This window comes from Nostoc sp. UCD121 (genome assembly GCF_014222285.1).
GTDB lineage: Bacteria > Cyanobacteriota > Cyanobacteriia > Cyanobacteriales > Nostocaceae > Nostoc.
Map to the genome: position 1 here is coordinate 1 of NZ_JACKZS010000004.1, position 57,671 is coordinate 57,671.

The window sequence follows — 57,671 nt, forward strand, 5'->3', positions numbered from 1 at the left end:
GACAAGGGGACAAGAGGTGAGAACTTGAAACAAGTCTTTCCCCTTGTCCCCAATTCTCCTTGTCCCCAAGTCCTCTTGCCCATGCCCCATGCCCAATTCCCAATTCCCAATTCCCTAAAGTTACATACCCAGCAGTTCATCTAGCTGCAAGTTTGGCAAGTCTGGAGGAATTACAGTTCGTACTGTTGTGACTTTATGGCTCTCTTGTTGGGTTGTCAAATCAAGTGCGATTGCTTCTATGCGAATTTCTATACAGCCAAAAGGAATCTTTAATTGTGTCATCACTTCCAAGCCTCCCAATGCATTAGGTAGTAAATTTGTCAATAAATGGGGCCCATCTAGTAACCAGCGAGTTTGATAATCTTCAACCCATAACTTCACAACCACTTGGGGAGGTACTTCAGGCAGTACTACGCGCACTATGATCAACTTGTCGGCGATTAGTTCGCCTTCTGGTACATGCAGTTGCGGAATTGGCAACGGCTCAATGGCTCCCGTAGTTATGGATAGAGAAGGGGATAAAGCTAACAATGGTTCCTTATCTTCTTCTAACAAGTAATTATTCGTTGCATCGGCTTCTAGTTCACTATCTGTATCATCTACAACGATTTCTTGCGCCAACCAAGCTGACGCTATATTTACTTTTATCGGAGGAGGGGGAGGCGGTAGTTGTCTTACCAGAGCCATTGAAAGTGTTGGTTCAGATACTTTTTCTACCACCGGATCTTCCACTGTCTCTAGAGCAGCTTCATTTGCTGTGTCTGTATCTTCGCCTAAGTTCTCAGGATCAAAAACCGACTCTTGGCTTTCTTCCCACATCCCTGTGGCATCATCCAGGCTTAATGGCAAGTCGATATCAACATCGGGAGTTCCAGCACTCAGAAAAAGCTGGGTCTGCTGGGCTGGAAAATTGCGATCGTAGTTTTGAGATTCTAGTTCATTGATGGATTCAGGCAAAGAGTATCCTTGGCTCTGCATCCACTTCCTAAGTAAGGGAGATGAGTACAGGTTGCCTGTTGTAATGAATTGTGGATTTGGCTGGGTTTCTACCTCAGCAACAGATTCTTCCTGAAATTTTTCATTTGACTGGGTTTCTACTTCAGCAACAGATTTTTCTTGAAAATGTGCATCATCTAGTACTAATTCCGGTATATTTTCATCCTCAGTTACAATTACGTCTAACGGAGGGAAGTCTTCAGGCGCTTCAACTTCCAATGTATCTGGAGGGACATTATTTTTTACTTCTTCTTCCGCATCACCTGACAAAGCTTGTACCCGTCTCAAGTATGGAAAAGTCGTATCGAGTATTGACATTCGACGTTGCTTGATAACTAACTGCTCCAAGTTGATAGCAGCTATAGTAGTATCCTTTTCTGGAAGTTCCTCTGGTGTAGGGGATTCTGCAATAACATCTGTGTGAGGGTTGGCATCGATTTGAAGAGGTGGCAATTTCGGCAATTGAGGCGAATTTCCTGAATTTTTAGATGTCCGCAGAGTGGTTTCTCGCAGAACTTGTAGGTTAATTTGCGGCGGTAGGGCTGTATTTGGAGATGGATTGAGTATCTGGGACTGATCTGTTTTTGAAATCTTGACCAGATTAAATAGTTTTAAATCGATCCTCATGGCAGTTTCTGGCTCTGTGGAAGCATCAGGCGAGTCCGATGGGGCTATAGGGTCATTTAAGGATGTTAAGGATGTACTAGGTTTTGCTGTGGCTGTGATTGCCAGTAATTCTGTTACATCTGCTGTAATGGTGAAGGACTGGCTGGCTAACCTGATGATTTCATCAACATCGGTAAATCGACCATACAAACTGATATCTGCCAAAATTAACTTCGATTCAAAGTCAGCAGGAATATCAATTGAAGTATTGATGGTGAAGGGCAACTCCTGGTCTGGTAAATGCCGTATCTGAGTCAAGATTTCCGACTCTAGGGGCGATCGCAGTTCAATCCCTAGTTCAAGCGCTTGCAGGCTTTTTGGAGATAATGTTTCAGTCTGCTCTAAATTTGTCTTGTCTTTAAGTTCTATGTGCCCATTGATTGTAAGAGCTTGTCCCCAACGAGCAATATAACTATCTTGATCCAAAGTTAACAATAAGGGTAGTTCTGCTGCTGGCGAATCTGTAACCTCTTCATCATTCAGAAGCAGTTCAGAATCGGGTAAAGCTAAATCTATTAAATTTTGTAAAATTTGCTCTGCCGTCTCACCTTTGAGCCATACAGGACTCACAGGATCATCGATAACTATATCTTTTTCCGTTTCATCGGGAACAACTGTGGTAGGCAGTTCTGCCGAAACTGCGATCGCTTCATCTAAAGTAATTGCAGGTTCTTCTGGGTCAGTATCCAACTTCTCTTCATCTGGAACAACTGTGGTAGCAGAGTTGCTATCTGTAGCAATTTCCAATTCTGCCGAAACTGCGATCGCTTCATCTAAAGTAATTGCAGGTTCTTCTGGCGCAGTATCCAAGTTCCCTTCATCGGGAACAACTGTGGTAGCCAATTCTGCCGAAACCGCGATCGCTTCATCTAAAGTAATTACAGGTTCTTCTAGCGCAGTAGCCAAATTCTCTTCATTGGGAACAACTGTGGTATCCAATTCTGCCGAAACCGCGATCGCTTCATCTAAAATAATTGCACGTTCTTCTGGCGCAGTATCCAAGTTTTCAGAAACAGTATCAGCCTGATCGAGTGATTTTGATTCTAGATTTTTCCTTTGCTCTGCCTCTTCTGCCTCGGACAATACTTTAATTTGGACACTGTATTGCCAAGATTTACCGAGTAAATCCGACATCAAATCGCCGTTACAGCGCAACTCCCAAACTCCCGCATCAAAGTAAGTAAAGGGAATTACCGCCATTAAGCCTTCTGAATTAGTGCGACGCGATCGCTTGAAAATTCGCCGCGTTGGTTGAACTTCCTGACTTGAAGAGTGAGTTACCCGCACTTCCACGTCTGTATTCGAAAGGCTAGAACGAGCCAAAATTCTATACTGCCCTTCCAAAATTTCCAAATTTGGCGATTCTAGGATATGCCACGAGCGAGCGCCTTGTTTCTGTATCAGAAATTGCCAGTGTTCCATTGTGAGTGATGCCCAGACCGACGAGCCTCTGAGTAATATTGTGTATTAACTTGCTTGCAAGTTTACCCCAGTATTTTGTAAATGTACCCCTTATAATAGCTATCTAGTTAACTCCGTTTTACCGGAAAATTCAATGGATCGCCGTGTTGCTTGCGCGTAAAGCTTTTGTTGTTTCCTGAATATTAAGTTTGGCGCTCTCCACGGCTAAATTAACAGGAATACAATGGACACCGTTGGCTGTCTACGATCAAAATTAATAGGAATATTTTTGTATCATTTTTTACTAAAAATGTCAAATTTGCGATAGACACAACATACAATAAAAATTAAGATTCACTTGACAATTGTTCTTGAATTGTGGTTATCCACATTTTTGCTACAAAAAGGAAAGTAGGATGTGGCTCTTAAGTGTGATTTGCGATCGCCTCCGGCAGATGCAAAGCGTCATCACAAATCCCCAGTTAATCGCGTAGCACGCACCCAACTTACCTGAAGCGGTTCAAAAAAGTATCCTCACCTGAGTGAAATGTAGGTGACAATAAGGATTTACAGGAGGGATTCGATGCTAGTCATTTTAATGGACGAGCAAATCCTTGCCCCTGAGCAAGTTTGCCAGTCTTGTTTACTCGCTGACAGGAGCGGTCAACCCCGTTGGCGTGCAGGTGAACTACGCTGTGGTCAAGCCATTCGCAAACTTACTCAACAGCAGCCAGACCAGTATGAGTGCATGATGGGCTTTCGCGTTGCCCATATAGAATAGTTTAATTTACCAGCAAGACCAAGTAACTGCGTTATCCTAAGCTCAAGTAACTATATAAATTTAACCACAGGAGAACGCATAATGTCTTGGCGTGGGTCTACAACGGTTTCAGATAGAATTTTTGCTTGTTTGCCTTATTTGCTTCCTCTGATTGAGGTTTTTGTATTTGGTAGATATTTGCTATCAGATTTTCCACCACTACAACTACTGTTTCTGCCGCTTCTGCCATTGTTGAGAATTTACTACGGCGTGCGTTATGCAGGAATGATTATTTTCTTTGCTTTATTTTTGTTGGTAGTCAGAAACGAAAAAATTAGTCACTTTATTCGTTTCAACACCATGCAAGCAATCCTTTTGGACATTATTATCTTTTTGTTTAACATCCTCACTGATGTTGTGGGACTAGTTCCCGTTGGTGGTTTCGCAATCCAAACTCTATCCACAACCATTTTTATTGGCATAGTGGGAGCAGTTGCATATTCAGTAATCCAGTCTGTAAGCGGGCGTTATGCAGAAATACCAGCGATTTCCGATGCAGTGTACATGCAAGTGCGCTAATCGTTAACGAGCCACTACGGTGTTTTCCAGGCGACCAATACCTTCAATTTCGACGCGGACGCGATCGCCTGGGTGTAATTGACTTACACCCTCTGGTGTACCTGTAAGTATCAAATCACCAGGTAGTAGCGTCATCACCTGGCTAATGTAGGAAACTAAAACATCAGGGGAAAATACCATCTGATCGATACAGGCAGATTGAACTGGGTTAATATCGTCATTCACAAAAGTCTGCAATTTCGCTCCTGGATTTAACTCCCGCACAATCCAAGGGCCCAAAGGACAGAAAGTATCAAAACCTTTGGCTCGCGTCCATTGAGCATCTAGTTTTTGTAAATCCCGCGCTGTTACATCATTGGCGATGGTGTAGCCCCAAATTTTTGTTTGGGCTACCTCTGGTGTACATTCAAAAGCGTAATCACCAATCACTAATGCTAACTCTCCTTCGTAGTCAACTCTTTGTGACTGGGGAGGATACTTAATTTCCCTCTCAGATGGAATGATAGTCGTGGGTGGCTTGAGAAAAATTAGTGGTTCAGAAGGTACTGGAGTTCCCATTTCGGCTGCATGTTCTGCATAATTCTTACCCACCGCCACAATTTTTGAGGGAGCGCAAGGAGCCAGAATTTGATAATCTTCTGGTGTCAAAGTTAAATCTGTTGGTTGTCCTTGCAACCAGGGCGGAGCATCTAGCACCTGCACATTGAGGGATAGTTGTAGTATCCCATAGTAAATCTGTCCTTCTTGATTTTGAATTCGCACGTAGCGCTGTGCCATAACCTTGATGAATATCCTTTTATCTGCGATTAGAAACTTCGAGCGGGTAGCAATTCTCAGTTAGCTTTTTAGCAAACCGATTTACCATTGAGCCTGAAAGCTGCTATAGAAGATGTCCTTAGAGAAAGATACGTTACGTTTTACGTTAGTCTCCTCACTCCCCTTGCGGGTTAGTGAGAGGCTCTGGAGGTAGCCTTACGACCTAGTTTTCATTAGGGACATCCAAAATATACAAACTTCGGCGATTTGGCTAATGATTCAAATTGAAAACTGGTAAGATTATAGTTCCTTGTTGCTTCCGATGTTGATTAATACTAGTATTTAAAATTTAAATCAAGTATAAATCAATATCAGCAACCTTTTTGTCCATAAGGAAACTGGAAAATATGACTACAAATTACGAAACAATGTACATCCTCCGTCCCGACCTAGGAGACGAACAGGCAGAGCAAGCAATTACTAAATATCAGAATTTGCTTCGCGATCAAGGCGCTGAGGATATCCAAATTCAGAATCGTGGTAAGCGTCGTCTAGCTTATGAAATCAAAAAACACCGCGATGGGATCTATATCCAGTTAAACTACACTGCGCCTGCAACTGCGATCGCTCCTTTTGAACGCGCTATGCGCTTAAGTGAAGAAGTGATTCGCTATTTGACAATTAAGCAGGATATCGCAGAGGAAAAACCCCCTAAAGAGGAAAAGGAAAAGCCCACTAAAGTAGCTGCACCTGTCTAAAGATTAGGGAGCAGGGAGCAAGGGAGGCAGGGGGAGACAAGGGGGACAAGGAAAATAACATTCCCAATTCCCAATTTCCAATTCCCATTCAGTAAAATTTTGTCTTCTTCTTTTTCCGTAACTTATTTGGGAATGCTAAATTAACAAATACTTGCCAAAGGTAGTACTCCCGCAGTTATACCTAAGAGTGGACAAGATTCTGAATGGGAGCTATAAGCTACTGTGAGCCAATCTGATACACCCAATATTCAAATTCTATCTACGGAAGTTTCGCAGCTACGCCAAGAGTTGCAACTCCGCGATCAATTAGTGCAACAACTATCTCAAGAACTCTTCCGGCTGGTAAAGGGTAATACTAGTTTTATGCCCCAGCAGCCGGATCTTGAGCGCGATCTGAGCCAGTTACAGGCATTGCAAGAACAACTCCAAGCTGTTGAGCAGCAGGTGGCGTTCTACCAAGAGCAAATTACAACTCGTGACTCCGAAATTTATCAATTGCGACAGTCAGTCCAAGAACTTACAGATCGCACTCGGATGTTAGAGCAAGTAGTACAAGAGTTGCCTCAAATTTACCGCCGAAAGTTTGAGGAGCGGATGACACCAGTGAGAGAAAAAGTAGCAATGCTACAACGGGAAAATCGCAAACTGCAAGCAGAACTGCAAAGTGTGAGTTACCGTTTAGCACTCAAAACTCGCAATGCTAGTCACAGTGGAATTGATTTGCCAAATTTTCCCCGCCCAGCGTCCGAACAAACTAATATTTCAACTCCCCAGAATGCCTAAACTTCCCATTATGGTGGAATCGAAGAGGTAAGAAATTTTCATAGCAAAGCATCTTGGAGACATCCAAGTAATACATTTAAGGTAAAAATCACTATAGAGTTAGAAATAACGCAAAGGCTAATATTCTAACCTTTCTTACCTCTTGCTTCCTTATGTTAGTTGCGTTGGATGTCGAGCAATTAGCTTTGAGTAATTTAATGGTGCTAGGGAAGAATGCAAATAATTGCATTTTCTCTGAATGATTTTGGTAATTTTCCGCTCTTATATGTTGTTGAGACTACTTAGATCAAAGCTATGAGTTTTTTTAACATTTCATTATCTAGATAATATAAAAAATCAGCCTGCTAGCACCAGACTGTTATCTTTGACGATGTGAGAATATTTGGGAAAATGTGAAAAAATGCAAATTTTGATTGACTCTACCATCCATCTAAAGGTAGATTTATTATCTAAGCCTGCTAGCACCAGACTAAATATTTTCGCAAGTAAAAATGTCTTCGTAAGTGGGAAAAATTTCAAACACTGTATCTAGCTGGGTAAGTTCCAAAATTAGCCGTACAGGAGTTTGCACGTTGCATAGAACTAAACGGCAACCGCTCTGACGTGCAGCTTTCAACCCTTTAACTAAAGGGACTAACCCAGAACTGTCCATGAAATTAACTTCTGCTAAGTCAATAATCCAGAGTTGATGAGCTTGAGGCACTACTCTAGCCATCTGTTCACTCAGAGCCTTTCCGCCTTCTAAATCTATGCTTCCTTGGGGTTTAAACAAAATAATTTGAAGTTCTTGTGTGAGAATCATAAATTCAACAGGGTAATTGAACACTTGACTAAAAATCGAAAAATGACATAAATACTTCCTCTCTTTCAACGGCAAAATGACTGTTTTCCCTAAATATTTAAGGATTGCAGCCGTGCAATTAAGAGTAATTATTTAAGTATTCATGCCGTATAATTTTGTGATAACTTTCATAAATATAGGCATAATGGCTTGATAATTTCGGTATCAACCGTATCTTTTACGAAATTTTTATAATTTAACTAGAGATATATAAAGTTTTTGTAATTTATTTTCATTATTTTTTTAAAGGAATTAACTTGTGGTACAAGATGCTAAGATTTATACAGTTAATACCCAAAAATCAATAGTTTCCATAGAGTATGAGCTATGGATTACTCAGAATTAAACTAATGACCGAATAAGTAAATGTAGCGGTTTGATTGACACCCCGCCCAAAAACAAGCAAAGATATAGTAAAAGTAAAAATTTATAAAGACGGCGGTGCGGAATGTCTTTAGAGCTGATTTCACTAGAAAATATCCAGGAATTGGCCCATAGTTACGGGTATTGGGCAATTTTTTTGGGAATTTTGCTAGAAAATTTAGGCATTCCCCTTCCTGGTGAAACCGTGACCCTTGTGGGCGGGTTTTTAGCTGGCAGCGATGAACTAAATTACTGGCTGGTTCTCGGTGACGCAATTATGGGTGCGGTAATTGGCGGCACTTGTGGCTATTGGATTGGTAGAGTTAGCGGTTGGCCTTTTCTGGTAAAAGTTGGTAGCATATTTCGGATTTCTGAAGTACGGTTGCTGACTATTAAAGATCAATTTAGCCAAAATTCTGCTAAAGCTGTCTTCTTCGGACGTTTTTTGGCATTATTGCGAGTTTTTGCGGCACCACTAGCTGGTATAGCCGAAATGTCTTTTGGAAAATTCTTTTTATACAATTTTTTAGGAGCAGTTGCTTGGGCTAGTTTGATGGTGACATTAGCTTTTTTTGCTGGCAAAATTGTCTCTTTAGAACAATTGGTTGCTTGGGTAGGTCAATTTGCGATCGCAGCTTTACTAATCATTACTGCCTTAATTGTTGTACCCCTGTGGCTAGAGTCTCGCCAAGTTAAAGAAGCGAGTAGTGAAGAGTAAAAGTGAGGAGTTAGGAGTAAAGTAAAAAGTTATTTTTTGAATTTTTACTTTTGTGTTTTGCATTTTAACTCCTAACTCTGCCGATTTTAGATTTCTCCTTCAATCCAAAATCTAAAATTGAATTGACTCCTAACTTTTTATTTGCCGCGACCAAATGCGAGTTGGTAGTCCCCAAACATAGATAAAACCTTCAGCAGCTTTATGGTCAAACTGGTCATCGGCTCCGTAGGTTGCCAAATCAGGGGTATAGAGGGAATTATCGCTCGAACGCCCAACTATCGTGGAGTTACCCTTGAATAGCTTCACTCGTACAGTTCCAGAGACTCGCTCTTGTGTCTTTTGAATAAAGGCATCTAGTGCAACTTTGAGTGGACTATACCACAAACCGTTATAAACGATTTGGCTATAAGTTTCTTCAATGCCACGCTTGTAATGGGTGACATCTGCCGTTAAAGTCAAGCTTTCTAAATCTCTATGTGCCTGGATTAGCACTAACATCGCAGGTGATTCGTAGATTTCCCGCGATTTGATGCCAACCAGACGGTTTTCAATCATATCTATCCGGCCAACGCCGTGATTTCCTACAAGCTGATTGAGTTCTTCAATTAGTTCAACTGGCTGTTTAGCTATGCCGTTGATGGTTGTGGGAATACCACCCTGGAAACCAATTTCGATGTATTCTGGCTCGTTGGGAGTGTCAGTGATCGCTTTGGTCATCTCATAAATTTCTTCTGGTGGCTCAAATGACGGATCTTCGAGTAAACCAGCTTCAATGCTACGGCCGAGCAAATTCTTGTCAATGCTGTAGGGAGAAGATTTTTTGACTGGTGAGGGGATACTAAACTTCTCACCATAAGCGATGGTTTCCTCACGGCTCATGCCCCATTCTCTGGCTGGTGCGAGGATTTTCAGATTGGGGTTGAGGGCAGTCACAGAGACATCAAAGCGAACCTGATCGTTACCTTTGCCGGTGCAACCGTGAGCGATCGCGTCAGCACCATATTTTTCAGCCGTTTCTACTAATATCTTAGCGATCAGTGGGCGGGCAAGAGCAGTTCCTAGAGGATAACGATTTTCATAAAGTGCGTTGGCTTGAATCGCTCCAAAAGCGTAATCTTTAACGAAGCTGTCTTTGACATCCGCCACGAGTGATTCACTTGCACCGGATTTGAGAGCTTTTTCTCGAATTGGCTCTAATTCATCTCCCTGACCTAAATCTGCTGCTAGGGTAATCACCTCTTCCACACCCCACTCCTGTTTGAGGTAAGGGATGCAAACGGAAGTATCCACTCCACCAGAATATGCCAGGACAACCTTTTTGGCGCGACCCATTAATTTCTCCACTTAGGACAACAAAGAATGAGTCATTATTATATCTGAACTAACCCAGGTATATTTTATTCATGCAACCGAATAACAAAATTCTCGACTTGTTAGAGAAGTTGGGAATCTTAGCCTTGCGATTTTCAGAAATTAAATCAGATTGCGATCGCTTCTACATAAAACTTTTTTATATAGCTTTGTATCAGTTTTAACCAGACTAAATAAATATTAAACCTTCAGTGATCGTTACTTGCGATCGCAGTTTTCATAGTCTGGAAGATATGACTCTGATCAAGCACACCCCGAATACCAGGGTCACTGTAAGTACCAGAGCTATCTGTAATCTAGAAGCCTAGCGATCGCGTCAGAGTTGATTCGTAAGCACCTTGGTAGTAAACAGGTACAACCCGTTCTAATTTGCATATTCACTTACTATCAATACGGTTCTGTGAATCATTTGTATCTGATTTCATAACAATTTGAGAGTAACAAATATGTTTCTAATAACAACAACTAAAGTCAGAGATTTGAAACCTTTTCATGCTGAGTGGACGAGTGAAATTTCCACTTCATAGGAAATTTATATATACGTGACAAGCTTAAAGATTTTATGAGAATAATCTTTTGTTTGATATTTCTTAACCTGTACGCAGTGGTTGAAAGCTTATTTAAGTGAAATTACAGGACTATTCATTTTTTAACTTTGGAGTATTTTCTAATGAAATTAGCTAAAAATCTTGGTATCGCTACCGTTGCAGCTACCATGTCCATTGCTGCTATGAGTGCTAAACCGGTACAAGCTGCCTTGGTTAATTACGGTTTCACCGTAAATGCTACATCTGGTGACAATCCCGGTCAGTATTTCGGCTCTTTTCAATACGATGACTCGACCTTAACCAATACAGGTATAGAGACATTGGGAGTTGAGAATGGATTAGCAGTTGCATTCAACTACTTAGGTACTAACTATACAGAGGTAGATGATACTGATTTTGACAGTTTTCCTATAGCCAGCTTTAATAATGGCGAAGTTTTGGGACTAAGCTATTTTGTTGCAGACCAGTTTTTGATTGGAAGTGATCCAAATATTCCAGATGTAGGAGGAAACAAATTTTATCTGATTGACCAATCAGTAAATACAACAGAAGTGGGTACTGTAAACTACACTAAAGTACCTGAACCTTTAGCTGTTGGTGGTACGGCTATTGCTGGTGTTATGGGATTGTGGATGCAACGTAAGAAGAGAGCTACAAAAGTTGTGGGTTAATAGCTATAAGTAAATGGCACTAAGTTAAGATATAGCCCTTGCCCTGACTGGGAACCGATCCTGGGAGGCTCCCACTCCAGTGGCTTGACAGAGGCTCTGCCTCTGAGAATACATTCCCAGTCTTAAGACTGGGAACGAGGCGACACAAGCCTTTGGGCTTTTCTTAGTGTCATCCGTTGACATACCTCCCTTAACTTTTAGGTCAGGGATTCCTTGACGCTTCACCGAAACTAGCTACTAGGTAGTCTTACAGGCTCTCCACGTCCGTTTAGAGTTTCCCAATGCCCTATGGCGACAGACATATATTACCAAAAAGCTGTGCTATGGGCACGGGGTTTTGAACCCAAATTTCTGATAAAAGATGAATTTAAACCCTTCCCTTTTTCTCTTTATCCTTGAAATGACAAATATTGTAAGCAAATCACCTTAATCCTTGCCCGTGTTTAGGGTCAATAATTAAGGTGATTTAAAACTATTTAAGATACTTTGCTAAATGAATCTGTTCCTATCGTCTTTAAAGACCACCAATAACGCCACCGTCATTACGGGTAATTACTACAACTGATGAACGTGGGCGACCGGATGGGCCATAACCTTGACTATTAGGCCAATTGCTCACTAGTGTGGGATTCGAGGTAGTCCCACCATCACCTGGGTGCTGGATGTTTACAAACATCGCTTTGCCATCGGGTGTAGTGATCACACCAGTTACCTCACAATCAGTAGGGCTGGTCAAGAAGCGCCTAACTTGTTTGGTGTTGGGGTCAGCGCATGACATAGTGTTGCTACCGATGTTTGTCAAGTCACCGCGACCATCACCTGCATGGTCAGTCTGAACCCAGAGGCGGCCGAAGTCGTCGAACCACAGACCATCTGGTGAACTTAAGTCGTCACCTTTAATGTTGCCCTTGAGATTTGGTTCCGGTCTGGTTTTATCGCCAGCTTCAAAGAAAATATCCCATTTGAAGGTAGCTGCTGTAACGTTGCGTCCATCTTCGCGCCAGCGAATAATATGACCGTAACGGTTGTCAGGACGTGGGTTGGCAGCATTGACGGGAGGACGCGCACCGCCTGCTGCTGTTGTACCATCTGGCTGATTGGAGGAAACTGGGTTTGTGCCCCGACGATTATTATTAGTCAACGTGCAGTAGACTTCAATCTCTTTATATCCACCAATCCGAGGACGCACAGCTACCCACTCTGGGCGATCCATCATGGTTGCGCCGACGCGATCCGCAGCTTGTCTTGTCTTGACAAGCACTTCAGCTTGGCTTCTGAAACCATTTTCTGGTGTCAAACCACGCTGACCATAGACCAAAGGAAGCCACTCACCAGTACCATTGTCATTGAATTTGGCAACGTACAGAACACCATTATCGAGCAAATTGCGGTTGGCTGCACGATTTCCGGGATTTAAAGGTTGGGCACAAACGAACTTGTAGATATATTCGTTGCGCTCGTCATCACCCTGATAGAAAGCAACACGGTTATTGTCGTCAACAACAACCTGAGCGCTCTCATGCTTGAACCGACCAAGGGCAGTACGCTTGACTGGTTTGCTTTGCGGATCGTAGGGATCAATTTCAACCACCCAGCCGAATAAATGGGTTTCGAGTGGGTTGGTACTGGCATCAAAGCGTGGATCAACTTCCGGCCAGCGATAGCTAGATGCTGTTGAAATGCCGTACCGATTTTGTCCTGCTAGAATATCGGACTTTTCGATGCCCGGAATTGCAACTACATCTCGTGTAGGATTAGCAAAGTAGCCGTTCCAGTTTTCTTCACAAGTTAAGTAAGTGCCCCAGGGAGTGTAGCCATTGGCGCAGTTGTTAAGTGTACCGTAAGCAGTGTAGCCGTCGTTTAGTGTGCCAGTATCAACAGAGCCAGTTAGTTGAATTGAAAACTTCTTCGACTTCAACAATGCATCGCCAGCCGCAGGCCCCGAAACTCTCATCTCCGTGTTACCAGTAATGCGGCGACCATAAGACGAATTGCGATTGAAGCTCCAGTTGTTGCCATTTTTGGAAATTTCTACAACAGACACACCATGAGCAGCCTGAGACTTCCGCACCTTGGCAATTGTGACTACATCCAGACCATCTGAATGCAAAATTGATTCCTGGGTATACTCATGGTTCACGCACAGCAGACCAGTATTGATGGGCTGATTTAAAAAGCCTCTAAGTGATCTTGTTTGTGAACTTACTGTCCGACCAACAACATTCCCTGGCTGTAAAGGGAAGTAGTGCATCCCATCATTGTGCATACCAAACTGCTTTTCTTGAGCAGCAGCATCTTGGGAGGCATCTGCTAACCAAGTTGGGCCACCAGGTGCGATCGGATCTCCCCAAGCAATTAGTACTTTAGCTGTGTAACCTTCAGGAACACTGACAAGATCCTTTTCCAGAAATCCTGTAACTGGATTGAGTAGATTCGGTGGGATGCTTTTAAAGCCTATACCAGCAAATCCAGTTCCCTTGGGAATCGTTGCTGCATCAACACTTTGAAGAAATCCACCTATAGAAACATCGCCCAGAACAGTTAGCACTGACGTACCTACAGCCGTCATGATGAACCGCCGCCGACTCAGACTAACGCGGTCAATCACATCACGAATTGACTCGTTACCTGATGGGTTGAGAGTCAAATTGTTTTTAGGGTGAGAGCGTCCTTTCATTCTTTGTTCTCCATTTAAGGTTTATAAGGTTGCTATTCAGTTCATCTCTCAATAACATGAGTAATTTGGTAAAGAAAAACTCTATATATCTGCATCAATTACTTAGATATTTATTGAGAATTAACACATTTTTAACAGCCAATAAATAGTAGTGAATAACAAATTCAGGCTGGCTGATGCTGCTTAGGCAGAGAAAATGATCAAGTTTTTATTAATTTAAGTACCAAGTATTAACATCAGGTTATATATTGATTAATTAGAATTTATCAACTGTTATTTTTTACGAAAAAATACGTTTTAAAACAGTAATATGGCTTCAAGTATAAAAACCTGTAACTGAAAAAAATAATCTTGAGCAGACACACAAAAATGCATCCTTTCAGATTTAAAATGTGGTAAGGTCATATACTTATTTTCAAATGCCCAGCAGATTGACCATTTCCGTAACCAGAATTGCATAAGGAACAGTGTCAGCGCCCCATCTGTCCTATCCTGGAGATGGATAAATAATGTTGTGGGTGAGACTGTGTTTTTCAGCGTTGTGATACCGACTTATAATCGCCAACCGATTTTAGAAAAGTGCCTCCGCGCCTTGGAGGTGCAAGAGTTAAGCCAGCCAAGTTCGGTTACTAATTACGAGATTATCTTGGTGGATGATGGTTCTACTGATGGCACATTGGAGTGGTTGGCAGAACACAAAGAAGAGTTTCGCCATGTGCGATGGTTTCAACAAGATCATGCTGGCCCGGCTGCGGCTCGGAATTTGGGAGTAAAAGAAGCACTGGGAGACACAATTATCTTTATTGATAGTGATTTAGTAGTGCTGAAGAATTTCCTGCAAGCTCATGCTAATGCACTGGTACAGGGACAAGAGAAATTGGGGAGCGATCGCTTTTTCACTTACGGTGCAGTTATTAATACTTGTAATTTCAATAACCCAACGGCTGAACCCTACAAAGTCACAGATTTTTCAGCAGCTTTTTTTGCTACGGGAAATGTAGCAATCCCTAAACATTGGTTAGAGAAAGCCGGACTTTTTGACACTAGTTTTCAACTCTATGGCTGGGAAGATTTAGAATTGGGTGTGCGGCTGAAAAAACTAGGTTTGACACTAATTAAATGTCCAGAAGCTGTAGGATATCACTGGCATCCAGCATTTAAATTAGAGCAAATTCCCAGATTAATTGACCAAGAAATTCAACGCGGACGTATGGGAGTTTTGTTTTATCAAAAGCATCCCACATGGGAAGTGCGAATGATGATTCAAATGACTTGGCTGCATCGCTTACTTTGGGGAATTCTTTCACTCAATGGCGCACTCAATGAACGGACAATGGCCCCGTTATTGCAATGGCTAATTAATTTAGGCAAACCGCAGTTAGCTTTAGAAATTGCTCGAATTTTTCTGAACTGGTACAACGTGAAGGGTGTTTATGAAGCCTATGCCGAAAGGCAGCAAGCATTGTGATTAAATACTTATGAGATTGGTATTTCATCCGGTCACATTACGTCAAAATCGCTCCACCCATTAACCGTTCATATCGATACTTCAACTCTTCTTTCATCAAATACCAGCGCTCTAGAGTAACATCCATCTCTATTATTTTTTCTGCTGCTTGCCGCGCTAAAAGTAAAACTTCTTCATCTTCAACCAAACTTGCTAAGGTAAAATCTGGCACTCCCGATTGACGAGTTCCCAGTACTTGCCCTGGGCCCCGAAAACGCATATCCATCTCAGAAATGAAAAAGCCATCCTGAGATTGTTCTAACACCTTCAACCGTTGTTGAGCATCAGGACTTCTGGAACTGCTCATCAACAGACAGTAAGATTGAGCCGCACCACGACCTACACGCCCTCGCAATTGGTGCAGTTGCGATAAGCCAAATCGTTCCGCATTTTCAATGAGCATTACTGTAGCGTTAGGTACGTCTACACCAACCTCGACAACGGTAGTAGAAACCAAAACCTGTGTTTGGTTATCACGGAATTTGGTAATGGATTCGTCCTTTTCGGTTGAACTCATACGACCGTGCAGTAATCCCACTTGAAAATCGGGAAAAATACTTTCTTGTAACTTTTGATGCTCATCAACAGCCGATCGCAAATCCAGTTTTTCTGATTCCTCGACCAAGGGCAAAACCACATAAACTTGTCTACCTTGGGCAATTTCTCGGCGGATGAGGTCGTAAGCATGGTTGCGTTGCTGACCCGATAATACTGTTGTCTGAATCTTTTGCCGTCCTGGTGGTAGCTCATCAATTTGGCTCACATCCAAATCCCCGTGTATCGTCAGTGCCAAGGTTCGGGGAATCGGCGTAGCTGTCATAGTTAACACATGGGGTTGTTCGCCTTTTTGTTGCAAACGCGCCCGTTGCTCTACTCCAAAGCGATGCTGTTCATCTATCACCACTAAACCCAGTTGCTGGAAGTTTACAGAGTCTTGAATTAAGGCATGAGTTCCCACTAAGAGAGGTAATTCACCAGTTCCTAACTGAGAATGTATTTGTCTTCGTTTAGCAGTTTTGGTGGAACCTGTCAGTAATTCTACTGGTAAATGTAGGAGGTTAAACCAACTAACTAACTTACGATAATGTTGTTCTGCCAAAACTTCTGTGGGAGCCATTAACGCCGCTTGGTAGCCAGATTGAATTGCTGCGAGGATAGCTAGCACAGCGACGACCGTTTTACCTGAACCGACATCACCTTGCACTAAACGATTCATTGGCATGGGTTTTTGTAAGTCGTTGAGAATGTCGTTGAGAACTCGTTGCTGTGCGCCAGTGAGTTTAAAAGGCAGTATTTCGTGGAATTTTTCTACAAGTTGCCCTCGTGGGACAAGGATGGCGCTAGTTTGAATCGCTCTTGCTTGCTGCTGACGTTGCAGTAACCCAAGTTGTAGGTAGAAAAATTCATCAAAAACTAGGCGACGACGGGCAACTTGTAGGGCAGCGCTATCGCTGGGAAAATGGATATTAGCGATCGCATCTTTCAATTCCATCAAACCATATTTCTGCCGCAAACCACTTGGTAAAGGGTCTTTCAGGTTAGCCGCAGCAGGTAAAGCAGCAATTACCGCCTGTCGGACTGTATTCGCCACCACGCCTTCAGTCAATCCATAAATTGGTACTACTCGCCCAATATTCAGCGACTCAATCGAATCTCCTGGATTTGCCAAAACCTCTAGTTCTGGATTATCTAATGTCAAGCCGTATTTACTTTCTTTCACCAACCCGCAGGCCGCTAGAATACTACCTACTGCATAACGGCGTTTTAAACTTTCTTGCCAAGCACGACTACTAAAGCGCGTACCTGCGTAAAAACGACCAATTTTGATTTGACCGCTATTATCTTTTACGACCAGTTCTAAAATTGATAATTTCTGATTTTTAGGGCTAGTAAAGCAGTTGCAACGCTTCACTGTAGCCACTATTGTCACCGTCTCACCCGCCTGTAACTCGCGGATATTCACCTGACGCGCATAGTCAATGTGGTCACGAGGATAATAGAAAAGCAAGTCGCGGACGGTGTGTAAACCAAGCCGTGCCAAATTATCAGCTTTTTTGAAACCTATTTCTGGTAAATCACTGAGTTTTTGGTCAATTTTCGGTGCAAGTCTCCGACTCACCTCACTAACAATTGGAGATTTCGGGTCGCGCCTTTGGTGCGCTGGAAGCGCAACTTGAATTTTTAATTGATTAATTCTCCCCTGCTTCCCGTCTTCCCCCTGTTCATCTTGCTGGAGTTGTGAGAGATACCTACGAGTTTCTGCTACTAAGTGTTGTCTTTCTTCCAGTGCTAGATGTGGATAACTAGCAAATTGCACTGCTAGTCCTTGCCAACGGCGGCGTTCAGTTTGGGGTAAACCTGTTGGGAATTTGCCCAAAGTCAGGCTTAAAAATTCACTGAAGCGATATTCTCTGCCCACCAAGTCTGTAAAGCCCCGTTCGGCTTCTATTGCCAAGGCTTTGTGCAATCGTATCCAATCTGGTTTTTCATTAGTCATTGGTCATTGGTCATTGGTCATTAGTCATTAGTCATTAGTCATTAGTCATTGGTCATTGGTCATTGGTCATTTGACTCTGGACAAAGGACAAAGGACAAAGGACAAATGACTAATCCTCAAACCAACTAGCACGCCATGCAGCTTCAGCTTCAGCGATCGCTCTTTCTCGATGTTTCTTTTGATACTCTCGTCCTAGCTTGTTTAGCTGAACTAAAATACTGCGGATTTGCCTGCGTTCAGAGGAGAGTGCCACATCAGCAAATTCAATTTCTCCTAGCCGCAGGTTAATAGCCATAATTTGCGTCAGCCCAGAATCTTCTGACTGCTGCTCATTTTCAATTTCAATTACTAAGTTTAATAAGTTGGGTGGTCCTGGCATGACCTCAGCCGATGCTTCTGATGCAGCCGCAGCCGCTGCTGCTAAAATCGGTTCTGGTAATTTTTTAGGTAATACTCCAGATTTTTGTATTAAAACATTAGCATCATGCGATAGTTTTTTCAGTATATCTTGCGTTACTTCTTCTAAGTTCTGTTGCCATTTTACTAGTTCTATAGGATTAGAGGTGTCGGCGGTGAGAAACTGAGAATTCGAGGTTTCCAGAAGTTCAGAAGATGTTACTTCCTTATTCTCCTCATCTTCATCTTCATCTCCTTTATCAAAACCAAGTTCCTCACTCTTAATAGAAGTGAGCAATTGTTCGGCTGCCACTTGCCCCAACTTGCGGATGGCTTGTTGCAATTGCTGGCGCTGATTCAATGACAGATGCAGAAAGTTTTCGGGATACCCCTGTGTACAAAGGTGATAACTCGCTAGAATCAACTGTTTTCGTACAGCTAGCCCCAAGGTGTTTAGATAACTAGCATAAGCGGTTTGTAGCTCTACTGCGATCGCCCGAATCGCTTCTTTTAATGCTGCAATATCCCGTTCAATTCGCTCGATTGCTCTTGCCATATCTTTTCGTTCTTGTCCATGTGAACTATTACATAGTACAAATGTACGAATTTATTTTATAATAACTTCCTAAAGAAGTTTAGATTTTAAATTAAGTGCGATATTTCGCGTCTCTACTAAAAAAACACAGGTCAGGCTATTTGCTTGACCTGTTTGGTAAAGAGTCATTTGTCTTTTGTCATTTGTGAATGACCCCTCGGGTTCACCAGTTGCTCATGGGGGAAACCCCCTTAGCGCTAGCCTCTCCCTTTGGGAGAAGACCGCACTGGCTCACCAATGACCAATGACCAATAATATTACTTACCGCCCATTTGTGCAGCGACTTCATCAGCAAAGCTCATTTCTTGCTTCTCAATGCCTTCGCCCAATATATAGCGGACAAAGCGAGTCACTTGAATCTCTTCACCTAATTTCGCCTTCGATTGCTTAAAAAGGTCTTCGACGGAAATACTCTGATCCCGGATGTAAGGCTGATCGATCAAAGTCAATTCTTTCAGGCGTTTTTCAATCCGTCCTTGAACAATCTTTTCTTTGATATTCTCTGGCTTGTTCGCCAAATCATCCTTGCCCATTTCAATATCTTTTTCTTTTTGGGCAACTTCGGCGGGGATTTGGTCTACGCTTACATACTCGACATTTGGACAAGCCGCAACTTGCATTGCAGTGTTCCGTGCCAAGCTTTGAAATTCTGAGTTAGTAGCCACTGACTCAGTTTGGGAACCCAGTTCTACTAATACACCAACTCGACCGCCAGTGTGAATGTAGCTGTCTACTACGCCTTGTGTGCCTTCTGCTATTGCAAAATTAACAAAACGGCGCACTTGGATGTTTTCACCAAGGGTGGCAATAGTTTGCTTGATGGATTCTTCTACAGTCGCACTTTCATTCTCAATATAAGGTTGAGCCAGCAAAGACTCAACACTATCAGCTGTCGCTGCTTGCTTTGCTAGATTCTTAACTAAAGCTTTAAAAGCTTCGTTACGAGCAACAAAGTCGGTTTGGCAGTTGACTTCAATGAGTACACCCACTCGGCCACCAGGCTGAATGTAAGTGTCTACTAGACCTTCTGCCGCAATGCGATCACTTTTTGCCCCCGCTTTAGAGATGCCCTTTTTCCGTAGCCAGTCTGCGGCTTCTTCTACGTTGCCTTCAGTCTCTATCAGCGCCTTTTTGCAGTCCATCATGCCGGCACCAGTTTTTTGGCGTAGCTCTTGGACGAGTTTTGCAGATATTTCCGCCATTTTGCCTCAATTCCTAACTTGACCTCGAGTTGTAATCACTCACCTAATTTAGTGCTGAGTGCTGAGTTTTGAGTGTTCAGTCATCAATTTTATTCTTCATTGACAAATCACAACTTAACAACTTCAAAAATCAAGACTCAGCACTATTAAATTTGCTGAGTCTTTCTATCTTACTCAGCACGGGCTAAACCTTAGCTTTCCGCTAACAGCACTATTCTTCTGTTTCCTCTTCGGGAATTACGGCATCAGTATATTCGGTTTCTTCGTAGTCATCGTCATACTCACTACCGTCGTAATCTTCGTAATCATCTTCAGCATCTAGCTGACCGTGACGACCTTCATAAATGGCATCTGCCAATTTTCCGACTATCAGTTTAATTGATCTGATAGCATCGTCGTTTGCTGGGATGGGGATATCTACTACATCTGGATCGCAGTTTGTATCCAACATGGAGACAATGGGAATATTCAGCTTTTGGCATTCTTGAACTGCGTTATATTCCCGTCGTTGGTCTACGATTACCACGATATCGGGCACTTTCCGCATTGTTTTAATGCCGCCTAAATATTTCTGAAGCTTCGTCATTTCCCGACGTAGCATTGAGGCTTCTTTTTTAGGTAATAAATCTAGTGCGCCTGTTTCTTCACGGCGTTCTAAATCTTTCAAACGGTCAACCCGTGTTTTGATGGTTGCCCAGTTGGTCAACATTCCGCCCAACCAGCGTTGGTTAATATAGTGGGAACCACAACGACTAGCTTCTTGGGCGATAATTCCAGCTGCTTGGCGCTTGGTGCCGACAAAAAGAAATTTCTTTCCTTGTTCAGCGTGCGATCGCATGTAGTTGTAGGCATTATCCATCAACTGGGCAGTTTGCACCAAGTCGATAATATGCACGCCATTGCGGGAAGTATAAATGTAAGGAGACATTTTTGGGTTCCAACGCCGGGTCTGATGCCCAAAGTGAACCCCTGACTCCATCATTTGAGCCAATGAAACTACTGGCATATATTTTTCAACTCCGATTCGGGTTAAACCTCCATCCAAGTGTATTTCCCAATCGGGAAACACCCGAATTCTTAGATGTGCGAGATTAGTTAACCATACTAGGTTAGCACATTCGCTAGAGTGTTTGCTAAGGGCGATAAAATAGCGCTGCCGACTCAAAAATAGGAAGCGCTATGCTTGTATTGAACTCAGAAATTACGAATTCGTTAAACTAGCCCAAAAAACCTATCTACTAGCGTTCTTCCTCATCCTTGGGCTTGGGTTTTTGTCGTCTTTGTTCTACCTGCTCGTCGATAGTTTCTCTCATTTTGCGATCGGCAGCGTCCATCGCAGAATACTTAAAACGGTTGATTATGCCACTGAAGAAGTTGCTAAAGAATCTTTCAATTTCCTGCATAATTTAATACCTCGGTATTTAAAGGTAAATTCTTGACTTTACATTGGTCTCGGACTTTCTATTGGAAGTTGTAAATAAAACGCTAACCTCTGAAAATGACTGTATAAAACAGTTTTCTCAATCAAATCAGTACTGTTGAGATTTCTGAGATTGAAACGTGGTATACCCCATATATTGTATTCTGTCTAAGGTAATAAATATAGCAAAGACATAGGTAACAAATTGTTTACTTGGGATTGGCTGAGATATAAGCAAAACCTGGTAGATGATCTCGAACGGCTTAATTTTCTGTTGTAAATTAATGGGTGAAAAATTCAGATATAGCAAATTACCAAACCCAGACAGGATAAAGTTTTTCAAGCCGTCTTGCATTAAATTACACGTATCTTAGTTTCGTAACCAGTTAAAAAGAGATCGCTAAATCTTCACCTCTTTATCATTAGATTTCCTGATGTCTAGTGATTCATGTCTCAAAGATGATGAAGTTTGAGGGTACTACATGAAGCTATTATTACTTAGTAAAAATAGATGCAATGTCTACGATGGATATAGCTACAGCACTTCTGGACTTACAGCCTGTATGTTACTGAATAGTATCGGGGTCTACATTGAGCGATGGCTGCGCCAACGCCAAGGGCGAACGCAACCTCGCCTTTAACTGTTCTATCTGCAATTCTGCATGTTCTGCTCGTTGACGTTCTTGTTCTACTAGTTCTTCTGCCTGTTGTCTTGCTAAAACTTCTTGTCGTAAAGTTTCTGCCAGTTCATTTGGAATCAGTAATTTTTCCCCTGTATCCTCAGGGTAAAATCCAATTAGCCTTCCCTCAACCACCAAGCGCAGTTCTAATGGTTCACTGCGCCCATCTTGTATAGGTTCGTAAATTTCTCCCCGCAGGCGATAGCCACGTAGCTGTTGTTCCACCCACTCACCTTTAGGGTCAAATAGCCAGTATTCCTTGACACCTAACTGCTCATAGAGGGTCTTTTTAAAGATTTCGTCTTGTCCCTTAGTACCAAAGGATGTCATTTCAAAAATAACTGTGGGTACTTGACCCTCTTCCCAGATTTTATAGTTGTCCCGACCACCGGGTGCAACATCAAAAATCACCATCACATTTGGGGCTACCCGCAACTTGAGAAAGCCTTGTGCATATTAAAGAAATTGATTTCCCAATACTGTTACCTGACGATTTGCCAAATACTGTTGCAGGACTTCTAAGGTAGTTAGCAAGGCATAAAGATGGTCGTAACTTTCTGCAACTGGTTGACCATCAGCACTAGGGTAGAATATTTCTGATTCGACACTAACAGGTAAAGTAGCCGTCATGCTTGTAAAATCAGCGCTACGAGATTATTGTAGAACAACTTTACTTCTCCCTAACTTGGGATGTGCAAGCTTTTCAAAATATAACTAGATAACTCACAAAATCCTTCGCCTTCGGCAGCATTGGTAATATAAGCAGGGTGATATTTCAACTGATTCATATATTCCAAAACGTTTGCCACACCTACAGAAACAGGAAATAACGCCGATCAAATAAACTTTCGTCATTGGGGCTATCGCCCACAGTAACAATTTGTTCTGGTGAATACTGGGGCAAATATTCACGTAATACCTGCAACAATCCCACAGCTTTATCTTGCCCTTGGGGTTTAATGTGACACTGCACGTTGCTATAGGTAAATCCCCAACCCATTTGTTGACAGAGACTGTCTAAGGTTTGTAGTTCATCTTGACTCAAACCAGCTACATCAAAAGTCCAGTCAGTGACGCGAAAGCGATTATCAGCAGATTCTTGGATTTGAGGAAATTTAGTTTGTAAATTTTCAAAAGTCGTAGCCAAGTGCTGGCGATGTTTGGCTAAATCGGAAACAGGTGTTAATACTGCTGGTTTGTGATTCCCAGATGGAAAGTACAAACCACCATTTTCTGCGATCGCACCTGCCACTGGCATCAGGCTACTTAATCCACTCACCCACCCAGCAGAACGCCCTGTAACAATCAGCACCTTAATGTCAACTGCCGCTAAATCTTCTAAAGCTTGAAGCAGTAGGGTAGTAAATTTGCCTCGTCTAGTTAGCGTGCCATCCATATCTGTGGCTATCAGACGAATATTGCTAAAGCTTGTAGATGAAACGTCAGACAGAACAGGGACGCTCTGGTGTCTGGACATACGCGGTTTTGTAAAAACTGTTAAAAATATTAATGATACAGCAAGATGGCATTGAAGATTTGGGCATCCTAAACATCAGGAGTCAAGTTTTTCAGTTTTCCAACCATGCCCACTTCGATGTTTCTTGCCCAAACCCCAGGAAAGCCTAAAAAAGCATCCCAGGAAGTGCCAGCAAGTAATCCTCAAATACCAACGTTATTGTTGGTAACTTCTGGAGGACTGGCTTTAGTGGTGATTGCTTTGATTGTATATAGTAAACTCCAGATGGATAAGCTGGAGAAAAAAATTAAGTTTGAACAATTCCGCGCGCGAGAATTAGAGAAAAAGTTTAAGCTGGCGCTGGAAACGATTCGCAAAATGGAAACTAATCCCGATTTGGTCAACTCACGGGACTTTAACCTAGATTATCTGCGAATGCGGATGTCAGAGGAGGTGTTTCATTTTGCAATCCTTAATCAAGTGAAGATTCAGATCAAAGAAAAAGTTACTCAAGCCCTGCGGCCAAATCAAGCGCAACAAGGATCTGTCGGAATTGCTAATAGCGCTGGACGGCAGGTAGATGAAATTTTTGATGTAGAGTATGAAACTGGTAGCCCAGGAAATTCTGCTAAACGAGTGCTGTTCCGCATTCAAGTCCGGTTAATGAAGTTACCAACGCAAGCAACTTCTGCAACTATTAGTCAAATTATTGACTGTATAGAAACTTACCTAAGCCCCATAGAAGATGAAGATAGTTGGCAACCAACAATTCAAGGTCGGATTGCTACTATGCATTGGGATCAAAAGGCTAAACCCACGCCTCTGCTGGTTCTGGAGCAATCAAATGAAGGCGTGAATGTGACTTTCCGTACTAGTCGCCAACCAAATTCCCCAACTCCGCCAAACCAACCTGGAATGAAAAAATCAGGCTCGGCTAGACAATAAATTATGGCTGTCATTGGTCATTCACAAAGGACAAATGGCTAAATGGGTGCATTTGAGGAATTACGGGTTAAAAGACCATCTTCCATTTCTACGATGCGATCGGCTATGTCTAAAATGCGGTTGTCGTGTGTCACTAATAAAATGGTGGTTCCCTGATTTTTGGCCAGACTCTGCATTATTTCCACAACATCGCGTCCTGATTGTTTGTCTAATGCTGCTGTTGGTTCGTCTGCTAGCACCAGTGGGGGACGATTCACTAAGGCGCGAGCGATCGCAATTCTTTGTTTTTGTCCACCAGAAAGATTATCTGGGTAGTAATCAACTCGTTCTTCTAGACCAACAGACCCCAGCATGGCTTTTGATTTAGCCATTGCTTCTGTTTGAGAAATATTATCATTCAACTCTACCGCCATCTGCACATTTTGCTTTGCAGTCAAGAACCCTAGTAAATTGTGAGCTTGAAAAATATAACCAATGTTGCGTCGCATTTGTACCAGTTTGTTTTGACTGACACCAACGAGTTCTTCACCTAGAAATTTTAAACTTCCCTCTTGTACAGACCGCAAGCCACCAATTAAGCTCAGTAATGTGGTTTTACCGGAACCTGATGGCCCAGTCATAATTACAATTTCACCAGGATAAATTTCTAGGTTGATGTCAAATAATATCTGTTTTCTCAATGCGCCTTTGCCATAGTAATGATTGAGATTCTTAATGGCAATTACAGGTTCTTTTTCTATCATGTTTCTGTTAGTTGTAAGTTGGGTTTTCAAAAATTAAGTTTTCTTAATTCTCAAATATAAAGTCTACTTAATTAAAAATTAATTAAAAGATATCTGCTGGATCTGCGGAACGTAATTTTCGGACTGCGATCGCACCAGAAATAATGCACATCAGCATAGTTAAAATTAAGACCATTACGGCACGGTCAAAACTCATAAAAACTGGTAAAAGTGTTGCATCTCTAGCACTCTGATACATAAATAAAGCAAAAACTATTCCAGGGAAGTATCCTAAAATAGCTAATAGCAAAGCCTCTTGAAGAATTACGGTTAATAAATAGTTTTGTGTATAGCCTATTGCTTTGAGAGTAGCGTATTCAGCTAAGTGATCTGCAACTTCTGTATAAAGGATCTGATAAACAATCACAGTTCCTACAATGAAACCCATGACAGTCCCTAATGTGAAAATAAATCCAATAGCTGTACTATTTGCCCAATAATTCCGCTCAAAATCAATAAATTCCTGCTTAGTTAAAACATTTACCTCTTTAGGTAAATATTGTCGGAGTTCTTGAGCAACAACTTGAGCATCTGCTCCCGGTTTTAATCGAATCAGCCCAATATCAATTAATCCTTTTTGACGATTACTGAATATTCGTAGAAAGTTAATATCACTCGTAATTAAATTACCATCTGCACCGAATGATGCACCTAATGTAAATAGTCCCTCTACTTTAATTCGCCGCCTTCGTACCTCTGATGTTACAGTCTTTCCTTGGCTATAATTAGCAGCAATAGGTCCATATTCTATCCGAGAAGAACGGTCAAATAAAACTACATCAGGGAGTTTAAGTTTCTCTAAATTCTCTTGAACACCAGGTAAATTAACTATATTAGTTTCTGGGTTCATTCCAAAAATTAGAATACTACGAGGACGACCTGTTACAGGATTTTTCCAGATTGTAAAGTCCAAATATATAGGATGTACTGATTGTACTGCGGGTAACTCTAAAGCTTTATATAAACGTCTTTGAGAAAAGCTCCTCATCGCCAAAACAGCACTAGATTGACTATTAATTAAGACAATATCGCCTTGCAAGCTGTTATGAAATCGAACGTTACTATAATATAAGGCATCCCGGAAGCCGAGTTGCATAAACATTAAAATATCAGCAAAAGAAATTCCTGCTAAAGCCACAGCTAGGCGAGTTTTTTCCCTTGTCAGTTGTAGCCACGACAGAGGTATTTTTTGATTCATTTTATAGGTATCCAAGCACAGCTATTATTTACAGCAGAATTCAAAATTTAGTAGTAAGAAACCAGATGTAGCAAGTTTTAATACCTAGCTTTGAAGTTTAGGTTATCTACCTCACTTAATTCCAAACTACTGTAATTTATCAAGTCTTTTTTATAAAATGTTTAAACTTGATAAAACAGCCTATCTAAGAGCATCTTCAATTCAAAGTATCAAATCAGAAATTGAGATTACTGCTCATCCATAACTTAACTAGTTATTAATTTCAACAACAACTTTAGCGTAAGTTAAACCAGAAACTTTTTGGCTGTCTTCTGGAGGCAAAGCAATTTTAACTTCTACAACTCTGGCATCCACATCTGCTGCTGGATCTGTATTTAGCACGTCCTTTTTACCAATTTTTCTGCCAATTTCAGTGACAGTTCCCTTCAATTCGCCGCTAAATGCTCCATTGTCGCTGCTGATAGTGGCGTTTTGACCAATTTGCACTTTACCAATGCTATCTTCGGCTACTTCAGCAATTACATACATTTGGCTAGTTTGACCAATTTCAGCAATACCATTTGCACCGATGGCTTCGCCTGACTTGGTGTAAACTTTTAAAATCTCTCCAGCAATTGGTGCTTGAACGTAGCTTAACCTTAGTTGTGCTTCGGCTTTTCTGACATTTGCGATCGCATTACTAACTTGAGCTTGCGCTACTTGCACATCGGTAGGACTAACATCTAAAATTCTGCTTAGTTTGGCTTTTTCTTCCTCAATTTGTCTTTGCAAAGTTGCTAAAGTTTTGTCACGATTAACTTTCGCTTCGATTAGCTGCTGTTGCAAAGTTGCTAAATTTTGTATTTGGTTAGCTCTAGCCTCGGCAAGTTGCTGTCGTATGGTTGCTAACGTCTGCTTTAGGGTAGCTTGGCTTTCGGCCACCTGTTGATTAGAAGTTACTGCACTCAAGCGTCTGCGATCGCGCTCTTGCTGAGAAATCGCACCTTCTCGGTATAAAAAATCATAGCGTCCGGCATCGACTTGGGCATTGCGCTGTTCGGCTCGGATACGTGTAAGCGTTGCTCTGAGAGCTTCTCTTTGCCCACTGAGTTCAGCTTCTAAACGATTTACAGTTGCTTGCTGAACAAGTTTATCCCCACTTAACTGAGCTGCAATCCGGGCGATCGTTGCTTGTTGAGCATCCCTTTCCCCAACAAACTGCGCTTGTAGGCGAGCAACAACTGCTCTTTGAGCTTGAATATCTCTTGGAGATCCAGCCCTAACTTGCGCTAAATTCGCACGGGCTTCTTGCACTTTGGCTTTCGCCTCTTCTAGTCCGGCTATTTGGGTATCGCGGTTGTCCAAAATTGCCAAAATTTGGCCTTGCTTTACTTGTTCACCCTCTCTCACCAGAAGTTGCTGAATTCGTGACGATGGCGATAATCCTGATGATGGGGCGGACAATTTAACAACTTCGCCTCGCGGTTCCAAACGCCCTACAGCACTAATGCTATTGGTAGATGGCATTACGGGTACAGATGTAGTGAGTTTTCTCAGCTGCTCGATTTTGGCTGTACCTAGTATCCCAGCCGCGATTACTATTGGCACAGCTACAGCGATACCCCACCAAATCTTAGGTTGTTCTTGATTAAGTGCCTGCTCACTTGGCTTTGGCTTTTCAGTCACCCTTGACATAGTATGTTGCCCGTTTACCTGAATTGTGCTGATGGAAGTAAAAATAAAAGGGTTTTTAATCAACAGCCAGCTGCTTAGGACAAACAACAGTGCTTTAAAGCTGGGTATGGCTTAAAATCCATTGCGTGATGAACGCTCAACACTATGGTTTTGCAAAATGGTGTTTTCTATAGCGATGTCTGACGACAAGACGCTGACGCTCCTGCTTCGCTAATGCGTCTACGCTCGTACCCTACGGGTAGCCGCTATGCATCTATGTATGCAATAACATTGACCTCACTTCCATTCCTCTTGCCTTTTAGGAGAGAAGAATGGAAGCTTACTTACTCGGGGTTAGGTCTGTATTGAAACCGAGAAGCGCTATAGTAGCTGGCTATTCAATAACTCTGAGTATTCTTGAGACATGAGTGCAATGAGAATTAGCAGAATTCACAAACCTAGATATAGAGACGCGATATATCATGTCTCTACACAAAATCCCAAAATGGTATGATGCGATACTGTACTGTTACATCAACTACGGCTACATCTGTTACAAAATTGACAAAAATAGACTGTTGCCTTGTTTGGATACAATCTTGCTACAAAAGTTAGTCTTCCTTAAGTGAATGAATGATTAACTAACTAAAAAATATCTGTTCACCCTGAGCGAAGTCGTAAAGCCTGCGGCATAGCTACGCTTAAGGCGCAGCCTGTCGTAGAGAAGGGTCAACTTGAGCATTCCTAACATCAGAGTTTCCTTAACTTTCTGGTCAATGAGTTAGCTGTCTCTAGTTGCTTGCACCTACCAAGACAACCAACCATTTTGTGATATTTGCTTCAAAGACCTGACTACTCACCCTGTTGGCGTTTTGGGACTCCATTAAACTCTCGTTGAATGAATTCTACATTTATCTGTGACGCGAAAACGTAACAGAGCCTACAGATGGGGAGATGGGGAATCACTAAGTTGGAAGGTCGAATAAAACTGTGGTCATATAATTTTCTGCCCAAACTGGGCCAAAGGCTTTTTCTAGTACGCGGCGAGTTTTATCGTTTTTCTGCTGTTTGGTGCAGTAGTTTTGTTGTCCAGCGAGATTTTGTGTAACTTGTTCAATTGAAACGGGATGTGAGGCGATCGCTTGCATACAATGAATGTCTAAAAATTCTCGCACACGCGACAGAAACATTGCTTCTTCTTCTGGCGAACCGGGGCGGACAAAGATGCAAAAATCCGAAAAAATATTTCCCCATTCTGGTAATTCACGGGGTTGGGAAAAGTTAAGCACTGGTAGCTGTGCCAGTGCAGTAGTATAAGATTCGGGTAAGGTGCGCTCTAATTGGATAGGAGAAAGGTCTGCGATCGCTGCACTAATTTGACCTCTACCCCCAACTAAATCGCAACCAAACATCGGCAGGTTGTATTCTGGACGGGGAAACATGACGCAGTGCAAAATATCCAGCATATTTCCGATTTTTGCCAGTTCCAAGTGCATCTTCCGAAACTGGGGCGTTTGATAGCAGCGATTTTCAATCGTCAGTTTTTCACCTTCTAGTCTACCTTCCACATACCCCAACTCATCAGGCAAATGGTAGGGCGATAGATCCAGGTGCTGATGCCAAGCTGCCTCAATACAATCAGCTAGCTGACGAATTAGGGGATGTTGTTGCTCACGCAGCGAGGGCATAGAAGTAAATGACATAAGCTAGTTGGGAATGCGAATCTAATGCCCAGTCTACAACCTGTCGTGCCACACCTGTGTGGTCTGCAATATAAGCAAACAGTTCCCCACAGCCAACGTAAAGTTATACGACAGATACTTTTCACAAAGATTATTTATTTTGTAGTCTAGATTACAGAAATAATTTTAGATTAGCCCATTTATGAAGACTAATAGAAAGCTATGAAACTAGATTCTCATAGACCAGATTTTGCTGTGCAACCAAGAATGCAGAATCTGGAGGATTTAAATTGGGTAAAACTTTTGCTACTTCCTAACCCCTTTAGTTTTGACGAAGCACTTTTATTATGTCCGGTTTCAGCAGATGAGTGGCTAGCCTGGATTCCAGATCATGGGGAGGCGATACTCAATATTAGACATTTTTGCTACTAAGTATTTTTTAGGTTTACTATTTGAAGTTTGAAAATGTACGTAGTGGCGTGTCAAGACTAAAATAGTGCAATAAAAAATGCCTAGAATGGGGGTAAACTGGTGGGAAGAGGTCGTAGAGAGAAAGTGCTTTTGAATACCGATCAAAGGCAAAAACTAGAAGCGATTAGCCGTAATGGTTATGCCCCAGCGAAAAAAATATTGCACGCACAAGTGCTATTAATGTGTGATGAAGGTGCGGGTGCAACGAAAAAATGGACAGATAAACAAATCAGTTTAGCCCTCAACTTGCATCGCAATACAGTCGGAAGAATCAGGAAAAGATTTTTGGAGCAAGGTGAAGAACCAGCCCTAAATCGTAGTCAACGAAAATTCATTAGGCGTAGGTTGGGTTACGCTCCGCTCCACCCAACCTACATTTTTTTGCAACAATTTAGTCTTGACACGCCAGTAGGGTATGTTAGCGACAGCGTAACGCACCATTTATAAACGTAAGTTCGATAAAGTTCTTCTTGCCTTGAACTTGCGTTCAAATCTGTCCCTCTTCGACTCGGAGAGAGACGGTTCTGCGTAGTAAAACTAGGGAGAGGTTTCAATATTTAAGGTAATTAGGCGGTTAGGAAATGAGCCGTCGGACTCATGTTTTATAGGAATTTGGTATATTCCGACGTTCCGTCTAACACACCCTAAAATACCTAATTTTTTTCATGAATCAAATCGGATCCCTATTAGGATTATCTCAGTGATAACTATGAGAAAAATATTTCCTAATTAAATTGAATGATACAGCTTGGTACAGATAATTGCCGAAAAATTCCAAATTATCTGGTGAATTGATTCACTACAGATGTACTCTGAATACGCCATTTCCCTCGTTCTCGAATCAAATCATACCGAACTCTCAATTTATCATTAGAAGAGTTTTTAAACTGACCATTTTCATATAACTGCGTCACTTCATTGACCGTAGCTTCTACTGCGGCACGATCTGCAAATAAACCAATTTTCTCAACCGATTCTATCTTTAAACTATGGTCGAACTTGCGGTAGCGATTGTCTAACCTATTCTGTTGAGCAATCAGTCGCCATTGAGATAAAGCTGAACCAGTTAAAATTTGCTCTAAATTATTAATCTCATGATTTGACCCTAAAGCTGCGGCTTTGGTAGATAACCAAGTGTAAATAACTTTTTCTGCCTCTGCACTTGTTAAAGGGCCTTCTTCTGATCCTGGGTTACTATTTGGAGTGGGAATAGATAGCGGTGGTTGATTTATTTGTACAGACAACTGTGGATCACGCGGAGAAGGTGGAGGAAAAAACAGATTTTTTAACCATCCAAAAGTTGTTGTGGCTAATACCCAAAAAACTAATATGCTCACCAAAGAAATAAACACTCTCCATACCAGCCGTGTTTTCCCTTCTATGGTGTTTGCAAAAGTTCGCCGCCGTCGGGGACGACGAGAATGAGGACGATTATCTGGTATACGCTCTCGGCTAGCAGATGGAGTGGGTTTTCTCCGCCTACGCTTTTGGTTATGACCAGATACAGCACTCTTACCTGAACCGTTCAAATGCTGATTAGTGCCTCTGCTCATCCTTTCAGCAGCAGGAACCTCTGATTTTATACTTCCAGATGAACTCCACATCTGTGGTGAGAAGTTTGGATATTCAGACGTTTCTTTTGTTGGTGTTTCTGGCAAATCTGGGTTAGGTACTCTGCTGTGATTAAATGACGCTGAAGTCTTAGTTGAATTGTTATGAAAATGACTATTCTTTACCTTGGCCTGGGGAAAATACTGGGGGTTAATTACAGCCCATTCATTAGTTGTTTCGGCATCAGTTGGCAGTGCTTCTAAATAAGCTTGTACCTGTTGGTTAGCAAAATAATCTTTTAAAAAAGCTTGCTGGTTTGCTAAATCTCGAAAATGGGGAAAGACTTCGTGTTGCAGCCACTGCTCTGCATATAAACACAGCCCTGGTAACAAATCTGGAGAGTCCTGAGATTTTTCACGAATAAAAGCTAAAGCTTCGTACTCCTGACTAAGTTCTAAAACACGAGTTGCTTCTTCAGTTTGTCCCAAAAGTAAGGCGCATAGCGATTGTTCTAAATGTACATCTTGGCGCTTGCCCAGACGCATGAGCATTTGTCTTGCTTGACGAATTAAAGCAGGTTGCCGTTGAGCAAATCCCCGCGCTATCAAGGCATAAACAGCTAAGTAAGTGGCAACAGCAGAATTGCGTTTGCTTTGGGCTTCAAATAATTTGTGCTGTTCTGCGACTGTTAGGTGGTTACGTAACTGCTGAATAAATCGTAGAAAGTCATCTATGTTTAAACCAGAGTCATCATTATTCGTGCCATCAATCCCGCCACGATCTTCTAAGAGATTTTGCAATAATTCTAAGCCTTGGCTTCGTTCGGCAGTCTTTTCTTGAGGTAATGCGAGCAACTCCAAAATTCGATATGGCCGCAATTTGTAAAGATCAGCCTGAATTTCTGCCTGAATACTGGAGAACAAACCTTCCCGTACTAGTAGTTCTTGACCAGTTTCTAGGGATATGGCGGCATTTTCGTAGTGACCTTGCTGCCACTGTTCCCGACCCAATTCTAGACAGGCAAGAGCAACAGTGAGAACGACATCTGGATGTTCAGCACTTTCATAAATTTCTTCGTCTACTAAATTATTGCCCTTTCTGGCACTTGTAGCACCATTTTTATTTACTAGGTACGGACGACCTAGTTTCAGTACAAGTTCGTATTCCCCCAACTCTTGCAAAATTAATAAAGCGCCAACTAATTCGTCTTGGGCGATGTCGATACCAAGACTCTGGGTATCACTACCCCTTTTGGTGCTTTCTGTACGATTTTCCTGTGCTACTGCGGCAGCAGCAAGGTTATCAGGGTCATAGGCGTGGGCAAGATAAAGCTGATCGTAGGTAATGCGTTGTTTTGGATCTGATAAAACCACGTAAGCTTCTTCTATGAGTTGTTTACGAGAAGAAATCGCTGCCTGAGAATACTCACGTCGCGGCAATTGTACAATGCGATCGCTATATGCCTGTCGCAATTGTTCTTCACTTGCCGCTAACGGTAGTCCTAAAATTCGGTAGTAATCTAGCGGAATTCGCACAGCCTACTTCCCCTGCACCGTGATCAACATAATTCACCTAGAGCTTTCCAGGCCTGTAAAACCGTGCCATAAAAATGCCGTATAGAATTTACTCTACAAGTGTATATTGCAACAACCTGTTTTGTACCTTCCCGAAATTTTGAGTCACATTCTAGTACTAATTTTTTGCTTTCGCCTAGAAAGCCTCAATTTTTTGTCTTAATTCTTAGTATTTTTGTTTAACACAACTATTATCAGCCTTCGATAGCACAAACCACAACTACCGCTTTTAATCACGGCATAAATGTTGTGGTTGTAAGAATCTATTGATAATTGATTTTTTTGGGACTTTCCCAGTATGAAGTAACAAAAATACTACTATTGGGGATTAACCCTGATAACAGAAGAACAAAAATAATATCATAATTAACCTTTAATTACAATTACCTATTTGGGTATATGGACTTTTGCTTCATTTTTTCTAAATTGTTAATGGATATGCAGAAAGCAGCCTATCTTGATTGCTAGTCTATGAAGGGGAATAGTGAGAGAGAAAAACCCAAAGCGATATATATTGTCGTTAGAGTCAAATCCTCACGGGGTATGGGCTGAAAAGTTAAAAATCAAAAATTAAAAATTCAGCTATTCCCTAAGACCCTTTTTTGGTGCATAAATAAAGTTTGATTGTTGAGTCTGACAAACGCTAGCCTGTTAAAAGCCGAGGTGTTATCAGACCAACTTATTTAAGACCGTAACTTTAAGTTGTACAACAGGGATACTCAAAAATAATGGTTCAAGAGCGTACTTTGCCCACATTTAATCCTGCTACTACGCAAATTACTAAAGAAGAAGGGTTATGGTTGTATGAGGATATGGTTTTAGGGCGCTTGTTTGAAGACAAGTGCGCTGAAATGTACTATAGGGGCAAAATGTTTGGTTTTGTCCATTTGTACAACGGTCAAGAAGCTGTTTGTACAGGTGTTGTACAGTCAATGCGACCGGGTGAAGATTACGTTTGTAGTACTTACCGCGACCACGTTCATGCTCTGAGTGCGGGAGTACCAGCAAGAGAGGTAATGGCAGAATTATTTGGTAAAGCCACAGGTTGCAGCAAAGGGCGCGGTGGTTCAATGCACATGTTTTCTGCCGAACATCGCTTGTTGGGTGGCTATGCTTTTGTGGCTGAGGGAATTCCTGTAGCAGCTGGAGCGGCTTTTCAAAGTAAATACCGCCGCGAAGTGCTGGGAGATAAAAACGCTGACCAAGTGACAGCTTGCTTTTTTGGTGACGGTGCAGCTAACAACGGTCAGTTTTTTGAGACGCTGAATATGGCAGCCCTATGGAAACTGCCAATTCTTTTTGTAGTCGAAAATAATAAGTGGGCTATTGGGATGTCTCACGAACGGGCGACTTCCCAGCCAGAGATTTATAAAAAAGCTAGTGCATTTAACATGGTGGGCGTGGAAGTAGATGGCATGGATGTTCTAGCTGTCCGAGCCGTCGCTCAAGAAGCCGTCGCCCGTGCCCGTGCAGGTGAAGGTCCAACATTAATTGAGGCGCTGACCTATCGCTTCCGTGGTCACTCCTTGGCTGACCCAGATGAAATGCGGAGCAAAGCTGAGAAAGAATTTTGGTTTGCCCGTGACCCAATTAAAAAGCTGGCTGCTTATTTGCTGGAGCAAAATCTAGCGAATGAGGCAGAAATCAAAGCTATTGATCGTAAAATTCAGGATGTAATCGACGAGGCAGTTAAATTCGCCGAAAACAGCCCCGAACCAGACCCCAGCGAGTTATATCGTTTCGTGTTTGCAGAAGACGAATAAACAGTGCTGAGTTATGAGTGCTGAGTCCTGAGTCCTGAGTACTTTTTATTCTGCTCAGGACTCAGCACTATGTACCCAGTACTACACCTTACTCAGGACTAAAATTTGTGTTTAGCATTGCAGTTCAACAGCAACAGTACAAGACGTACATTCTTTCTGATGAAGCCGCTGGTTCTCAATTGGAAGTAGTACCAGAACGCGGTGGTATCATCACTCGTTGGCGCATTCAAGGGCAAGAAATTTTCTACTTGGACACTGAACGGTTTACTCATCCTGATTTGAGTGTCAGAGGTGGGAATCCAATTTTGTTTCCTATTTGTGGCAATTTACCAGATAATACTTACATCCACAACGGGCAAAAATATACTCTCAAACAACACGGTTTTGCCCGTGAATTACCCTGGAAAGCAACAGAACAGGAAACTGGAGATAAAGCTAGTCTCACTGTTGTTCTTGATAGCAATGAGCAAACTAAGGTAGTTTATCCTTTTGATTTTCAACTGGCTTTCACCTACGAACTTCAAGGTAATACCCTAGAAGTCCGCCAGCAGTATAAAAACTTGTCATCCACACCAATGCCCTTTTCGGCTGGTTTCCATCCCTACTTTCTCTGCGGTGATAAAAGTCAGCTAGAGGTTGAAATTCCTTCAAAGCAGTATCAAGACAATCAAACTAAGGAATTTCACTCTTTTGATGGCAATTTTGACTTTAGCCGTGATGAAATTGATTTTGCCTTTGGACAGTTAACGAGTAAATCGGCTACTGCAATAGATCATAGCCGGAAGTTAAAACTTACGTTGGATTATGATGATTTCTCTACCTGGCTAGTATTTTGGACAGTCAAGGGCAAAGAATTCTACTGTTTAGAACCTTGGAGCGCCACCCGTAACTCTCTTAATACTGGTGATAACCTGACTGTGTTAGCACCAGGAGCTAGCCATACAGCATCTATAAGGTTGACGGCTAATTTTTTCTAAACCCCTTTACAAATCTACAGATGTATATGCTATGATGGCAAAGTTGCGAAATGCAGCGAAAGGGTCGCTAACTCAACGGTAGAGTACTCGGCTTTTAACCGATTAGTTCCGGGTTCGAATCCCGGGCGACCCATAAAATTAACATATTACTAAATTACAAAGAAGGCGATCGCAGCATCCAAGAAATTTCTGCAATTCGATAGGATAGGCATAGACTAATCCCAAACACCATTGTCATGGTAAAAACACTTCCACAGCATTGGACAATTCCCCTTCTGGAAAATGGCGACAAACTAAGCCTTTATGAATTTGAGCGTCGCTACAACGCCATGCCTCACTTGAAAAAAGCCGAATTGATTGAGGGAATTGTCTACATGCCTGCTGCTTTGCGTTTTAGAAGTCATGGTCAACCGCATGGTTGGATTCTTACGTGGCTCGGTACTTATGAAGCCGCTACACCTGGTGTAGCTTTGGGAGTAGAACCCACTGTGCGCCTAGACTTAGATAACGAACCCCAACCAGATGCTGTACTTCTGATTAGTGCAGAAGCGGGTGGTCAAGCAAGGCTGAGTGACGATGATTATATTGAAGGCGCACCAGAGTTAATTGTCGAAATTGCTGCTAGTAGTGTCGCCATCGACCTCCATGCTAAAAAACAAGCTTATCGTCGCAATGGAGTCAAAGAATATATCGTCTGGCAAGTACTCGATCAGAAATTGACGTGGTTCTATTTGGAACAGGGTGAGTATCTAGAGTTGGCTACTGATAGTAACGGTATTCTGCGAAGTCAAATTTTTCCAGGGTTGTGGTTAGGGGTTGCAGAGTTATTAGCAGGGAATATGCAGTCCGTGTTGAGTGTTTTACAAACAGGCTTGCAATCTCCTGAACATGCAGCATTTGTCCAGAGACTAGAGCCTTGTGCCTGATGCTATCGCTTGTAGATTGGCCAAAATAGTTAGGAGTGCGATCGCTTCGAGATGACCATTTGGGATACTGGGCTACCAGAGCTACTAGCTGTAGGGTAACTAAATCTACAGCAATACAGAGCAACGATGGTTCATAGTACAGGAGTATAGAACATAGTTATAGTAACGATGGCATAAACTTTTTCAACATAGATACACGACACTAGTTATAATTTCCTATAAGTTGAAAAAACTCTTAAGATTTAGCGTATTTATTACGCTTCTCTCAGACCGACTAGCTGACAACCACATTAGGAGGACTATCTATGGCGCTTGTACCACTGCGGCTGCTGTTGGATCACGCAGCTGAAAACGGTTACGGCATCCCAGCTTTCAACGTTAACAATTTGGAGCAGATTCAGGCAATCCTGAAGGCTGCTGTAGAGACAGATAGCCCCGTCATTTTACAAGCTTCACGCGGCGCTCGTAATTATGCTGGCGAAAACTTCCTCCGCCACCTGATTTTGGCAGCGGTAGAAACCTATCCTCACATTCCCATTGTCATGCACCAAGATCATGGGAATGCTCCTGCTACCTGCTACTCAGCAATTAAGAACAACTTCACCAGCGTGATGATGGATGGTTCTTTAGAAGCTGATGCTAAAACTCCTGCTAGCTTCGAGTACAACGTTAATGTTACCCGCGAAGTTGTAAATGTAGCTCATGCTTTGGGTGTCAGTGTTGAAGGTGAACTCGGTTGTTTGGGTTCTCTAGAAACTGGTGCTGGTGAAGCTGAAGATGGTCACGGGTTTGAAGGTACACTCGACCACTCACAACTGCTAACCGACCCCGATGAAGCTGTTGAATTTGTAGAAGCAACCCAAGTAGATGCTTTGGCTGTCGCCATTGGCACAAGCCACGGTGCTTACAAGTTTACTCGTAAGCCGACTGGCGAAATTTTGGCAATCAGCCGCATTGAAGAAATTCACCGCCGTCTGCCTAACACCCACTTGGTAATGCATGGTTCATCCTCTGTACCTGAAGATTTACTTGCACTGATTAACCAGTATGGTGGTGCAATTCCTGAAACCTACGGTGTACCTGTAGAAGAAATCCAAAAAGGTATTAAGAGTGGTGTACGTAAAGTAAACATCGACACCGATAACCGTTTGGCAATTACTGCTGCTGTACGTGAAGCTTTGGCTAAAAAACCAGAGGAGTTTGACCCCCGTCACTTCCTCAAGCCTTCTATTACATACATGCAAAAGGTGTGTGCTGAACGCTATCAACAATTTGGCACAGCTGGCAATGCAAGCAAGATTAAGCAAATTTCTTTGGAAGATTTTGCTGCTAAGTATGCTAAAGGTGAACTCAATGTTGTCACCAAAGCTGCTGCTAAAGTTTAATTCTGACAACCAATAAATAGGTGCATACTACTGCTATGCTCCTAAAAAATTGAAGATTCTAATATTGATATAAACCGGGTATTTACCCGGTTTTTTATTTTATTTATAAGGGTTGGGAGTTGGGAATTGGGCATTGCTCAATAACCAGTAGTTATTTTTCCCCAGTCCCCAGTCCCCAGTTCCCAGTCCCTAGAACACCCTATGTTGTAAAGAGGGCATTTGACGGCGGACTTGTTCAAGCCTAGTAGGTTTGATTTCTGCGATCGCAATTCCCGGTTTTTCTCCAGCATCAGCTAAAATTACGCCCCAAGGGTCGATAATCACGGCGTGCCCGTGGGTTAGACGGCGGGCATAGTTATTACCCGTTTGGGCAGGAGCAATGACATAGGCGGTATTTTCGATGGCTCTGGCTTGTAGTAGTACTTGCCAGTGGTCTTTGCCAGTAAAGGCGGTAAAGGCGGCGGGAATAAAGATAACATCGGCTCCCTTATCTGCCAAATGACGATACAGTTCAGGGAACCGGACATCATAACAAATAGAAAGCCCTAAATTACCGAGTTTTTCTGAGAAATGGACGGGTGGTAGTTCCGTACCAGCCACAACAGTGCTGGATTCCCGATAGGTGTTGCCGTCGGGGACATCAACATCAAATAAGTGTACTTTGTAGTAACGTGCAAGTTCTTGACCGCTTGGGTCGATAAGTAGAGTTGTGTTATAAACTTTGCCTGTATTGTCTACAGGAAGTGGAAAGCTGCCGCCCAAGATCGTAACTTGAAAGCGTTGAGCCATTTTTTTGAGAAATTTTTCACTTTCAAGAGCGATCGCATCACCTTGTGCGAGTTTATCTTTTTCTTCTCCCATATAGGAAAAGTTTTCTGGCAAGCCTACCAGTTCAGCACCTTGACGCACGGCAAGCTCTATTAATTCTTCTGCCTGAGCCAAATTTTTGTGTAGATCGGGCACACTTGTCAATTGAATAGCGGCGGCTAAATAAGACTTCATAGATTCAACAACGAACAGTTGATTTATGGAAGATAGATTATCAAAATATATCGCTACTTCAACATCTATGGAACTTAATTAGAAATATGTCAGCTAAGATTTCCTTTACCAGACTTATTTTATTGCTGATTTTAATCTTCCTCTAGGTTCTGGCAAACAGAGCAAGATTGGCATTAGTTTATGATCAAACCCTGATAAAAGTTACCTGCTGTGGATATTTCTATTTTCGTTCAAACATTTATTGCTGTGTTTGTCCTAGCAGATGCTGTGGGCAATATACCGATTGTTTTAGTTTTGACTAAGGGCATGATGCCAGACCAAAGAAACAAAGTTATAGATAAAGCAATTATCGTTGCGATCGCAGTTCTTTTGCTATTTGCTTTTGCTGGGCAAGTAATTTTAAATTACTTGGAAATCAGTATCGGCTCTTTGCGAGTAGCAGGAGGTATATTGTTGCTGTTAATTGCTTTGCAAATGCTGCGGGGAGAATTAGATCAGCCAATTGTTGAAGAAGGACGCGATGTCGCAATTACTCCCCTAGCTTTACCACTGCTAGCGGGGCCAGGGACTTTGACAACGGTGATGTTGCTGATGTCGAAATCACAGAGTCCGCATATTAGTGTCGCGGTGGGTATCGTAGGGGCGATGTTTGTCACTTGGTTAATTTTGCGTTTGGCAAATCTGATTGACCAGTGGATTGGTGCAGAAGGTGGAGTGATTGTGACTCAACTTTTGGGCTTTCTGTTGGCGGCGTTAGCAGTGGAAATTGGTAGTACGGGAGTTAGAGAATTATTTTTGAGCTAGAAAACTCCTAAAAATATTCTGAAAGTGTATACAAATGTAAACAAGTTTGAAAAACGAGAAATTCGCGCCTCTCAAACTTGTTTGTAAAAATTAACCTAAAGCTAGAACAACATTGATAACTCAAAGGGATTTCGTTCCCAATTGAGTTTCAAAGATACTTTTCTAAAGTGGAAGCTAATGTACTTTTAGGTACAGCGCCTACCACCATATCTACTTTTTGTCCATCTTTAAAAATCATTAATGTGGGAATACTGCGGATGCCGTACTGACTAGCAACTTGAGGATTTTCATCCGTGTTGACTTTGACGACCTTGATTTGACCTTTGTACTGTTCGGAGATTTCATCGACAACAGGAGCTACCATACGGCATGGTCCGCACCAGGGTGCCCAAAAGTCAACTAAAACGGGTACATCGCTGTCGAGTACTTCTTGCTTGAAACTAGAATCGGTAACTTGTGCGGCTGTTGACATGCCTAAAACCTTCGCCAATAATATCTGAACTTGGTGAAAATTCTACCATAGCAAAAACCTCAGCTTGGGAGTCTAAGGATGTACATTTGCAAAGAAGCTCTCGAATTTATTTACAAACATAAGGAACCGCCCGAACAGTAGTCCGGGCGGAGTGTGGTGTGAGGAGTGAACGGAAACATTCGTCTCCGCTATCTCTATTGTAGGCGACATATCGGATTTTTCCAGCAATTGTTTAGGGGGCTGGAAAAATTTATTGCAGAATTTGGGATTGGGAACTTGTACTGAGCGTATCGCTAAAGCGAAAGCTCCGCTAACGCGTAGCGTCTCGTAGAGAAGTCGTTGGCGTAGCCTCTCGTTAGAGAAGTATTGGGAAGAGGACTTGGGGACAAGGAGAATTCGGGACAAGGGGAAAGACTTGTTTCAAGTTCTCACTTCTTGTCCCCTTGTCCCCCTGCCCCTTATTTCCCCATACCTAATTGTTGAGCTTTTTGGTAAACTTTACCCTCGGTTAATAGAGAAGGCGCAATCACAACTTCCACTTGCTGCATTTCTTTAATATTTTTGGCTCCTAAAGTGCCCATGCTCGTCTTTAAGGCTCCTAAAAGATTGTGAGTGCCATCATCTAGTCCGGCTGGGCCAATGAGTATTTGTTCTAGGCTACCAGTGGTGGCAACGCGAATGCGGGTACCACGGGGCAAAACTGGGCTGGGAGTTGCCATACCCCAATGATAACCCCGTCCTGGGGCTTCTGCGGCTCTCGCAAAGGGTGAACCAATCATCACACCATCAGCACCACAGGCGATACATTTACAAATGTCGCCACCGGTGATTAAACCACCATCAGCGATAATGGGGATATAGTTACCAGTTTCTTTGTAGTAATCATCTCGTGCTGCTGCACAATCTGCGATCGCAGTTGCCTGTGGCACACCCACACCCAAGACCCCACGGGATGTACAAGCAGCACCGGGACCAATTCCCACTAGTACGCCAGCCGCCCCAGCTTTCAACAAATTCAACGTCACGTCGTAAGTCACGCAATTCCCCAACACCACAGGGATGGGCATAGAACGGCAAAATTCTGCTAAATCAAGTGGTATTATCGACTCTGGTGACAGATGTGCAGTAGAGACTACTGTCGCTTGAACAAAAAATAAATCGGCCCCAGCTTTTGCTACCGCCTCACCGTATTTGCTTGCACCGGCTGGAGTTGCGCTTACCGCAGCAATGCCACCTTGTTCTTTAATTTCCTGAATACGTTTTTCAATTAATTCCGGCTTTATTGGTTCGGCATAGAGTTCTTGCATCAGGGCAACAAATTCATCTTTCCCCACAGAGGCAATCCGATCTAATATTGGCTCTGGGTCAACGTAGCGAGTGTGAATACCCTCTAAATTGAGGACACCTAATGCTCCCAACTGTGACAAACGTACAGCCATACGAACATCTACTACGCCATCCATTGCACTGGCAATTATCGGAATTTCTCGCTCAATATTGCCAATACGCCATTTAGTATCTGCCAAACTAGGATCTAGTGTTCTGTTACCAGGAACTAGAGCAATTTCATCTATTCCGTAAGCTCTGCGAGCTGTTTTTCCCCGCCCAAGTTGAATTTCCACGCTTTAACTTTTATTCAAATCTGTTTAAGCTAGGGTATCAAATTGTGAGATAAGTTGGGGCGTTTTTTTCCTTGAGCTACACAGATAAATTCCATTTACGCAAGTCACCACTCAAAACTTTGATGGACGCAAAGTATTCACTAAGCAACCAAATGAGCAAAAACAGTTAATTGGTTTTTATATTGTGTTGTTTTAGGGTTAATGTTGCGCTAGTTTTGCGATCGCTGTGCTTTCATGTGTCTATTATTACTTAGTTAGTATCACGATTATTGCCATTAATGCTCTTAAATTTACCTATCTTGAATTACATCTTGATGATTAAATTCACACTGTTGATTTACCGTTTATTTTTAGCTGCATCCACACCAGTGTAACCAGTTGCTATCCAAAGTATGGCCCTGGCTCCATCGCGGATAGATTTTTCGATAGATTCAGGGGGTTTTTCTGAAGGGACTGGCACTGGTTTTAAATAAATACCTCGACTACCCAAAATAATTTCGCCGATGACACAAGCCCGGCGCATGTGGAAGTCTGAAGTAATTAAATAAACGCTCTTAATACCACGAGCTTGCAAATCATCTACTAACGTAGTAAAATTAGTAACTGTATCTACGGCTTCATAATCCAGGTGTAAACGCTTAGGATCAACACCAGCTTTGCTAAAGACTCGTTGGGTGAATCTAGGTGGACTACCCCCAGTAATCCAGATTGGTATATTTGGATGCTGGCGAACAAATTCTGCCGTAAACTTCTCTCGCTCTAAACGTCTCGTTGAACCACCCAACACTACAACTGCTTGCGGCTGTACAAATTGGTTTTGTACTTCTTTGTATCCCCACCACGTAATTAGTGGTAGTACAAAAGCCATAAAACGAAAAGATTTACCTGTAAAGAGTAGCTTATTCAAGGCTCGATAACTTTTTTTACTAAGTCAAAAATTTCCTCTAGCTAGAAGAAAAACAATAGTTGATAGTAGAGTAGCAAACTCCTCAATAATCTGCCCAAAAATATAAATTTGGGTGACTTTCGTGTTACAGCGCGATTAAGCGGGTTTGAAGTTTTTCCTTTAATTGATGGATTATCCTAACCTGTATCGGAAAATTCATCAAAGGGTTCTAGCACCTTGTAGAAGAACCCCATTTAGTAGTTGACTTTTCATTTTATATAGAAAATCCCTATCCTAAATATTGTAAAGTCAGGCAAGCACTGGTAGAGTTGGCATTGCCTAGCAAAATATGGTAATGTGTTGTAAAAAATCAGAGTAATGCCCACCTTTCCCTGATTTGCCGATCACAAATAGCTATTAATACTTACAACAATTCCCTAAATTCTTCACGAGTATTTGGCAATCGCGTAATATTTGTGCCAGTAAACCACGACCAATTGTTTCACCTGAATGTACAGGAACTACTGTCCTGCGACCATCACTGTGTATCATAATATGATGACTACCACGTACTCTAGCCACTTCAAAATCGACTTTGCTAAGGGCTGCAATAACTTCCCTTCCTGTGACGCTTGGGAATTGACTCATATCTCAACTGCGACTCGTTGAATACCAACGAAGTCCAGTGAATCTTGCTGTTCTTCCTCAAATTCTAAACAAAGTTCAATCGCTTCTCTAATACGCTCCATCAACTCATCTAAAGTTTTGGCTTGCGTATGACAACCAGGAAGATTTGGGACGGAAGCAACAAAGTAGCCGTCTGCATCTTGTTCAATAATTACATTAAATTCTCGCTTCATCATGAACTGCCCTGAAGTTATATTATATTCTCTCATTATTGAAAGAGCGATCGCCCCTACAGTGAGAAAATATAATCATGCGATCGCTACCCTTAAAACATGAATATGTAATTGGCATCTATCCTACTCGCTAGTTGCTGCTTCTAGCCAGATTTCCACATCATCCGCTAGCAACTTCTGTGCAGCATCTAGCATTGATGTTGCTATGTCTTTGAGGTCTTCGCGGTTGTTCAAGTAAGTTTTCAAAGCTTCCATTGGGTCGATGCTGCTACTCGCAGTCAATTCAGGAATCCGGGGTCTGGCTAATTGACTTACTAATTCTGCTTGAATGGTGTAGGTATGAGCCGGACTTAAAGCAGTATGTAGAGAAGAACTGTCAATTAAATCCATTTGTTCGGAGCGGAGTTTGTAAATTAGCCGTACTACAGCATCTTGAATATCATACTTAGCGATCGCTTTCATTAACAACGCTTGCGGCTCATCTGCTTTTGAGATATCCACCTCAATGGTGCGGAAAGTCCGAACTGTTAAGGGACAAAATTCCCATTCAGCCTTGCCTCGCTCCAGTTCCAACATTACATAGCCTTTGTCTTCTTTTTCTTCACTAAAATCTACCCGCTCAATACTTCCCGGATAAATCACCGGCGGGTTGTTGGATTTATTGAGGTTCTGGTGGCGGTGGACATGTCCCAACGCTACATAATCAAAACAAGGTCGCGTTAGCAAAGATAGGGGTAGAGTAAAGCCTTTACCCACTGCCAAAAAGCGTTCTGCCCCCAAGCTAGCATTGTCAGCCATCAAATGAGCTAAAAGCACTGTTGGCACATCAGGGTCAAGACGGCGAATTTCCCCTTCCATTACAACTCGCAGACGTTCCGTTAACAGTTCGTTGACTTCCGCCAAAGACGAACCTTCAGTCTCTTGGCGAGTCATCAGGGTAGAACGAGTCAACCAAGGGAGAGTAATTACTTGCACTTTGCCATTGCGGGTTTCGATGCAGTGAGTAGTTAATGTATCACCGACAACAAACCCTGGCACTCCCAAAGTGCGGTAAATATTTAAACTCGCTCCTCCCTGTCCTTGAGAATGCTGGTCGTGGTTGCCTACCAACAATACTGTTGGAATATTGGCATCCATAAGACGGCGAAATTGGCTGGCAAAAGCTTGTTGTACATAAGGCGGGGGTGTCGCATCCGGGAAAGCATCGCCACCAAATATCACCATATCAACAGCGTCTGTCAGCGCTCGGTCAATACAGATAGACAAGGTGTTGACAAAATCCTCTAATCGTGTGTTTAACCCAGTTGTAGGATTAATTCGTCCGTGGGAGAAGCCGCTTCCCATGTGGATGTCGGAAAGATGGAGGATTTTAATCATATTTGTCTTTCGTCCTTAGTCATTTATCCTTTGTCTAATACTAATGACAAATGACAAATGACCAATGACTAATAACTAAATATGGATTCCACATTCTGTTTTATCACTTCCCCGCCAACGTCCAGCGCGTTCGTCTTCGCCTTCACCTACTTTGGTGGTTATGGGTTGGTCGCCGATGCTGGGATAACCTTTGTCATGGAGTGGGTTGTAGATGACTCCATGCTCAGCCACGTAAACCCAGCTATCTTGGCGTGTCCAGGTAGCAATGGGATTTACTTTCAGCCGACCTTTACCATCAAATTCAAATATGGGCATATTCGCACGGGTTACTGCTTGGTCACGGCGGCGACCAGTAATCCAAGCGACGCTGTTGAGTTCGTCTAGACCCCGTAACAGTGGTTCAATTTTTGTAATGTGGTGGAATTTAGCAATATCCGTATCCCAGAGTTTGTCGCCGTATTTGGCTTCAAAGGCTTCGCGGGTTTCTACGTCTGGAGTTTTGAAAGTTTGCAAATCCAGATTGTAGATTTCTTTGGCTTTGGCTACTAATTCTAGGCTTTCAGGGAAATGATGCAAGGTATCGAGAAAGATTACAGGAACGGGATGCTTCAGTTCACTGTAAAGAATATGGGTAATTATCATGTCATCCACGTTAAAGGCGCTTGTTTGCACCAATCCCGTTGGGATATTCTCTATAGACCATGCCAGTATCTCTTTGGGAGTGGCAGTTTCAAATTCCTGATTTAATTTTTCTAAGTCAAAAGCGATCGCTTGGTTTCTAGATGCTGTAGAGACTGTCATGATAATCTTCTATTCAAATATTTCTACCTTGATTACGATTTATTTTACTCCATAAAGGCGCGTATTCCGCTCGGAGTTCAGGTATTTATTCTGTTCGGAAATTACTACATTTTGGAACTGGAGAATAGGAAGTGGGGAGACTGAAAGACTAACCCCTCATAAGTAAAAACCGATACTTAAGTTGCAAATTAATTTTTTGTTAAGAAAATTTACGGGATTTTAAGTTTTACAGCGCTTTTATAGATATTTATACTGATTTTGATATGGTTAAGGAACTATTAAAAAAAGGATTTTTACTTAAATGAACGATTCAAAATTCAGCAATCCATTAGGCCAATCTATAATCATGGGCGCTTTAATGATGTTAACCAGTGTTGGAGTTATTACAATAATGAACTTTTTCTAAGATCGTAATTTCTAATTTTAGCAATAAGACTTCACATAATCCTGCTCAAAACAGAGTGGGATTTTTATTTTTTATCTAGATATATCAGTATATATTAATTTTTCTCTGTGACTTTCGGCTCAGAAGAATTTTTAAGCCGTGTTTTTACATAGTCTTACATGAGAAAGCTTAAAATTGATATCCGTCTAATGACTGATTGATGCTTTCGCTCCGGCACCGCCTTTACCCAAAAATAGTAATAGAGGTAATGAGCAAAGGAACCCGATCCCTACCACTCGAAAGCAATCTGCGTAAGATAAAACAGCGGCTTGAGTATTTACTGTTTGACTTAATAAAGCTAGTGCTTGTTGTTGTGCTGTTGCCGCATCCATACCTTGGCTTTGAAGTGCCCCATTGAGTAAATCTAGACGTTGATTGGTTTCTGGGTCATAAGGGCTAAGTTTTGCTAACAAGATAGCTCGATGAAAAGCGTGTCTTCGGTCAAGCAAAGTGGTAAGTAGGGCAATGCCGATACTGCCACCTAGTTGTCGAGTCAGGTTGTAGAAACCAGATCCAGCAGAAACATCTTGTTTGGGTAGCGGGCCTAAAACTGCCAAACTCAAAGGCAGAAACATCAACACAGTAAAAGCCCCACGCCATACCAATGGCCAAAATAAATCATCTGTGCCAGTTTGTGGGGTAATTGCTGCAAGTTGAAACATAACTCCAGATGAGCCGACAGCGCCCATTGCAATTAAAAATCGGGCATCAATTTTACTGGATAGCTTGCCTAATAGAACCATAACGATCGCAGAGGCTAAAGCACCAGGCGCTAACAATAGTCCTGTCTGCGTTGCCGTAAAGTGCAGTACACTTTGAGCAAATATCGGCACTGCAAAGAGTGTGCCATAAAGCCCCATACCCACTACTGCTGAGAGAACGCTTCCCGCAGCTAAAGAACGGTGACGCAAAACTCTCAAATCTACGGCAGGATGCGCTATCTTCAACTCGTACCAAATAAATAGCCCTAATCCGATAATACTGGCGATCGCTAACGTGGTGATGAAACCGGAGGAAAACCAGTCTTCTTTCTCTCCTTCTTCTAACAAAGTTTGCAGACAGCCGATTGCAATAATCAAAAACCCAATGCCGAACCAATCGACAGATTGGCTTTGTGTCTCGCTTTTGTCTTTGTCTTTGGGCAAAAACATGAAGGACATTGCTACTGCAACGATCCCGAAGGGAATATTAACAAAGAAAATCCACCGCCAGCCCAAACCATCTACCAAGAATCCTCCTAAAGTCGGGCCGATAGCCGGGCCAGCAATTACACCTACTCCAAAAACTGCCTGTGCCAAACCCTGTTCAGCAGGTGGAAAAGTCTCAAACAAAATCGCTTGTGCTTTAGCTAGCAACCCGCCACCACATAAACCTTGAAGAATTCGGGAAAGAACCAGCATCGGTAAATTGAATGCTAACCCGCATAAAACCGAGGCAATGGTAAAGCCAATCAACGAAAAGATAAAGTAAGTTTTGCGTCCAAAGTAATCTCCCAGCCATGCAGATAAGGGAATTAAGACGACATTTGCGATCGCATATCCAGTTACTACCCAACCTACCTCACTGACAGTTGCACCCAAACTAGCTTGCATATCCGTCAGGGCAACGTTCACAATACTGGTATCAATTACTTCTAAAATTGCACCAAGAGAAGCTGTCAAAGCGATCGCCCACTTCAATGGCCCGTGGACATAACCAAATTTATCAAAACTAGAACGTTTAATGTTGGCAGCCATTTTAATTCGTAATTCGTAATTAATATTCGTCAGATCCTATCTGGGTTTCCTTCTTTGGAATCAAAGCTATGCCTGGATTGGGCTACGCTTACACCAAAGCTAAAGTTAAGTATATTATCTATACGCTACGGTAGCGTATCATATAAAAACGGTCAAGGAAGACTTCAATGAAAAGCAGCAGAAATACTTATGCTAAAGATGGATAGTCACTTTTGTTGTTTTCGTGTATGAAAACTTGGTAAAAGGGCTTATTTGTTTCCCTGATGCTTGTTCTGTTACCAAAGCCAGAAGCAGATTGCCAAAAAGATATTGCTTGGGGATGATATTTTTATGAGTAACCAAATCAACAGTCCTTCTGGACGACCACGTAGCATTCACGCCGACCAAGCGATTCTGCAAGCGACCTTAGACTTACTTGCAGAGGTAGGATATCAAAGCATGAGTATAGAAGCGATCGCTTCTCGTGCTGGAGTTGGTAAAACGACCATCTATCGGCGTTACACTTCCAAAGAAGAACTAGTTGCAGACGCGATAGAAAGTTTGAGAGATGATTTAGCGATCCCCGATACCAGCAGCTTTTGGGGAGACATGGATATTTTGATCGAGAATGCCGCCAAAAAGATAGATAGTCCCCTTGGTCGTCAGACACTCGCTTTGATAATTAGTACAGCATCTAGCAATCCTCAGTTTGCCGAGGTTTACTGGACAAAATATACAAAACTCCGACGTGAAGCATTCTCTAAAGTACTTGAGCGTGCCCAGTCTAGAGGTGAAATACACAAGGATGCAGACGTAGACCTAATTATCGACCTGGTGAGCGGATCATTATATTATGCACTGATCTTTAAACCCACTACCGAACCAGTAGAAGCATATATGCGCCGCACAATGAATCTTCTCCTCAAAGGGATTGGGTATGGGGCATAGGGCATAGGGCATGGGGAAAAATCTGAAATAAGGCTTTTTTAGATCAGAACTTTAAAAGGACAACGAGAATAACCGATGCCCAATTCCCAATTCCCAATTCCCCACCTTATAACTTGTTAGCAAAATAACTTTTCACGAACGGTTGTAAATGAGATGATGGATTAATTAGAGAAAAAGGTGAACAATTGTTATTTTTCTCCTTCCGCTTCTGGTTGCAGAATAGCATTACAGTACTGAATGAGGGTTGTCAAACGATCGCTAATCGTCTGAAGTCTCGTCTGTGCAGTAGATGCTTGCCGCGCTCCTTGCAAAAACATCACATCTATTGCCAACAAACGCAATTGCTTGCTCATTTCCGTTTGATAAGACTGTACTCGCCAGTTTTCATCAGCCAAAGGCACAATCTGCTGTCCGAAAAATTGCTGCAACGAGGCTACACGCACTCGCAGTTCAGGCGCAGCAATTTGGGTCGTTGTGGCATCGGAGCGTAATTGCTCAAGCAAGGTTACGAGTGCCAAATATTTCTCAGGGTTTAAAGACATCCAGTGCTAGTTAAGATAGTATTAGTGTCAAGTAATTTTTCTTTTACAATAAACTTTCTTAAAGGCTTATTAGCACTAAAAGCCTCAAATCCTGATTTGAGGCTTTGTTTGCCATCAATGGATTTTCCAGTTTAATGGGCGACAGCATTTTCTTAGGGTGATGCTGCCACTTTTATTTATCATTCACTTATCTACCGATCCTATCCAAACCCACTTGTATGAGCAGTCTAGCTATAAATTCATCAGTTGATCTAGCCATTCCAGAATGGTTAAAAAAATGTTTGAAGGAGTCATCGACAAGTAACGGCGAAGTGGAAGATGACCGAAGGCATAGTGATGCAGTTTTAATTGGTCGTGCATTTGAATATGCTTACCAACTCCATCAAGGTCAATACCGCAAATCGGGGGAAGCATACATTGCTCATCCCATTGCTGTAGCCGACTTGCTGCATGACTTGGGAGGTAGTGCTGCTATGATAGCAGCTGGATTTCTCCATGATGTAGTTGAAGATACAGAAGTTACAAGTCAAGAAATTGAAGAACGCTTTGGCGCAGAAGTGCGGCAATTGGTTGAAGGTGTAACAAAGCTTTCTAAAATCAATTTCACCAGCAAAACCGAAAGCCAAGCCGAAAACTTCCGGCGGATGTTTTTGGCAATGGCGCAAGATATCCGGGTCATTGTGGTGAAATTGGCAGATCGTTTGCATAATATGCGAACTTTACAATATATGTCAGAGGCCAGCCGCCGCCGTAGTGCCCAAGAAACGCGAGATATATTCGCGCCTTTAGCCAATCGCTTGGGGATTTGGCGAATTAAATGGGAACTGGAAGATTTGGCTTTTAAATATTTGGAACCAGAAGCTTTTCGCCAAATGCAAGAGCTTGTTTCTGAAAAACGGACGGCGCGAGAAGAGAAACTGGCTAGAGCTACGAACATGTTGCAAGAGCGTTTGCAGCAAGCCGGAATCCGCTTTCAGGATATTAGCGGTCGTCCCAAGCACCTTTATAGCATTTACCAAAAAATGCACCGTCAGCAAAAGGAATTTCATGAAATTTACGATTTGGCAGCGCTGCGGATTATTGTTCAAAGCAATGAGGAATGCTATCGGGCGTTGGCGGTGGTTCATGATGCTTTTCGCCCAATTCCTGGGAGATTTAAAGATTACATTGGGCTGCCAAAGCCTAACCGTTACCAGTCGTTGCATACCGGGGTGATTGGACTAACTGGTCGCCCTTTAGAGGTGCAAATTCGGACAATCGAAATGCATCATATCGCCGAGTATGGGATTGCCGCCCATTGGAAATACAAAGAAACTGGAGGTTCTAGTATTAGCCATTTGACAGGGACAGATGACAAGTTTACTTGGCTGCGACAACTGCTTGAGTGGCAAACTGATCTCAAGGATGCACAAGAATATCTTGATAGTGTCAAGGATAATCTATTTGAAGATGATGTCTATGTCTTCACCCCTAAGGGGGATGTTGTTCCTTTAAGCCCCGGTTCTACCACTGTAGATTTTGCTTATCGCATTCATACCGAAGTTGGAAACCACTGTTCAGGGGCGCGGGTGAATGGGCGAATGGTGTCTTTATCAACGCGGCTACACAATGGCGATATTGTAGAAGTTCTCACCCAAAAGAACTGTCATCCGAGCTTGGATTGGTTGAACTTTGTTAGAAGTTCGGCAGCGAAATATCGAATAAAACAATGGTACAAGCGATCGCGCCGCGAAGAAAATGTTGCCCGTGGACGGGAATTGTTAGAAAAGGAACTAGGTAAAACTGGTTTTGATAGTTTGCTAAAGTCCGATGCAATGCAGATTGTCGCCGAAAAGTGTAACTACCACAGTGTGGACGATTTACTTGCCGGTTTGGGTTATGGTGAAGTGACGTTGAACTTGGTGCTAAATCGTTGGCGAGAAGTGGCGAAGGGACAACAACCAGTGTCTACAGTGCCGCCATTTATCCCCAAAGAACCACCTACTACATCAAAAGCTTTGCGAGATGCGCCTCCAACTACTTCCCGCGCCAGTGATTCGCCTATTGTTGGGGTAGAGGGGTTGGTATATCATTTAGCTGGATGTTGTACCCCGATTCCTGGCGAACCGATTATTGGTGTGGTGACGCGAGGTAGGGGGATTTCAATTCATCGCCAAGGCTGCAATAATCTGGAGACTGTGGAATATGAGCGCTTAGTACCAGTTAGGTGGAACCCAAGCGCCGAAAATAGTGGTCGTCCACACACGTACCCAGTAGATGTTCAAATTGAAGCCCTTGACCGTGTAGGGGTGCTAAAAGATATTTTGTCACGGTTGAGCGACCAAGGAATCAATGTCCGCCATGCTCAGGTGAAAACCTCTGTTGGTCAACCTGCATTGATGGACTTAGGAATAGATATACGCGATCGCTCTCAATTAGAGCAAGTGTTCGTCCAAATTAAGAAAATGAGCGACATTTTGAATATCCGCCGCGTTGGTCAAATTGACGAGTAATAGGGGTATCAGTATCTCCATAACAAAAAACCTTCTCTTGCTTACCTAGCAGCCTGTCTGGGAACTCAATGTGGTGGCTATAAACTGCGTCTAAAGAGATAAAACCTTCCCTGGCAGGTTCGTCAACTATTGATTTGACCTATCATGAGTGATATTATTCTGGCGATCTAGAAAATATGAATAAAATCTTCCCTGCGGGTTCGTCAACGATTTTTTGAGTTTAAAATTGTTAGGAGCAATCAAAAATGGTTTCAGAGAAGTTTTTATTAGCGAAAGGCAAAGCAGGGATGGGAAATCGTTTTCTTGCTCTCTTGGACAGTATCTTATATGCTCAACTTACTAATAGAAAGATATTCGTTGATTGGAGCGATGAGGTTTACTCGAATAATCGCAGCAATGTTTTTCCTGAGTTTTTTAATCTTCATAATGTGACTCAAGCTTCAGAAATACCTTCTACTGAATCTGTCTATCCAAGTTTCTGGAAGAATAGTTTAGATAAATCAGTGAATGAAGTACTGTTATCATACGAATCTCCAAATGATTTGCGATATAACAACCCAAAAATATGGGCAAAATATACCACTAATATGTCCCGCATAGATTATAGTGAAGATATTTTGATTAGATGGTCGTATGTAATAGAAACTTATAAGCTAAGACGACATTTTTTAGGAGATTTCGCTTATTTACAAAATCTGAGTAATGAAACTATTTTAAAAAAGATAATTAGAGAAAATCTGAGCTTACAACCTAATATTGAAGCAATTATTAAAAAAACTGTAGATAGTTCTTTTGAAGATATAGTAATCGGGGTTCATGTTAGATATACTGACAGAAAAACTTCCAAAAATCCCTATTTCAAATTTGTTGATAAGATCCTTGAAAAACATCCTAAAAGTTTAATATTTTTAGCTACTGATAACCCCGCAGTAGAAGATTCTTTTAGAGAGAAATATACTAATGTTTTAGTGACAGATAAGTGGTATCCTGCGTCAGGATCTTCTTTACATCAGAATCCTGAATGTCCAGATAGATTTGAAAATGGTGTTCAAGCTTTAATAGATATCTATTTATTAAGCAAATGTAATTATCTAATATACAACAAAGCTTCTACTTTTGGTGTAGTCGCAAAGTTGATTTCTGATATCCCAGAAACTAATACAATCGATACTTCTGAATACACTTTAAAGGGAAAAGTTAAAAACTTAATTGCTTGGTTCAGAGAAAAAACAGTTCTTTCGTGACCTTTTTTTAAGTAAGATTTAAAAGTTAAAATTAATAATTTTTAATTAGTTTTGAGTACAAACCCCACTGAATTGAATTTCTAATTTAAGCAAAATGGCTTGACTATAGTGGTTTTAGATTTAAGTGTAATAGATTCTTAATTTTAGATGATGTTACAACTTTAGAAGGTATTCCCAAAATTGCTTGGCAATATTGATTAGTGTATATATTAGTTATAATCCCTATGCAACAGTTATTTCCCGGAGAGGTATTCGCCAGCACTGCTGATTTTGACATTGGTATTCGCCAACTGATACCCAGATATGATGAGATGTTGGAGGTAATTACCCGTTGTCTACCTTCCACAAGTCTGCGGATATTAGAATTAGGTTGTGGTACAGGCGAACTTAGTCTCAAAATACTCAAACGTTTTCCAAATGCCCAACTAATTGCTCTAGATTACTCACCTAGAATGTTAAAATTTGCCCAAGATAAAATCACAGCATCTGGATATCAAAAACGTTGGGTTGGTACACAAGCAGACTTTGGTGATTGGGCAAATAATCCAGAAAAATTAGATATTGGTAGTGAATTTAATGCCTGTGTCTCATCCTTGGCAATTCATCATCTCCAGGATGAGATGAAATTAAAGTTATTTAGCCGAATTGCTGCTAGCCTTACTCAAGATGGCTGTTTTTGGAATGGAGACCCAATTTTACCGGAATCATCAGCCTTAGCAGAAGTTTATCAAGCTGCACGAGAAGAATGGTCAGTTGAACAGGGAACTAATTTAACAGAGGTTCGTGCAAAGCTTGGTACGAGCAGCACTCAAGGCTACTCTAGTCAAGATCAGCTAGCTAGCTTAGATGCTCATTTACAGATGTTGAGCAAAGGTGGATTTAAAACAGTTGCAGTACCTTGGAAATATTATGGTCTGGCAGTGTTAGGTGGCTGGCTATGAAAATTTTGGGTTTTGGATACTGGATTTGGAATTTACCTGTCCCTAATCGATATTTATAGAATTAGCAGACTTATGGTAACAAAACAGTAATAAATAACATTATTTCCCTTAATTAGAACTAATATGTAGACCAATACAGTTGTAGACCAATACAGTTCAGTTAAAAAAAATTGTAGGTTGGGTTGCGCTTTGCTTAACCCAACAAAGTCCCGAAAATGTTGGGTTTCGTTCCTCCACCCAACCTACGCAGTTTAAGTTTTTTAGCGCTAACTGAACCGTATTGATATATAGACGTTTTAGGTCTGTAAAGGAGGTCTTGCTAACTCACGCAAAGATTTTGGCTGAGACTTACAGTATCTAAGCTGTCCTTGTGTTTTGATGCAATATTTCCACATCAGAAGTACCCGTGAGGGTACTATCAATCCTCTACAGACCTATCCGAAAATACAGAGTAGAAAATTTTCTTCAGAAAAGAAACCAGGGACGCACGATTTGGATTCGTTTTTCTGCTCCTTTCTCCAGTGGAGTTAAAGCCACTGTTTGCCATCACTTAGTTTTAAAAGGAGAATATCTTGGATGGCTCGAAATAAAAAGAAATCAGCCGGGTTTAAGTATGAGCATCCACTTGTGTCTAGATGCCCGATTTGTTGTATTATCCCGCCCCATATACTGGAACATGTCGTTGTCAATGGCAATCCTCAACAGCGTAATTGGGCTTTTCGTACATTAAATGTTTCGGCACAATTTCGCGGACGGAGAGATGTTATAGGTAGTGTCTCATTTGCACCTTCTCCGGGTGAAAAACGCCGTACCATCTATGATGCAAAATATGGTCAGCAACTTCCTGGTACATTAGTGCGCGGTGAAGGCGATCCTCCCAGCAGTGATGTAGCAGTTAATGAAGCTTATGATGGTGCTGGTGCTACTTATGACTTGTTTTATGAGATATTCGATCGCAATTCCATTGACGATAAAGGGCTACGTTTAGACTCCACCGTGCATTATGGCGTTAAATATGACAATGCCTTTTGGAACGGCGATCAAATGGTTTATGGTGATGGCGACGGAGAACTGTTTCAACGCTTCACGAAATCAATTGATGTGATTGGGCATGAGCTAACTCATGGTATAACCCAGTATGAAGCGGGTTTACAGTACTATGGCGAACCAGGGGCATTAAATGAATCATTTTCCGATGTCTTCGGTTCCTTGGTGAAACAAAAGATCAAAAATCAGACAGCACAAGAGGCAGATTGGCTCATTGGCGAAGGTCTTTTAGTACCAACTGTCAAAGGTGTTGCCCTGCGATCAATGAAAGCACCAGGAACAGCTTATGATGATCCAGTATTGGGTAAAGATCCTCAACCAGCCCATGTGAAAGATAAATACACTGGTACTGATGATAACGGTGGCGTGCATATCAACTCAGGAATTCCTAACCATGCGTTTTATTTAGCAGCTGTTGAAATTGGTGGCTATGCTTGGGAAAAAGCTGGTAAAATCTGGTACTTAGCTTTACGCGATCGCTTGAAAGCCAAAGCAGATTTTAAAAAAGCTGCCAACGTCACCATTCAAATTGCTGGCGAACTCTACGGTAATGCTAGTGATGAGCAAAAAGCTGTACAGAACGCTTGGCAAAAGGTAGGAGTTATCTAGGAGTTATGAATGTTGAGTGAGGAGTCAGGAATAAATAGTCAATACCTTCCACTCCCTCACTCAACACTCAGGACTGATAAATCTGTTGTGTATTGTTGCTAAAGTCGAATGTGAGAACTGTTGTCTCCCATTCTAAGTATTTATCCAAACTAAATAACACAACTGATAGCAAAAAATGCGTATATCCTTTGAACGCACAGGCGGCTTTGCTGGAATCAGCAAAAAAACAACCGTTGATACAGACACTCTCCCACCAGATGAAGCTGCCACACTTGCGCGACTGGTGGAGGTTGCAGATTTATTTAGGCTACCTGAACTAATTTCCTCGCCAAATCCTCAGAGCGATCGCTTTCAGTATAAGTTGACAGTGGAAGATAACGGTAAGCAGCATACGGTAACTGTCAGTGAAGCAGCATTGCCAGGAACCTTAAGACCTTTGATTGAATGGCTGCAAAACATATCACAAAAAAGGTAATTTGCTGAATTAGCAATTAAATGTTTAGATAAAAATCCAGTCAACGCCATCTAAAATTGAATATCCCTGGAGAATGTAAAGTCGTGGGCGAAGAAAATATAAATTTTAATTCTAATAAACATATAGTGTGTAAACAGCAAGATTTCTATGTGGACATTATAGAAGGTCTTTTCAAATAGCGCCCAATAGGTGAACCTAGAACCTCTCCATTGTTATAAATAAGATTTCCACGCAAAAAGGTACTCTTCACCCGCCCAGTTAACTCCATTCCTTCAAAGGGTGTATAACCTTGTTGTGACTCAGACTCAGCAGCGCTTACCACAAAGGTTTCATTGGGGTCTACCAACACCAAATCAGCATCATAACCAATAGCAATATCACCTTTTTCTAACAACCCAAAGCGCCGCGATGGGTTCCAAGATAGTAATTTAGCCATCTGATTGTAGGACATCCCCCGCTTACTACCTTCACTAAATACACCAGAAAGTAAATATTCTGTACCGCCAAAACCAGACTTTGCTAACCAAATATTATTCGGGTCTTTAGCACTTATTTTTTGTTCAGCAGAACAGCAAGCGTGGTCGCTAACTATCCAATCTACTTGATTGTTTAGTACTGCTTGCCACAAGTATTCCACATCAGCGCGAGGACGGATAGGAGGGTTAACTTTTGCCCAAATACCATTAGGAGTATCCACATCTAATAGCAAATGTCCAACAGTAACTTCTCGCCGAAAATTGATATGAGGAAAAGCAGTTTGCATAGTCAAAGCTGCTTCCATTGCTTTACGCGAACTCAGGTGCAACAAATTGATATTTGCACAGTTAGTTTCATTGGCCAA

47 protein-coding genes, 1 tRNA gene and 3 pseudogenes (1 of these 51 running past the window's edge) are annotated in these 57,671 nt (G+C 42.0%); 23 read left to right on the forward strand and 28 right to left on the reverse strand.

The genetic code is table 11. From position 1 onward, the window contains the following. Nucleotides 1-120: 120 nt before the first annotated feature. Nucleotides 121-3,084 (reverse strand): hypothetical protein, encoded by a 2,964-nt coding sequence (locus tag GNF10_RS38260; protein WP_260446000.1) that lies wholly within the window; start codon nucleotides 3,082-3,084, stop codon nucleotides 121-123. 562 nt (nucleotides 3,085-3,646) lie between these two features. On the opposite strand from GNF10_RS38260, the gene GNF10_RS01490 reads away from it, so the two are divergent. Then, entirely contained in the window at nucleotides 3,647-3,844 is a 198-nt protein-coding gene (locus GNF10_RS01490; RefSeq protein WP_185583146.1) for a hypothetical protein, read from the forward strand. A gap of 81 nt (nucleotides 3,845-3,925) precedes the next feature. Continuing rightward, nucleotides 3,926-4,402: a Tic20 family protein gene (locus GNF10_RS01495; protein ID WP_012411806.1), complete on the forward strand. Its 477-nt coding sequence runs from the start codon at nucleotides 3,926-3,928 to the stop codon at nucleotides 4,400-4,402. A gap of 3 nt (nucleotides 4,403-4,405) precedes the next feature. Here GNF10_RS01495 and GNF10_RS01500 read toward each other — a convergent pair whose 3' ends face one another. Further along, nucleotides 4,406-5,179: a fumarylacetoacetate hydrolase family protein gene (locus tag GNF10_RS01500; RefSeq protein WP_185583144.1), complete on the reverse strand. Its 774-nt coding sequence runs from the start codon at nucleotides 5,177-5,179 to the stop codon at nucleotides 4,406-4,408. A gap of 386 nt (nucleotides 5,180-5,565) precedes the next feature. On the opposite strand from GNF10_RS01500, the gene rpsF reads away from it, so the two are divergent. Both rpsF and GNF10_RS01510 read left to right on the forward strand, forming a co-directional pair. Beyond that, nucleotides 5,566-5,916 carry a 30S ribosomal protein S6 gene (rpsF, locus tag GNF10_RS01505; protein ID WP_185583142.1) on the forward strand — a complete coding sequence of 117 codons (351 nt, stop codon included), beginning with the start codon at nucleotides 5,566-5,568 and terminating at the stop codon, nucleotides 5,914-5,916. A gap of 222 nt (nucleotides 5,917-6,138) precedes the next feature. Beyond that, nucleotides 6,139-6,699: an Npun_F5560 family protein gene (locus GNF10_RS01510; RefSeq protein WP_185583140.1), complete on the forward strand. Its 561-nt coding sequence runs from the start codon at nucleotides 6,139-6,141 to the stop codon at nucleotides 6,697-6,699. 469 nt (nucleotides 6,700-7,168) lie between these two features. Here GNF10_RS01510 and GNF10_RS01515 read toward each other — a convergent pair whose 3' ends face one another. Next, nucleotides 7,169-7,501, reverse strand: coding sequence for an STAS domain-containing protein (locus GNF10_RS01515; protein ID WP_185583138.1), 333 nt, complete (start codon nucleotides 7,499-7,501; stop codon nucleotides 7,169-7,171). Nucleotides 7,502-7,988: 487 nt separating this feature from the next. Here GNF10_RS01515 and GNF10_RS01520 point away from each other — a divergent pair, with 487 nt between their 5' ends. Beyond that, a complete protein-coding gene (locus GNF10_RS01520) occupies nucleotides 7,989-8,621 on the forward strand; it encodes a DedA family protein (protein WP_185583136.1) in 633 nt (210 codons plus the stop codon). A gap of 129 nt (nucleotides 8,622-8,750) precedes the next feature. Here GNF10_RS01520 and GNF10_RS01525 read toward each other — a convergent pair whose 3' ends face one another. Beyond that, nucleotides 8,751-9,953 (reverse strand): argininosuccinate synthase, encoded by a 1,203-nt coding sequence (locus tag GNF10_RS01525; RefSeq protein WP_185583134.1) that lies wholly within the window; start codon nucleotides 9,951-9,953, stop codon nucleotides 8,751-8,753. A gap of 71 nt (nucleotides 9,954-10,024) precedes the next feature. Between GNF10_RS01525 and GNF10_RS38265 the strand changes: the two genes are divergently transcribed. After that, complete coding sequence (locus GNF10_RS38265) at nucleotides 10,025-10,156, forward strand: hypothetical protein (RefSeq protein WP_260446001.1); 132 nt, start codon at nucleotides 10,025-10,027, stop codon at nucleotides 10,154-10,156. 506 nt (nucleotides 10,157-10,662) lie between these two features. Continuing rightward, entirely contained in the window at nucleotides 10,663-11,211 is a 549-nt protein-coding gene (locus GNF10_RS01530) for a PEP-CTERM sorting domain-containing protein (RefSeq protein ID WP_185583133.1), read from the forward strand. Between the two features lie 514 nt (nucleotides 11,212-11,725). On the opposite strand, the gene GNF10_RS01535 is transcribed toward GNF10_RS01530, so the two are convergent. After that, entirely contained in the window at nucleotides 11,726-13,888 is a 2,163-nt protein-coding gene (locus GNF10_RS01535; RefSeq protein WP_185583131.1) for a PhoX family phosphatase, read from the reverse strand. A 514-nt stretch (nucleotides 13,889-14,402) separates the two neighbouring features. Between GNF10_RS01535 and GNF10_RS01540 the strand changes: the two genes are divergently transcribed. Next, entirely contained in the window at nucleotides 14,403-15,356 is a 954-nt protein-coding gene (locus GNF10_RS01540) for a glycosyltransferase (RefSeq protein WP_185580616.1), read from the forward strand. Nucleotides 15,357-15,393: 37 nt separating this feature from the next. Here the strand turns inward: GNF10_RS01540 and recG are convergent, their stop codons facing one another. From recG to GNF10_RS01575, 7 genes and pseudogenes are all read right to left on the reverse strand, one after another. Further along, on the reverse strand, nucleotides 15,394-17,892 hold the full coding sequence (recG, locus tag GNF10_RS01545; RefSeq protein ID WP_185580615.1) for an ATP-dependent DNA helicase RecG: 2,499 nt from the start codon (nucleotides 17,890-17,892) through the stop codon (nucleotides 15,394-15,396). Between the two features lie 109 nt (nucleotides 17,893-18,001). Continuing rightward, nucleotides 18,002-18,844 carry a hypothetical protein gene (locus tag GNF10_RS01550; protein WP_185580614.1) on the reverse strand — a complete coding sequence of 281 codons (843 nt, stop codon included), beginning with the start codon at nucleotides 18,842-18,844 and terminating at the stop codon, nucleotides 18,002-18,004. A gap of 296 nt (nucleotides 18,845-19,140) precedes the next feature. Further along, nucleotides 19,141-20,085, reverse strand: a complete 945-nt coding sequence (tsf, locus tag GNF10_RS01555; RefSeq protein WP_185585724.1) for a translation elongation factor Ts — start codon at nucleotides 20,083-20,085, stop codon at nucleotides 19,141-19,143. A gap of 211 nt (nucleotides 20,086-20,296) precedes the next feature. Then, nucleotides 20,297-21,091 (reverse strand): 30S ribosomal protein S2, encoded by a 795-nt coding sequence (rpsB, locus tag GNF10_RS01560; protein ID WP_163934263.1) that lies wholly within the window; start codon nucleotides 21,089-21,091, stop codon nucleotides 20,297-20,299. A 232-nt stretch (nucleotides 21,092-21,323) separates the two neighbouring features. After that, nucleotides 21,324-21,488 carry a hypothetical protein gene (locus GNF10_RS01565; protein ID WP_179073221.1) on the reverse strand — a complete coding sequence of 55 codons (165 nt, stop codon included), beginning with the start codon at nucleotides 21,486-21,488 and terminating at the stop codon, nucleotides 21,324-21,326. Nucleotides 21,489-22,071: 583 nt separating this feature from the next. Next, nucleotides 22,072-22,815 (reverse strand): annotated as a pseudogene (locus tag GNF10_RS01570) (Uma2 family endonuclease). A 50-nt stretch (nucleotides 22,816-22,865) separates the two neighbouring features. Continuing rightward, nucleotides 22,866-23,662: pseudogene (locus tag GNF10_RS01575) on the reverse strand (HAD family hydrolase). 105 nt (nucleotides 23,663-23,767) lie between these two features. Here GNF10_RS01575 and GNF10_RS01580 point away from each other — a divergent pair. Further along, the gene (locus GNF10_RS01580) at nucleotides 23,768-24,586 is read left to right on the forward strand and encodes a hypothetical protein (RefSeq protein ID WP_185585723.1); all 819 of its coding nucleotides are present in this window, start codon (nucleotides 23,768-23,770) and stop codon (nucleotides 24,584-24,586) included. 38 nt (nucleotides 24,587-24,624) lie between these two features. Here the strand turns inward: GNF10_RS01580 and GNF10_RS01585 are convergent, their stop codons facing one another. The 4 genes from GNF10_RS01585 to GNF10_RS01600 all read right to left on the reverse strand — a co-directional run bounded on the left by GNF10_RS01585 (nucleotide 24,625) and on the right by GNF10_RS01600 (nucleotide 29,922). Beyond that, nucleotides 24,625-25,329, reverse strand: coding sequence for a DevA family ABC transporter ATP-binding protein (locus tag GNF10_RS01585; RefSeq protein WP_012411823.1), 705 nt, complete (start codon nucleotides 25,327-25,329; stop codon nucleotides 24,625-24,627). 82 nt (nucleotides 25,330-25,411) lie between these two features. Continuing rightward, the gene (devC, locus tag GNF10_RS01590) at nucleotides 25,412-26,566 is read right to left on the reverse strand and encodes an ABC transporter permease DevC (protein ID WP_185585722.1); all 1,155 of its coding nucleotides are present in this window, start codon (nucleotides 26,564-26,566) and stop codon (nucleotides 25,412-25,414) included. A 249-nt stretch (nucleotides 26,567-26,815) separates the two neighbouring features. Further along, on the reverse strand, nucleotides 26,816-28,240 hold the full coding sequence (locus GNF10_RS01595) for an HlyD family efflux transporter periplasmic adaptor subunit (RefSeq protein ID WP_163934252.1): 1,425 nt from the start codon (nucleotides 28,238-28,240) through the stop codon (nucleotides 26,816-26,818). Nucleotides 28,241-29,184: 944 nt separating this feature from the next. Beyond that, nucleotides 29,185-29,922, reverse strand: coding sequence for a phycocyanobilin:ferredoxin oxidoreductase (locus tag GNF10_RS01600; protein ID WP_185585721.1), 738 nt, complete (start codon nucleotides 29,920-29,922; stop codon nucleotides 29,185-29,187). A 201-nt stretch (nucleotides 29,923-30,123) separates the two neighbouring features. Between GNF10_RS01600 and GNF10_RS01605 the strand changes: the two genes are divergently transcribed. Beyond that, nucleotides 30,124-30,333, forward strand: coding sequence for a hypothetical protein (locus GNF10_RS01605; RefSeq protein WP_185585720.1), 210 nt, complete (start codon nucleotides 30,124-30,126; stop codon nucleotides 30,331-30,333). A 99-nt stretch (nucleotides 30,334-30,432) separates the two neighbouring features. Beyond that, nucleotides 30,433-30,702, forward strand: a pseudogene (locus tag GNF10_RS01610) (helix-turn-helix domain-containing protein); the annotation flags it as partial. Nucleotides 30,703-31,151: 449 nt separating this feature from the next. Here the strand turns inward: GNF10_RS01610 and GNF10_RS01615 are convergent. Further along, a complete protein-coding gene (locus GNF10_RS01615) occupies nucleotides 31,152-33,458 on the reverse strand; it encodes an IMS domain-containing protein (RefSeq protein ID WP_185585719.1) in 2,307 nt (768 codons plus the stop codon). 767 nt (nucleotides 33,459-34,225) lie between these two features. On the opposite strand from GNF10_RS01615, the gene pdhA reads away from it, so the two are divergent. From pdhA to fba, 5 genes are all read left to right on the forward strand, one after another. Then, the gene (pdhA, locus tag GNF10_RS01620) at nucleotides 34,226-35,260 is read left to right on the forward strand and encodes a pyruvate dehydrogenase (acetyl-transferring) E1 component subunit alpha (RefSeq protein ID WP_114080372.1); all 1,035 of its coding nucleotides are present in this window, start codon (nucleotides 34,226-34,228) and stop codon (nucleotides 35,258-35,260) included. A gap of 107 nt (nucleotides 35,261-35,367) precedes the next feature. After that, on the forward strand, nucleotides 35,368-36,237 hold the full coding sequence (locus tag GNF10_RS01625) for an aldose epimerase (RefSeq protein WP_185585718.1): 870 nt from the start codon (nucleotides 35,368-35,370) through the stop codon (nucleotides 36,235-36,237). Nucleotides 36,238-36,298: 61 nt separating this feature from the next. Further along, nucleotides 36,299-36,370, forward strand: a tRNA-Lys gene (locus GNF10_RS01630). A 103-nt stretch (nucleotides 36,371-36,473) separates the two neighbouring features. Continuing rightward, a complete protein-coding gene (locus GNF10_RS01635; protein ID WP_185585717.1) occupies nucleotides 36,474-37,163 on the forward strand; it encodes a Uma2 family endonuclease in 690 nt (229 codons plus the stop codon). 305 nt (nucleotides 37,164-37,468) lie between these two features. Next, nucleotides 37,469-38,548: a class II fructose-bisphosphate aldolase gene (fba, locus tag GNF10_RS01640; protein WP_069070843.1), complete on the forward strand. Its 1,080-nt coding sequence runs from the start codon at nucleotides 37,469-37,471 to the stop codon at nucleotides 38,546-38,548. A gap of 189 nt (nucleotides 38,549-38,737) precedes the next feature. Here the strand turns inward: fba and GNF10_RS01645 are convergent, their stop codons facing one another. After that, entirely contained in the window at nucleotides 38,738-39,550 is an 813-nt protein-coding gene (locus GNF10_RS01645; RefSeq protein ID WP_185585716.1) for a carbon-nitrogen hydrolase family protein, read from the reverse strand. A gap of 210 nt (nucleotides 39,551-39,760) precedes the next feature. Between GNF10_RS01645 and GNF10_RS01650 the strand changes: the two genes are divergently transcribed. Continuing rightward, complete coding sequence (locus GNF10_RS01650; protein WP_185585715.1) at nucleotides 39,761-40,354, forward strand: MarC family protein; 594 nt, start codon at nucleotides 39,761-39,763, stop codon at nucleotides 40,352-40,354. Nucleotides 40,355-40,502: 148 nt separating this feature from the next. On the opposite strand, the gene trxA is transcribed toward GNF10_RS01650, so the two are convergent. From trxA to GNF10_RS01690, 8 genes are all read right to left on the reverse strand, one after another. After that, nucleotides 40,503-40,826: a thioredoxin gene (gene trxA, locus GNF10_RS01655; RefSeq protein ID WP_012411836.1), complete on the reverse strand. Its 324-nt coding sequence runs from the start codon at nucleotides 40,824-40,826 to the stop codon at nucleotides 40,503-40,505. Nucleotides 40,827-41,284: 458 nt separating this feature from the next. After that, nucleotides 41,285-42,448, reverse strand: a complete 1,164-nt coding sequence (locus tag GNF10_RS01660) for a GuaB3 family IMP dehydrogenase-related protein (RefSeq protein WP_185585714.1) — start codon at nucleotides 42,446-42,448, stop codon at nucleotides 41,285-41,287. 337 nt (nucleotides 42,449-42,785) lie between these two features. Next, nucleotides 42,786-43,316, reverse strand: a complete 531-nt coding sequence (locus GNF10_RS01665) for a YdcF family protein (protein ID WP_185585713.1) — start codon at nucleotides 43,314-43,316, stop codon at nucleotides 42,786-42,788. Nucleotides 43,317-43,751: 435 nt separating this feature from the next. Next, the gene (locus GNF10_RS01670) at nucleotides 43,752-43,982 is read right to left on the reverse strand and encodes a type II toxin-antitoxin system HicA family toxin (RefSeq protein WP_185585712.1); all 231 of its coding nucleotides are present in this window, start codon (nucleotides 43,980-43,982) and stop codon (nucleotides 43,752-43,754) included. Next, nucleotides 43,979-44,197: a type II toxin-antitoxin system HicB family antitoxin gene (locus GNF10_RS01675; protein ID WP_260445913.1), complete on the reverse strand. Its 219-nt coding sequence runs from the start codon at nucleotides 44,195-44,197 to the stop codon at nucleotides 43,979-43,981. Before GNF10_RS01675 ends, GNF10_RS01670 begins: the two co-directional genes overlap by 4 nt. Nucleotides 44,198-44,317: 120 nt before the next feature. After that, a complete protein-coding gene (gene sbcD, locus GNF10_RS01680; RefSeq protein WP_185585711.1) occupies nucleotides 44,318-45,571 on the reverse strand; it encodes an exonuclease subunit SbcD in 1,254 nt (417 codons plus the stop codon). A gap of 75 nt (nucleotides 45,572-45,646) precedes the next feature. Further along, nucleotides 45,647-46,372 (reverse strand): phosphoadenosine phosphosulfate reductase, encoded by a 726-nt coding sequence (gene cysH, locus GNF10_RS01685; RefSeq protein ID WP_185585710.1) that lies wholly within the window; start codon nucleotides 46,370-46,372, stop codon nucleotides 45,647-45,649. A 591-nt stretch (nucleotides 46,373-46,963) separates the two neighbouring features. Beyond that, nucleotides 46,964-48,553, reverse strand: coding sequence for a DHA2 family efflux MFS transporter permease subunit (locus tag GNF10_RS01690; protein ID WP_185580443.1), 1,590 nt, complete (start codon nucleotides 48,551-48,553; stop codon nucleotides 46,964-46,966). 330 nt (nucleotides 48,554-48,883) lie between these two features. On the opposite strand from GNF10_RS01690, the gene GNF10_RS01695 reads away from it, so the two are divergent. Further along, a complete protein-coding gene (locus GNF10_RS01695; protein WP_185580442.1) occupies nucleotides 48,884-49,480 on the forward strand; it encodes a TetR/AcrR family transcriptional regulator in 597 nt (198 codons plus the stop codon). Nucleotides 49,481-49,668: 188 nt separating this feature from the next. Here the strand turns inward: GNF10_RS01695 and patD are convergent, their stop codons facing one another. After that, a complete protein-coding gene (patD, locus tag GNF10_RS01700; protein WP_012411843.1) occupies nucleotides 49,669-50,022 on the reverse strand; it encodes a heterocyst frequency control protein PatD in 354 nt (117 codons plus the stop codon). A gap of 218 nt (nucleotides 50,023-50,240) precedes the next feature. Here patD and GNF10_RS01705 point away from each other — a divergent pair, with 218 nt between their 5' ends. From GNF10_RS01705 to GNF10_RS01725, 5 genes are all read left to right on the forward strand, one after another. Then, the gene (locus tag GNF10_RS01705) at nucleotides 50,241-52,514 is read left to right on the forward strand and encodes a bifunctional (p)ppGpp synthetase/guanosine-3',5'-bis(diphosphate) 3'-pyrophosphohydrolase (RefSeq protein ID WP_185580441.1); all 2,274 of its coding nucleotides are present in this window, start codon (nucleotides 50,241-50,243) and stop codon (nucleotides 52,512-52,514) included. Between the two features lie 245 nt (nucleotides 52,515-52,759). Continuing rightward, the gene (locus GNF10_RS01710; protein WP_185592755.1) at nucleotides 52,760-53,758 is read left to right on the forward strand and encodes a nodulation protein NodZ; all 999 of its coding nucleotides are present in this window, start codon (nucleotides 52,760-52,762) and stop codon (nucleotides 53,756-53,758) included. A gap of 224 nt (nucleotides 53,759-53,982) precedes the next feature. After that, nucleotides 53,983-54,699, forward strand: a complete 717-nt coding sequence (locus GNF10_RS01715) for a trans-aconitate 2-methyltransferase (RefSeq protein ID WP_185581510.1) — start codon at nucleotides 53,983-53,985, stop codon at nucleotides 54,697-54,699. A gap of 576 nt (nucleotides 54,700-55,275) precedes the next feature. Next, nucleotides 55,276-56,355 (forward strand): M4 family metallopeptidase, encoded by a 1,080-nt coding sequence (locus tag GNF10_RS01720; RefSeq protein ID WP_185581509.1) that lies wholly within the window; start codon nucleotides 55,276-55,278, stop codon nucleotides 56,353-56,355. A gap of 175 nt (nucleotides 56,356-56,530) precedes the next feature. Continuing rightward, nucleotides 56,531-56,830 carry a protealysin inhibitor emfourin gene (locus GNF10_RS01725; RefSeq protein WP_185581508.1) on the forward strand — a complete coding sequence of 100 codons (300 nt, stop codon included), beginning with the start codon at nucleotides 56,531-56,533 and terminating at the stop codon, nucleotides 56,828-56,830. Between the two features lie 145 nt (nucleotides 56,831-56,975). On the opposite strand, the gene GNF10_RS01730 is transcribed toward GNF10_RS01725, so the two are convergent. Beyond that, on the reverse strand, nucleotides 56,976-57,671 hold the 3' portion of the coding sequence (locus GNF10_RS01730; protein ID WP_185581911.1) for an amidohydrolase family protein. Its footprint extends 789 nt past the window's final position; the window shows 696 of its 1,485 coding nt (coding positions 790-1,485); its start codon lies off the right edge, out of view; its stop codon occupies nucleotides 56,976-56,978.

Excerpts from the sequence above, each read along its gene's own strand:
- GNF10_RS01495 (WP_012411806.1), top strand. The coding sequence starts at position 3,926 with ATGTCTTGGCGTGGGTCTACAACGGTTTCAGATAGAATTTTTGCTTGT.
- GNF10_RS01585 (WP_012411823.1), bottom strand. The coding sequence starts at position 25,329 with ATGATAGAAAAAGAACCTGTAATTGCCATTAAGAATCTCAATCATTAC.
- GNF10_RS01500 (WP_185583144.1), bottom strand. The coding sequence starts at position 5,179 with ATGGCACAGCGCTACGTGCGAATTCAAAATCAAGAAGGACAGATTTAC.
- GNF10_RS01670 (WP_185585712.1), bottom strand. The coding sequence starts at position 43,982 with ATGAGTCAATTCCCAAGCGTCACAGGAAGGGAAGTTATTGCAGCCCTT.
- GNF10_RS01565 (WP_179073221.1), bottom strand. The coding sequence starts at position 21,488 with ATGCAGGAAATTGAAAGATTCTTTAGCAACTTCTTCAGTGGCATAATC.
- GNF10_RS01635 (WP_185585717.1), top strand. The coding sequence starts at position 36,474 with ATGGTAAAAACACTTCCACAGCATTGGACAATTCCCCTTCTGGAAAAT.
- GNF10_RS38260 (WP_260446000.1), bottom strand. The coding sequence starts at position 3,084 with ATGGAACACTGGCAATTTCTGATACAGAAACAAGGCGCTCGCTCGTGG.
- GNF10_RS01490 (WP_185583146.1), top strand. The coding sequence starts at position 3,647 with ATGCTAGTCATTTTAATGGACGAGCAAATCCTTGCCCCTGAGCAAGTT.
- patD (WP_012411843.1), bottom strand. The coding sequence starts at position 50,022 with ATGTCTTTAAACCCTGAGAAATATTTGGCACTCGTAACCTTGCTTGAG.
- GNF10_RS38265 (WP_260446001.1), top strand. The coding sequence starts at position 10,025 with ATGCAACCGAATAACAAAATTCTCGACTTGTTAGAGAAGTTGGGAATC.
- GNF10_RS01705 (WP_185580441.1), top strand. The coding sequence starts at position 50,241 with ATGAGCAGTCTAGCTATAAATTCATCAGTTGATCTAGCCATTCCAGAA.
- GNF10_RS01530 (WP_185583133.1), top strand. The coding sequence starts at position 10,663 with ATGAAATTAGCTAAAAATCTTGGTATCGCTACCGTTGCAGCTACCATG.
- GNF10_RS01605 (WP_185585720.1), top strand. The coding sequence starts at position 30,124 with ATGAAACTAGATTCTCATAGACCAGATTTTGCTGTGCAACCAAGAATG.
- pdhA (WP_114080372.1), top strand. The coding sequence starts at position 34,226 with ATGGTTCAAGAGCGTACTTTGCCCACATTTAATCCTGCTACTACGCAA.
- fba (WP_069070843.1), top strand. The coding sequence starts at position 37,469 with ATGGCGCTTGTACCACTGCGGCTGCTGTTGGATCACGCAGCTGAAAAC.
- rpsF (WP_185583142.1), top strand. The coding sequence starts at position 5,566 with ATGACTACAAATTACGAAACAATGTACATCCTCCGTCCCGACCTAGGA.
- GNF10_RS01695 (WP_185580442.1), top strand. The coding sequence starts at position 48,884 with ATGAGTAACCAAATCAACAGTCCTTCTGGACGACCACGTAGCATTCAC.
- GNF10_RS01535 (WP_185583131.1), bottom strand. The coding sequence starts at position 13,888 with ATGAAAGGACGCTCTCACCCTAAAAACAATTTGACTCTCAACCCATCA.
- GNF10_RS01520 (WP_185583136.1), top strand. The coding sequence starts at position 7,989 with ATGTCTTTAGAGCTGATTTCACTAGAAAATATCCAGGAATTGGCCCAT.
- GNF10_RS01665 (WP_185585713.1), bottom strand. The coding sequence starts at position 43,316 with ATGGCTTTTGTACTACCACTAATTACGTGGTGGGGATACAAAGAAGTA.
- rpsB (WP_163934263.1), bottom strand. The coding sequence starts at position 21,091 with ATGCCAGTAGTTTCATTGGCTCAAATGATGGAGTCAGGGGTTCACTTT.
- cysH (WP_185585710.1), bottom strand. The coding sequence starts at position 46,372 with ATGACAGTCTCTACAGCATCTAGAAACCAAGCGATCGCTTTTGACTTA.
- GNF10_RS01515 (WP_185583138.1), bottom strand. The coding sequence starts at position 7,501 with ATGATTCTCACACAAGAACTTCAAATTATTTTGTTTAAACCCCAAGGA.
- GNF10_RS01720 (WP_185581509.1), top strand. The coding sequence starts at position 55,276 with ATGGCTCGAAATAAAAAGAAATCAGCCGGGTTTAAGTATGAGCATCCA.
- GNF10_RS01645 (WP_185585716.1), bottom strand. The coding sequence starts at position 39,550 with ATGAAGTCTTATTTAGCCGCCGCTATTCAATTGACAAGTGTGCCCGAT.
- GNF10_RS01595 (WP_163934252.1), bottom strand. The coding sequence starts at position 28,240 with ATGTCAAGGGTGACTGAAAAGCCAAAGCCAAGTGAGCAGGCACTTAAT.
- tsf (WP_185585724.1), bottom strand. The coding sequence starts at position 20,085 with ATGGCGGAAATATCTGCAAAACTCGTCCAAGAGCTACGCCAAAAAACT.
- devC (WP_185585722.1), bottom strand. The coding sequence starts at position 26,566 with ATGAATCAAAAAATACCTCTGTCGTGGCTACAACTGACAAGGGAAAAA.
- GNF10_RS01600 (WP_185585721.1), bottom strand. The coding sequence starts at position 29,922 with ATGTCATTTACTTCTATGCCCTCGCTGCGTGAGCAACAACATCCCCTA.
- GNF10_RS01690 (WP_185580443.1), bottom strand. The coding sequence starts at position 48,553 with ATGGCTGCCAACATTAAACGTTCTAGTTTTGATAAATTTGGTTATGTC.
- trxA (WP_012411836.1), bottom strand. The coding sequence starts at position 40,826 with ATGTCAACAGCCGCACAAGTTACCGATTCTAGTTTCAAGCAAGAAGTA.
- GNF10_RS01525 (WP_185583134.1), bottom strand. The coding sequence starts at position 9,953 with ATGGGTCGCGCCAAAAAGGTTGTCCTGGCATATTCTGGTGGAGTGGAT.
- GNF10_RS01675 (WP_260445913.1), bottom strand. The coding sequence starts at position 44,197 with ATGATGAAGCGAGAATTTAATGTAATTATTGAACAAGATGCAGACGGC.
- GNF10_RS01715 (WP_185581510.1), top strand. The coding sequence starts at position 53,983 with ATGCAACAGTTATTTCCCGGAGAGGTATTCGCCAGCACTGCTGATTTT.
- GNF10_RS01550 (WP_185580614.1), bottom strand. The coding sequence starts at position 18,844 with ATGGCAAGAGCAATCGAGCGAATTGAACGGGATATTGCAGCATTAAAA.
- GNF10_RS01710 (WP_185592755.1), top strand. The coding sequence starts at position 52,760 with ATGGTTTCAGAGAAGTTTTTATTAGCGAAAGGCAAAGCAGGGATGGGA.
- GNF10_RS01580 (WP_185585723.1), top strand. The coding sequence starts at position 23,768 with ATGCCCACTTCGATGTTTCTTGCCCAAACCCCAGGAAAGCCTAAAAAA.
- sbcD (WP_185585711.1), bottom strand. The coding sequence starts at position 45,571 with ATGATTAAAATCCTCCATCTTTCCGACATCCACATGGGAAGCGGCTTC.
- GNF10_RS01725 (WP_185581508.1), top strand. The coding sequence starts at position 56,531 with ATGCGTATATCCTTTGAACGCACAGGCGGCTTTGCTGGAATCAGCAAA.
- recG (WP_185580615.1), bottom strand. The coding sequence starts at position 17,892 with ATGACTAATGAAAAACCAGATTGGATACGATTGCACAAAGCCTTGGCA.